53 protein-coding genes and 2 pseudogenes are annotated in these 56,172 nt (G+C 66.3%); 27 read left to right on the top strand and 28 right to left on the bottom strand.

All coding sequences use genetic code 11. The features are described from left to right. The first annotated feature begins 17 nt into the window (after window positions 1-17). Complete coding sequence (locus ASF98_RS22825; protein ID WP_055807330.1) at window positions 18-1,343, top strand: phosphoribosyltransferase; 1,326 nt, start codon at window positions 18-20, stop codon at window positions 1,341-1,343. Here ASF98_RS22825 and ASF98_RS22820 read toward each other — a convergent pair. Further along, a complete protein-coding gene (locus tag ASF98_RS22820; RefSeq protein ID WP_055807327.1) occupies window positions 1,313-2,374 on the bottom strand; it encodes a glycosyltransferase family 4 protein in 1,062 nt (353 codons plus the stop codon). The two genes, ASF98_RS22825 and ASF98_RS22820, sit on opposite strands and share 31 nt — an antisense overlap. 358 nt (window positions 2,375-2,732) lie before the next feature. Here ASF98_RS22820 and ASF98_RS22815 point away from each other — a divergent pair, with 358 nt between their 5' ends. After that, window positions 2,733-4,403 (top strand): GAF domain-containing sensor histidine kinase, encoded by a 1,671-nt coding sequence (locus ASF98_RS22815; protein ID WP_055807678.1) that lies wholly within the window; start codon window positions 2,733-2,735, stop codon window positions 4,401-4,403. Between the two features lie 29 nt (window positions 4,404-4,432). Here the strand turns inward: ASF98_RS22815 and ASF98_RS22810 are convergent, their stop codons facing one another. From ASF98_RS22810 to ASF98_RS22800, 3 genes are all read right to left on the bottom strand, one after another. Continuing rightward, the gene (locus ASF98_RS22810) at window positions 4,433-5,071 is read right to left on the bottom strand and encodes a response regulator transcription factor (RefSeq protein ID WP_055807325.1); all 639 of its coding nucleotides are present in this window, start codon (window positions 5,069-5,071) and stop codon (window positions 4,433-4,435) included. Continuing rightward, window positions 5,052-5,765, bottom strand: coding sequence for a hypothetical protein (locus ASF98_RS22805; RefSeq protein WP_055807323.1), 714 nt, complete (start codon window positions 5,763-5,765; stop codon window positions 5,052-5,054). The genes ASF98_RS22810 and ASF98_RS22805 overlap by 20 nt, the downstream gene beginning before the upstream one ends. A 131-nt stretch (window positions 5,766-5,896) precedes the next feature. Then, window positions 5,897-6,376, bottom strand: a complete 480-nt coding sequence (locus ASF98_RS22800; RefSeq protein WP_055807320.1) for a universal stress protein — start codon at window positions 6,374-6,376, stop codon at window positions 5,897-5,899. Between the two features lie 135 nt (window positions 6,377-6,511). On the opposite strand from ASF98_RS22800, the gene ASF98_RS22795 reads away from it, so the two are divergent. The 5 genes from ASF98_RS22795 to ASF98_RS22775 all read left to right on the top strand — a co-directional run bounded on the left by ASF98_RS22795 (window position 6,512) and on the right by ASF98_RS22775 (window position 10,193). After that, window positions 6,512-6,829 (top strand): DUF3040 domain-containing protein, encoded by a 318-nt coding sequence (locus tag ASF98_RS22795; RefSeq protein WP_055807317.1) that lies wholly within the window; start codon window positions 6,512-6,514, stop codon window positions 6,827-6,829. Window positions 6,830-6,842: 13 nt separating this feature from the next. Beyond that, on the top strand, window positions 6,843-7,220 hold the full coding sequence (locus tag ASF98_RS22790; RefSeq protein WP_156372512.1) for a hypothetical protein: 378 nt from the start codon (window positions 6,843-6,845) through the stop codon (window positions 7,218-7,220). A gap of 152 nt (window positions 7,221-7,372) precedes the next feature. Continuing rightward, window positions 7,373-8,245, top strand: coding sequence for an NAD-dependent epimerase/dehydratase family protein (locus ASF98_RS22785; protein WP_055807311.1), 873 nt, complete (start codon window positions 7,373-7,375; stop codon window positions 8,243-8,245). Window positions 8,246-8,253: 8 nt separating this feature from the next. After that, entirely contained in the window at window positions 8,254-9,285 is a 1,032-nt protein-coding gene (locus ASF98_RS22780; RefSeq protein ID WP_055807308.1) for an aldo/keto reductase, read from the top strand. An 83-nt stretch (window positions 9,286-9,368) separates the two neighbouring features. Further along, window positions 9,369-10,193: an NYN domain-containing protein gene (locus ASF98_RS22775; RefSeq protein ID WP_055807304.1), complete on the top strand. Its 825-nt coding sequence runs from the start codon at window positions 9,369-9,371 to the stop codon at window positions 10,191-10,193. A gap of 9 nt (window positions 10,194-10,202) precedes the next feature. On the opposite strand, the gene ASF98_RS22770 is transcribed toward ASF98_RS22775, so the two are convergent. The 5 genes from ASF98_RS22770 to ASF98_RS22750 all read right to left on the bottom strand — a co-directional run bounded on the left by ASF98_RS22770 (window position 10,203) and on the right by ASF98_RS22750 (window position 16,119). Beyond that, window positions 10,203-10,418 carry a hypothetical protein gene (locus ASF98_RS22770; RefSeq protein WP_055807302.1) on the bottom strand — a complete coding sequence of 72 codons (216 nt, stop codon included), beginning with the start codon at window positions 10,416-10,418 and terminating at the stop codon, window positions 10,203-10,205. Window positions 10,419-10,607: 189 nt separating this feature from the next. After that, entirely contained in the window at window positions 10,608-11,924 is a 1,317-nt protein-coding gene (gene mmsB / locus ASF98_RS22765; RefSeq protein ID WP_055807299.1) for a multiple monosaccharide ABC transporter permease, read from the bottom strand. Between the two features lie 5 nt (window positions 11,925-11,929). Next, the gene (gene mmsA / locus ASF98_RS22760; protein WP_055807297.1) at window positions 11,930-13,459 is read right to left on the bottom strand and encodes a multiple monosaccharide ABC transporter ATP-binding protein; all 1,530 of its coding nucleotides are present in this window, start codon (window positions 13,457-13,459) and stop codon (window positions 11,930-11,932) included. 107 nt (window positions 13,460-13,566) lie between these two features. Further along, window positions 13,567-14,691: a multiple monosaccharide ABC transporter substrate-binding protein gene (gene chvE, locus ASF98_RS22755; protein WP_200939444.1), complete on the bottom strand. Its 1,125-nt coding sequence runs from the start codon at window positions 14,689-14,691 to the stop codon at window positions 13,567-13,569. Between the two features lie 315 nt (window positions 14,692-15,006). Beyond that, complete coding sequence (locus ASF98_RS22750) at window positions 15,007-16,119, bottom strand: DNA alkylation repair protein (protein ID WP_055807291.1); 1,113 nt, start codon at window positions 16,117-16,119, stop codon at window positions 15,007-15,009. A gap of 146 nt (window positions 16,120-16,265) precedes the next feature. Here ASF98_RS22750 and ASF98_RS22745 point away from each other — a divergent pair, with 146 nt between their 5' ends. Next, window positions 16,266-17,048 carry a phosphatase PAP2 family protein gene (locus tag ASF98_RS22745; RefSeq protein ID WP_055807288.1) on the top strand — a complete coding sequence of 261 codons (783 nt, stop codon included), beginning with the start codon at window positions 16,266-16,268 and terminating at the stop codon, window positions 17,046-17,048. 6 nt (window positions 17,049-17,054) lie between these two features. Then, entirely contained in the window at window positions 17,055-17,360 is a 306-nt protein-coding gene (locus tag ASF98_RS22740; protein WP_055807285.1) for an MmcQ/YjbR family DNA-binding protein, read from the top strand. Between the two features lie 43 nt (window positions 17,361-17,403). Here the strand turns inward: ASF98_RS22740 and ASF98_RS22735 are convergent, their stop codons facing one another. Next, the gene (locus ASF98_RS22735) at window positions 17,404-17,700 is read right to left on the bottom strand and encodes a MerR family transcriptional regulator (protein WP_055807284.1); all 297 of its coding nucleotides are present in this window, start codon (window positions 17,698-17,700) and stop codon (window positions 17,404-17,406) included. A gap of 141 nt (window positions 17,701-17,841) precedes the next feature. On the opposite strand from ASF98_RS22735, the gene ASF98_RS22730 reads away from it, so the two are divergent. From ASF98_RS22730 to ASF98_RS22715, 4 genes are all read left to right on the top strand, one after another. Further along, on the top strand, window positions 17,842-18,267 hold the full coding sequence (locus ASF98_RS22730; protein ID WP_055807675.1) for an Hsp20/alpha crystallin family protein: 426 nt from the start codon (window positions 17,842-17,844) through the stop codon (window positions 18,265-18,267). Window positions 18,268-18,451: 184 nt separating this feature from the next. Further along, complete coding sequence (locus ASF98_RS22725) at window positions 18,452-18,850, top strand: J domain-containing protein (protein ID WP_055807281.1); 399 nt, start codon at window positions 18,452-18,454, stop codon at window positions 18,848-18,850. A gap of 18 nt (window positions 18,851-18,868) precedes the next feature. Further along, complete coding sequence (locus tag ASF98_RS22720; protein ID WP_055807278.1) at window positions 18,869-19,258, top strand: hypothetical protein; 390 nt, start codon at window positions 18,869-18,871, stop codon at window positions 19,256-19,258. 40 nt (window positions 19,259-19,298) lie between these two features. Further along, a complete protein-coding gene (locus tag ASF98_RS22715; protein WP_055807276.1) occupies window positions 19,299-20,798 on the top strand; it encodes a GH1 family beta-glucosidase in 1,500 nt (499 codons plus the stop codon). Between the two features lie 45 nt (window positions 20,799-20,843). On the opposite strand, the gene ASF98_RS22710 is transcribed toward ASF98_RS22715, so the two are convergent. The 3 genes from ASF98_RS22710 to ASF98_RS22700 form a co-directional block, all read right to left on the bottom strand. Further along, window positions 20,844-21,902, bottom strand: a complete 1,059-nt coding sequence (locus tag ASF98_RS22710) for an App1 family protein (protein WP_055807273.1) — start codon at window positions 21,900-21,902, stop codon at window positions 20,844-20,846. An 89-nt stretch (window positions 21,903-21,991) separates the two neighbouring features. Then, window positions 21,992-22,723, bottom strand: coding sequence for a DUF72 domain-containing protein (locus ASF98_RS22705; RefSeq protein WP_055807270.1), 732 nt, complete (start codon window positions 22,721-22,723; stop codon window positions 21,992-21,994). Between the two features lie 34 nt (window positions 22,724-22,757). Next, on the bottom strand, window positions 22,758-23,639 hold the full coding sequence (locus tag ASF98_RS22700; protein WP_055807265.1) for an aldo/keto reductase: 882 nt from the start codon (window positions 23,637-23,639) through the stop codon (window positions 22,758-22,760). 47 nt (window positions 23,640-23,686) lie between these two features. Between ASF98_RS22700 and ASF98_RS22695 the strand changes: the two genes are divergently transcribed. The 5 genes from ASF98_RS22695 to ASF98_RS22675 all read left to right on the top strand — a co-directional run bounded on the left by ASF98_RS22695 (window position 23,687) and on the right by ASF98_RS22675 (window position 28,093). Beyond that, the gene (locus ASF98_RS22695; RefSeq protein WP_055807262.1) at window positions 23,687-25,480 is read left to right on the top strand and encodes a glycoside hydrolase family 15 protein; all 1,794 of its coding nucleotides are present in this window, start codon (window positions 23,687-23,689) and stop codon (window positions 25,478-25,480) included. Between the two features lie 105 nt (window positions 25,481-25,585). Next, window positions 25,586-26,458, top strand: a complete 873-nt coding sequence (locus ASF98_RS22690; protein WP_200939443.1) for a fumarylacetoacetate hydrolase family protein — start codon at window positions 25,586-25,588, stop codon at window positions 26,456-26,458. 86 nt (window positions 26,459-26,544) lie between these two features. Further along, on the top strand, window positions 26,545-26,922 hold the full coding sequence (locus ASF98_RS22685) for a VOC family protein (RefSeq protein WP_055807256.1): 378 nt from the start codon (window positions 26,545-26,547) through the stop codon (window positions 26,920-26,922). A gap of 115 nt (window positions 26,923-27,037) precedes the next feature. Further along, on the top strand, window positions 27,038-27,349 hold the full coding sequence (locus ASF98_RS22680) for a DUF1508 domain-containing protein (RefSeq protein WP_055807253.1): 312 nt from the start codon (window positions 27,038-27,040) through the stop codon (window positions 27,347-27,349). Window positions 27,350-27,394: 45 nt separating this feature from the next. Further along, the gene (locus tag ASF98_RS22675; protein ID WP_055807251.1) at window positions 27,395-28,093 is read left to right on the top strand and encodes an HAD family hydrolase; all 699 of its coding nucleotides are present in this window, start codon (window positions 27,395-27,397) and stop codon (window positions 28,091-28,093) included. Window positions 28,094-28,124: 31 nt separating this feature from the next. Here ASF98_RS22675 and ASF98_RS22670 read toward each other — a convergent pair whose 3' ends face one another. From ASF98_RS22670 to ASF98_RS22645, 6 genes are all read right to left on the bottom strand, one after another. Beyond that, on the bottom strand, window positions 28,125-28,343 hold the full coding sequence (locus ASF98_RS22670; protein ID WP_055807248.1) for a hypothetical protein: 219 nt from the start codon (window positions 28,341-28,343) through the stop codon (window positions 28,125-28,127). Window positions 28,344-28,481: 138 nt separating this feature from the next. Then, entirely contained in the window at window positions 28,482-29,645 is a 1,164-nt protein-coding gene (locus ASF98_RS22665) for a serine hydrolase domain-containing protein (protein WP_235506135.1), read from the bottom strand. 156 nt (window positions 29,646-29,801) lie between these two features. Beyond that, window positions 29,802-30,614: a bifunctional allantoicase/(S)-ureidoglycine aminohydrolase gene (locus tag ASF98_RS22660; RefSeq protein WP_043431026.1), complete on the bottom strand. Its 813-nt coding sequence runs from the start codon at window positions 30,612-30,614 to the stop codon at window positions 29,802-29,804. Between the two features lie 10 nt (window positions 30,615-30,624). Then, window positions 30,625-31,899, bottom strand: coding sequence for a DUF6986 family protein (locus tag ASF98_RS22655; protein ID WP_055807245.1), 1,275 nt, complete (start codon window positions 31,897-31,899; stop codon window positions 30,625-30,627). Between the two features lie 3 nt (window positions 31,900-31,902). Further along, entirely contained in the window at window positions 31,903-33,501 is a 1,599-nt protein-coding gene (gene aceB, locus ASF98_RS22650) for a malate synthase A (RefSeq protein WP_055807243.1), read from the bottom strand. 26 nt (window positions 33,502-33,527) lie between these two features. Further along, window positions 33,528-34,967, bottom strand: coding sequence for an NAD-dependent malic enzyme (locus tag ASF98_RS22645; RefSeq protein WP_055807239.1), 1,440 nt, complete (start codon window positions 34,965-34,967; stop codon window positions 33,528-33,530). 221 nt (window positions 34,968-35,188) lie between these two features. On the opposite strand from ASF98_RS22645, the gene ASF98_RS22640 reads away from it, so the two are divergent. Then, complete coding sequence (locus ASF98_RS22640) at window positions 35,189-35,944, top strand: IclR family transcriptional regulator (protein ID WP_011693256.1); 756 nt, start codon at window positions 35,189-35,191, stop codon at window positions 35,942-35,944. Between the two features lie 166 nt (window positions 35,945-36,110). On the opposite strand, the gene ASF98_RS22635 is transcribed toward ASF98_RS22640, so the two are convergent. The 4 genes from ASF98_RS22635 to pucL all read right to left on the bottom strand — a co-directional run bounded on the left by ASF98_RS22635 (window position 36,111) and on the right by pucL (window position 41,327). Next, window positions 36,111-37,673, bottom strand: coding sequence for an NCS1 family nucleobase:cation symporter-1 (locus ASF98_RS22635; protein WP_055807236.1), 1,563 nt, complete (start codon window positions 37,671-37,673; stop codon window positions 36,111-36,113). A 118-nt stretch (window positions 37,674-37,791) separates the two neighbouring features. Beyond that, on the bottom strand, window positions 37,792-38,616 hold the full coding sequence (locus ASF98_RS22630; protein ID WP_055807233.1) for a MurR/RpiR family transcriptional regulator: 825 nt from the start codon (window positions 38,614-38,616) through the stop codon (window positions 37,792-37,794). Window positions 38,617-38,719: 103 nt separating this feature from the next. After that, window positions 38,720-40,225 (bottom strand): nucleobase:cation symporter-2 family protein, encoded by a 1,506-nt coding sequence (locus tag ASF98_RS22625; RefSeq protein WP_055807230.1) that lies wholly within the window; start codon window positions 40,223-40,225, stop codon window positions 38,720-38,722. Window positions 40,226-40,418: 193 nt separating this feature from the next. Further along, complete coding sequence (gene pucL, locus ASF98_RS22620) at window positions 40,419-41,327, bottom strand: factor-independent urate hydroxylase (RefSeq protein WP_055807227.1); 909 nt, start codon at window positions 41,325-41,327, stop codon at window positions 40,419-40,421. A 363-nt stretch (window positions 41,328-41,690) separates the two neighbouring features. Between pucL and ASF98_RS22615 the strand changes: the two genes are divergently transcribed. Then, on the top strand, window positions 41,691-41,879 hold the full coding sequence (locus tag ASF98_RS22615; RefSeq protein ID WP_055807224.1) for a hypothetical protein: 189 nt from the start codon (window positions 41,691-41,693) through the stop codon (window positions 41,877-41,879). A gap of 131 nt (window positions 41,880-42,010) precedes the next feature. Here ASF98_RS22615 and ligD read toward each other — a convergent pair whose 3' ends face one another. Further along, complete coding sequence (gene ligD, locus ASF98_RS22610; protein WP_055807222.1) at window positions 42,011-43,255, bottom strand: non-homologous end-joining DNA ligase; 1,245 nt, start codon at window positions 43,253-43,255, stop codon at window positions 42,011-42,013. Between the two features lie 44 nt (window positions 43,256-43,299). After that, window positions 43,300-44,664, bottom strand: a complete 1,365-nt coding sequence (locus ASF98_RS22605) for an 8-oxoguanine deaminase (RefSeq protein WP_055807219.1) — start codon at window positions 44,662-44,664, stop codon at window positions 43,300-43,302. 397 nt (window positions 44,665-45,061) lie between these two features. Between ASF98_RS22605 and ASF98_RS22600 the strand changes: the two genes are divergently transcribed. The 7 genes from ASF98_RS22600 (at window position 45,062) to ASF98_RS22570 (ending at window position 54,227) form a co-directional block, all read left to right on the top strand. Further along, the gene (locus ASF98_RS22600) at window positions 45,062-45,556 is read left to right on the top strand and encodes a nucleoside deaminase (protein ID WP_055807217.1); all 495 of its coding nucleotides are present in this window, start codon (window positions 45,062-45,064) and stop codon (window positions 45,554-45,556) included. Between the two features lie 14 nt (window positions 45,557-45,570). Further along, window positions 45,571-47,103 (top strand): NCS2 family permease, encoded by a 1,533-nt coding sequence (locus tag ASF98_RS22595; protein WP_055807213.1) that lies wholly within the window; start codon window positions 45,571-45,573, stop codon window positions 47,101-47,103. Between the two features lie 218 nt (window positions 47,104-47,321). After that, window positions 47,322-48,614 carry an XdhC family protein gene (locus tag ASF98_RS22590; RefSeq protein WP_055807210.1) on the top strand — a complete coding sequence of 431 codons (1,293 nt, stop codon included), beginning with the start codon at window positions 47,322-47,324 and terminating at the stop codon, window positions 48,612-48,614. Beyond that, window positions 48,605-49,615, top strand: a complete 1,011-nt coding sequence (locus ASF98_RS22585; protein ID WP_055807208.1) for an FAD binding domain-containing protein — start codon at window positions 48,605-48,607, stop codon at window positions 49,613-49,615. Before ASF98_RS22590 ends, ASF98_RS22585 begins: the two co-directional genes overlap by 10 nt. 2 nt (window positions 49,616-49,617) lie before the next feature. After that, window positions 49,618-52,491, top strand: a complete 2,874-nt coding sequence (locus ASF98_RS22580) for a molybdopterin-dependent oxidoreductase (protein WP_055807205.1) — start codon at window positions 49,618-49,620, stop codon at window positions 52,489-52,491. Between the two features lie 7 nt (window positions 52,492-52,498). Beyond that, window positions 52,499-53,482, top strand: coding sequence for an aldo/keto reductase (locus ASF98_RS22575; protein WP_055807669.1), 984 nt, complete (start codon window positions 52,499-52,501; stop codon window positions 53,480-53,482). A gap of 94 nt (window positions 53,483-53,576) precedes the next feature. Beyond that, complete coding sequence (locus tag ASF98_RS22570; RefSeq protein WP_055807203.1) at window positions 53,577-54,227, top strand: uracil-DNA glycosylase; 651 nt, start codon at window positions 53,577-53,579, stop codon at window positions 54,225-54,227. A gap of 4 nt (window positions 54,228-54,231) precedes the next feature. Here the strand turns inward: ASF98_RS22570 and nboR are convergent, their stop codons facing one another. The 3 genes and pseudogenes from nboR to ASF98_RS23920 all read right to left on the bottom strand — a co-directional run. Then, window positions 54,232-54,840: a nicotine blue oxidoreductase gene (nboR, locus tag ASF98_RS22565; protein WP_055807200.1), complete on the bottom strand. Its 609-nt coding sequence runs from the start codon at window positions 54,838-54,840 to the stop codon at window positions 54,232-54,234. 84 nt (window positions 54,841-54,924) lie between these two features. Beyond that, a pseudogene (locus tag ASF98_RS23925) lies at window positions 54,925-55,699 on the bottom strand (transketolase-like TK C-terminal-containing protein); the annotation flags it as partial. Between the two features lies 1 nt (window position 55,700). After that, window positions 55,701-56,172: pseudogene (locus ASF98_RS23920) on the bottom strand (pyruvate dehydrogenase (acetyl-transferring), homodimeric type); the annotation flags it as partial.

The raw sequence follows: 56,172 nt of genomic DNA, 5'->3' as shown, positions 1-56,172 counted from the left end.
GAGGCGAACGGCTGGCCATGAGCATTTTCGAGGACAGGGTTGAAGCGGGACGGCGGCTGGGGCAGCGCCTCGAATACCTTCGCGGCCAGGACATCGTGATCCTTGGGCTGCCCCGGGGCGGTGTTCCGGTGGCGTTCGAGGTGGCCGCGGCGCTGGACGCGCCGTTGGACGTGATTGTGGTGCGGAAGCTGGGCGTCCCGTTCCAGCCCGAGCTGGCCATGGGAGCCATCGGCGAAGGCGGTGCGCGGGTGCTGGACAAGCACATCATCTCCCATGTGCGCGTGACGGAATCCGAGCTTGCTGCCGTCGAAGAACGGGAGCGCGCCCTGCTCGAGTCGCGGGTGGCCCGGTTCAGGAAAGGACGGACCCGCACCGAGCTTGCGGGCCGCACCGCCGTGATTGTCGACGACGGAATCGCCACCGGATCCACGGCCCGGGTTGCCTGCCGCATCGCCCGCCAGCTCGGCGCGGCAAAGGTGATCCTGGCGGTGCCGGTGGCGCCGGCGGACACCCTCGCGGACCTCACTGAACCGGACGAAATCGTCTGCCTGGCCACGCCCCGCCAGTTCACCGCCGTCGGGTACCACTACCGTGACTTTTCGCCCACGGGCGACGACGAAGTTGTGCTGTTGCTCGATGCGGCAGCGAAGCGGCTGCACAGCGCCCAGACCGTTGCCAACGGGACGGCCGTGGATGAGGACGTCCAGATCGAAGCGGGAGAGGCACAGCTCCAGGGGCACATGTTCCTGCCGGCGGCGGGGGCCGCCGTCGTGGTGTTCGCGCACGGAAGCGGCAGCAGCAGGCACAGCCCCCGTAACCGTTTTGTGGCGTCCTTCCTCCAGCGGGCGGGCCTGGGAACCCTGCTCCTGGACCTGCTCACTCCGGCCGAGGAACTCAACCGCGCCAATGTGTTCGACATCGCGCTGCTTGCCGGCCGGCTCACTGCGGCGACGGCGTGGCTCGGCGAGCGGCCGGACACCGCCCGGAGCCGCATCGGGTACTTCGGTGCCAGCACGGGAGCCGGTGCCGCTTTGTGGGCTGCGGCGGAACCCGGCGCCCGGATTGATGCCGTGGTGTCCCGGGGCGGCCGTCCGGACCTTGCCGGCCAGCGGTTGTCCGCCGTCCGCGCCCCCACCCTCCTGATCGTGGGCGGGGCCGACCGCGAGGTGCTGGAACTCAACCGCTGGGCCCAGGCGCTGCTGCGCTGTCCCAGCCAGCTGTCCGTTGTCCCGGGGGCAACGCACCTCTTCGAGGAACCCGGAACATTATCTGAAGCGGCGGCGCTGGCCAGGGACTGGTTCCTCCACCACCTTCAGCCGGGCGGGGAAGAGGCCGGGGACTGATTCAGGCGCCGGCCCCGCAGTATCTCCTCATACAAGGAGACGTGATCGGCCACCATCCGCCCCACGCTGAAGCGCAGCTCAGCGGCCCGGCGACAGGCAGTCCGGTCCAGTCCGGGGGCCAGGGCCAGGGCATCGGCCAGTTGATCGATGCCGGTCCGGAGGTAGCCGGTGACGCCGTCGTCCACGATTTCCGGTGCCGCCCCCGAACCGGTGCCCACCACGGGGGTGCCGGTTGCCAGCGCTTCGATCATCACCAGCCCGAAGGGCTCCGGCCACTGGATCGGGTTGAGGAACGCCACGGCGCCGCCCATCAGCTGGTACTTTTCCGCCGCAGTGATTTCTCCGAGGAATTCCACTTCCGGCCCCAGGAGCGGGGCCACCTGGCTGTCGAAGAAGTCCTGTTCCTCCCGGCCCTGGATGCGGGCGGACATCAGCAGCCTGACGCCTGCCTGCCGCGCGATCAGGATGGCCTCCCGCGGGCCCTTGTCCGGGCTCATCCGCCCGAGGAATGCCGCGTAGCCGCCGCTGCCGTCTCCCACCGGCACGGCGTCAACGTCGATACCGTGGTGGATCACCCGGGCGATCGGCACACCGGCGGCGTCAGCCGCCTGTCGATGCGAGATGGCCACCATGGCCACATCGGGTCCCATCAGCCGGTAGAGGTCGCCCAGCTGCGAGCTGAACGGCCCGTGGTTGGTGGTGACCACGGGCAGCGAGGCCGGGCGGTAGCGGAAGAAGGGGCCGGCCACCGTGTGGTCATGGACAAGGTCCACGTCCGTCAGGGCGGCATAGGCCAGGGCCACATGGTAGAGCTCGGCACCTGCGGACCAGGTGGCGGCCGATCCGGCGCTGGGCGGAGGCATGTCCGGCACCAAGGGAACCGGGCAGGTGCTTCCGGCCGGGGCGGCCAGCAGCACGTCGTGACCGGCGGCAACGAGTCCGCGGGCCAGCCCGTCCACCACCACTTCAGTGCCGCCGTAGCGGGGCGGGGGCACGTGCAGCCAGGGCGGAGCGATCAATCCGATTCGCACGTTGGGTCATCTCCTCATATCCCGGGGACGCCGCGTTATTCCGCCAGTTCAGACTCCCAGCCGCGGCAAGGGTTTCCCAGTGCCTTTAGTCCCGTTACGCTGTCCCTTGAGCCACTGTGTCCGTCTTGGTACTGTGTTGATATCAGTCTGGGGTTGATGCATTAGGAACTCGGTGAAGCAGTCCGCCGTGCGTGTCTCGCTGCCTTGGGGAGTCGCATGAGCCCGGACCTTCCGGTAGTTACGAAGTATCTGTCACATCAGCCCGCTGGCGGTGGCCTGAGCGGCGGTCCCTTCTTGGATGCGCCTGCCTCCGCCGTAACCAACGGCGGCCGTCATAATCCCCATGTTCGGTGGCCCCATGTGGCGTGAACCCATCCGGAGGCGCACCGAGGACCTGTTGCGCGACTTCGTGGCCCGGGCAGATGAACTGGTGCGTGCCCAGGACCAGATGCAGGGCCTGCTGGGCGCCGTGGTTTCACTCACCGAAGACCTTAGCCTCGAAGCTGTCCTGGACCGGGTGGTGCAGTCCGCCTGCGAGCTGGTGGGCGCGCGCTACGGCGCGCTGGGCGTGATCGACGGCGACCACGAGCTGGGGCACTTCATCACGGTGGGAATCGACGACGACGGCGTGCGGCTGATCGGCGATCCCCCCTCGGGCCGCGGAGTCCTGGGGCACCTGATCCGCCAACCCGAGGTACTCCGGCTGGACGATCTCGGCGCACATGAAATGGCCAGCGGCTTCCCGCCCAACCACCCCGACATGAAGACTTTCCTTGGGGTGCCGGTCAGGGTCCGTGGTTCTGTCTTCGGAAACCTCTACCTTACAGAGAAGCTCGACGGCGGGCCGTTCACTGCAGAGGACCAGGAGCTCGCTTCGGCTTTGGCGGCCGCCGCCGGCGTTGCCATAGAGAACGCCCGGCTGTACGAGGACACCCGCCGGCGCCAACGTTGGCTGGAAGCCGGGCTGGAGGTCAGCGACCAGCTGAGTTCGGCGCTGTTCCCCGGCGAAACCGACAACCTGGACCTCGTCGCCGAGCGGGCACTGACGGTCTCGGATTCGATCCTGGCCGTGATTGCCTACCCGGATGCCGACGGAACGCAGCGGTGCCGGACGATGGTGGGTGTCCAGTCCTTTCCTGCCGGCCAGGAGTTGCCGGCGTCCAAGGTCATCGCTGACGTCCTTGAAACAGGGCTGTCCGCTCTCGTGAGGGACCCCAACGAGGTTTTCGGGCCCGGAACGGACGAGAAACTCGGCTCGCTGCTGGTGGCTGCCCTGGGGCGCAAGAGCAGCGAACGCGGCCTGTTGATCCTGGCACGTCCTGCAGGAGGCCCGCTGTACCTCCAGTCCGACCTGCAGTCCTCCGCCGTTTTTGGTTCGCGGGTGGGGTTGGCACTGGGGCTGGTCCGGGCGCGGCAGAGGCGGGAAGAACAGCTGTTGTCCACGGACCGCGACAGGATCGCGCGGGACCTGCACGATCTGGTTATACAGCGGCTCTTCGGGGCGGGGTTGAGCATGCAGAGCCTGCGCCGGTACATCCCCGACCCCGTGGCCCAGGAACGCATCTCGGCTGTGACAGCCGAACTTGACACCACCATCCATGAACTCAGGGACACCATCTACTCGATGCGGACGGGCCACGGGCAGAAGGAACCACTCACCGGCCTCATCATGCGGACCATCCACGAAGGGATCCGCAACTCGGAATTTTCCCCCAAGGTCCAGCTGACGGGTCCTGTGGACGAAGCGGTTCCCGACGCCGTCGTGGAGCAGCTGCTGCCGGTGCTGTCCGAGGGGCTGAGCAACGCGGTGCGGCACTCAGGTGCCGACGAAATCGACATTTCCTTTTCGGCCCAGCCGGACTGTGTGGAACTCAGGATTACGGACAACGGCTGCGGTTTCGAGAACCCCGAGCGCGTCAGCGGCATCGCCAACATGAAGCACCGGGCCATGGCGCTGGGCGGCGAGTGCTCCATCGAGAGCAGCCCCGGCCACGGCACCCGGCTGACCTGGACCGCCCCTTCAGTGTGACCCGGAAGCCGTGACCCCGGCAGTCGGCGTTAGCCGTGCAACTCGAAGCCCAGTTTCGTAAGGATTCCCGCCACTTGGAGTGTCACCGTGGCCCGGGCAAAGCGCGTTTCCTCGCTGATCTCGCGGTTGGTCATGCCCTGGCCCATGAGAGTGAGGACCCTGAGTTCCTGTGAGCTCAGCCGGCTGTGACGGCGGCTCACCTGCGTTTTGTACAGGCCTTCCATGACTTTGCGCTCGACGCCGGGCTCCAGCAGCGATTCGCCCGTGGCCACCCGGCGGATTCCGTCAAGTAGTGCGGTCCCGGGCAACTGCCGGAGCACATAGCCGGCCGCCCCGGCCAGTACCGCGCTGCTGAGGGCGTGGTCGTCGTCGTAACTGCTCAGCAGCAGGCACCGGAGTCCCGGGTTGTCGGAGAGGATTTCCCGGCAGACTTCGATGCCGGTGCCGTCCGGGAGATGGGCTCCGATCACCACCAGGTCGGGGCTCAGCGCCGGGATGCTGCGGCTTGCCTCGGAGGCCGAGCCGCTCTCGCCAACCACCTCGAAGTGCGCCTCTTCGAGCAGTTCGCGGAGTCCCACCCGGACCAGGGCGTGGCTATCCAGGATGTATACGCGCGTCCCCCCAACAACGTCCTTCCCGATTGCTGGGTCAGTGGCCACCGTGAGCATCACCCAGTCCTTGCTTCATCGGATCGGCGACAGCCCCGCCCGTATGCCCGCTGCCGCTTCGGCGGTTGTGGAATGCGTAGTACAGCAGATAGGCGCCGGCCAGCAGCGGCACCACTGCAGTCAGGTACTCCACGGTGCGGAACGTGACGGTGGCTTGAATGGCAAAGGCCAGCCCCAGGGTGGCCAGCACGGCGGCCGGAATCAGGGGCCATTTCATCCGCTCCGGGGTGAACGACACCGTGGCGAAGGTTGCGGCGAGCCCCAGGAACAGCACGGCGGCCACCGGCGTTCCGTCCAGCCCCTGCGGCAATGCCACGATCAAGGCGAGCGTGAGCATGACACCGCACGGAATCAGCGCCCACCAGTTGGCCCGCTCCCGGAAGTACACTGCCGCGAAGCCGGCGGAGAGGAAGAGGAAGAACATCGAGCCCGGCCAGTCGCTGGCAGAGCCGGGCCACAGCTGCGTGGTGGTGACCACCGCGGCCAGCCCCAGGAGGGCAAACCCCGGGATGGCCGCCCACCAGTTCGCGCGGCTCCTGAGAAACACCGCCAGGAAGGCGGCGCCGGATGTGGCGAAGATCAATGGCCACACCAGCAGTGCGGTGTCAAGGACACGCAGGGCGTCCAGCAGTAACAGGACGCCGGAAAGCAGGAGGACTGCGCCTGCGATGATGCTCGCAGTTGCTGCTTTCATGACGACGCTCCCGGGACTTGGCACGCGGTGATTGCCGCGCTCATGCATTCAGGTTAGGGCTTAAACGAGAACCGGGAGCAGGGCACAAAGTCACTGAACGCCCTGGGGTTCTGCAGGAGAGACGCCCGGCTTCACCCGGCCGTTGGACCCGGTTCCGGTTCAGCCACTTTGGAGTCCTGGCCCACCACCAGGACGGGGCAATGCGCATGTGCGGCACAAGCTCCGCTCACGGATCCCATGACCTGCGAGAGGAAACCGCCTTCCCCGCGCCGGCCCACCACCAGCAATTGGGCATCGCGGCTTTCATCCACCAGGGTCTTTGCCGGCGGCCCGAACTTCACCGTGCGGGACAGCCGTGCCGGAGGAGATGCCCCGAAGGCCCTCTCGATGGCCTGGTCCACCAGGCGCTTCGCTGTTTCCTCGAGTTCCTCCATGCTGGGCACGCGCCCGGCAGGCATGTGGGAGGCGAGGTAGAAATCGGAGGTTCCGAGGCACGTGATGACCTCCAGCGGGGCGTTGAAGCTGCCGGCCATCCGTCCGGCGAGCTGCAGCGCAGCCGTGGAGAATTCAGAGCCGTCCACGCCCACCACAATGCGTTCTTCAGTGTTCATGGGCTCCAGCGTGCGCCTACCCGGGACGCCTTGCCTAGGGTCCAAAGACACCGCGATCCGTCCGTGACTTTTGGCTCTATTGACTTAAGCGCCGCATGGACGATCCTTAATATCAATCCGGTTCGGAGGTCAACGATGCCGCTTTCTGAACATGAAAGGGACGTCCTCAGGCAGATGGAGCAGTCGCTTCACGAGGATGATCCGCAATTCGCCGCGCGCATGGAGGGCCAGTCGTGGTCATTGATGCGGCGCGTTGTCCTCGGTGCCCTGTGCGTGGTCTGCGGATTCCTTGCGGTGATCGCGGGCGCCGTCGTACAGCTTATGTACTTGGGCGTCGCCGGGTTTGCCGTGATGGTTGCCGGCGGCTACTACGCTTCCCTGGGCTTCAGTCCGAGCCGGCTTCCGTTCGGGCGCCCGAGCATGGGCCTGCCGGGCCAGTCACAGCACATCTGACGAGCCTGCGCCGATGACTTCACGCAGCCGGGTGCCCGCGGCCGCCCCGGATTCCGGACGCTCCGTCCCCGGCCGCCGGCTTCTGCGCTGGGCCTGGATCGCCGTTGCGGCCATTCCCGTCGCGTTCATGGCCGGCATGGTCATCGGCGAAGGGCTGCTCGCACTGCAGGGGTACGACAGCGGGGACCCGCTACCTCCGGGCGTCATCGTGAGCGCGGCGGGGCCCGCCCTGCTGCTGATCCTGGCACCGGAGCTGGCTGCGGCGGTGCTTGGATTCAGGGCGCGTGGCCGAGGCGAGGCGTCGGGCATCATTCCGGCAGTCATCGGCATCGTGGCGGCCGCCTTCACCATCATCACCAACACCCTTCCCCTGTTGCTCCGGCTTGGCTGAAGTCCGCCGGCGGCCGGGGGCGTTCTTTCCTAGGACTCAGAGGGCCAGCCAAATGGGCTGCATCCGTGCAGCCGCGCCTCTAGGGTGGAATGACGACGGCGGCAGGCAGTTGCGGACGACCGGCCGCCGACAACTACCCAGAGGAGTTCCTGATGAGAGTTGCTGTTACTGGCGGAAGCGGAAAGCTGGGCAGGAGCGTGGTGCGCCGGCTTTCCGAGGACGGCCATGACGTCCTGAACCTGGACCGCACAGGTACCAGGGGCCGCGGCTTCACCGAGGTGGACCTGCGCAACTACGGGCAGGTCCTGGACGTGATCCTTGGCCTCGACGACCGTCACGGGGGATTCGACGCGATCGTGCACCTGGCGGCCATTCCGGCTCCGGGCCATGCGCCGGACGCGGCCACCTTCGAGAACAACATGCTCGCCACCTACAACGTCTTCCAGGCTGCGCGCCGGGCCGGAGTCAAAAAGCTGGTCTACGCCTCCAGCGAGACGGTGCTGGGACTTCCGTTCGACGTCGATCCTCCCTACATCCCCGTGGACGAGGAATACCCGGCCCGGCCGGAAAGCACGTACTCCCTGGTCAAGCACCTGGAGGAACAGCTGGCCATCCAGCTCACACGCTGGGATCCGGAATTGAGCATCACTGGCCTGCGCTTTTCCAACGTGATGGACCCGGAGGACTACGAGGATTTTCCCTCCTTCGACTCCGACGCCACGCTGCGCAAATGGAACCTGTGGGGCTACATCGACGGCCGGGACGGCGCGCAGGCGGTGGCCCGCGCACTTGAGAACGCCCGGCCCGGGTTCGAGGCGTTCATCATTGCCAACGAAGACACGGTCATGAGCCGGTCCAGTGCCAGCCTCGCAGCCGAAGTCTTCCCGGGCGTCAAGGTGGTCAAGGAACTCGGCGAACACGAAACGATGTTGTCCATCGACAAAGCCAAGCGCCTCCTGGGATTCGCTCCGGAGCACACCTGGCGCACGTACCACTCGAACCGCACCACGCCCACCGAGGACTGAGGAGAACTATGCAAAACCGCACACTAGGTAACAGCGGCGCCGTCGTATCCAACTACGCGCTGGGAACCATGACCTTCGGCGCCGAAGCCACCGAGGAAACGTCCTTCGCCATCCTCGACGACTACTTCGCCGCAGGCGGCAACTTCATCGATACCGCTGACGTCTACAGCCAAGGGGTTTCCGAGCAGATCATCGGGCGCTGGCTGGCTGCCCGCCCCGAGGTCAGGGACCGTGCCGTCCTCGCCACCAAGGGCCGCTTTCCCATGGGCCAGGCACCGAACGACCTCGGAACGTCCCGACGCCACCTCACCCGGGCCCTGGACGACTCGCTGCGCCGCCTCGGCGTCGAACAGATCGACCTGTACCAGATGCACGCCTGGGATCCCATCACGCCGCTGGAGGAGACGCTGCGCTTCCTGCATGACTCCGTCAGCAGCGGAAAGATTGCCTACTACGGCTTCTCCAACTTCCTGGGCTGGCAGCTGACCAAGGCGGTGCACCTCGCCAAGGCCCACGGCTGGAGCGCGCCGGTGACGCTGCAGCCGCAGTACAGCCTGCTGGTCCGGGAGATTGAGTCGGAGATTGTTCCGGCGTCGCTGGACGCGGGGATCGGCCTGCTCCCGTGGTCCCCGCTGGGCGGCGGCTGGCTCTCCGGGAAGTACAAGCGCGACGAGGCACCGGAGGGGGCCACCCGGCTGGGCGAGAATCCCAAGCGCGGCATGGAGGCCTGGCAGGCCCGCAACGACGATCCGCGGACGTGGGAGGTCATCGGAACCGTTGAGAAGATCGCCGCGGACCACGGAGTGAGTGCCTCGCAGGTAGCGCTGGCGTGGCTGGCGGACCGCCCTGCAGTGACGTCGGTGATCCTGGGGGCCCGCACCACGGAGCAGCTGGCGGACAACCTCGCCGCTGCGGACCTTGAACTGACTGAGGAGGAAACCCGGCGGCTCACGGAGGCCAGCCAGCCCCGGGTTGGCGTGTACCCGTACGGTCCCATGGCCCAGGAGCAGCGCAGCCGGAAGATCGAAGGGGGCCGCTAGCCAGCGACGGCGGGGCCCCGCCGCTTCGGGGCCCCGCCGGGGGATAGGATCTGTTTACTATTCGCTGGGGGAGGACGGTTAACGTGGCAGGATCGCGGCAGCGGAACGTGGCTATTTTCCTGGACATGGAAAATCTCTTCGGCGGGTACGGGAACGATGTCACCTCCGTGCCGCTGGCGAGGGTGGTGCGTGACATTGAAAAGGTGGTTGGGGACACGGGCCTTGGCGGGCAAACGGCGCTCGCGCGTGCATATGCCAACTGGGGCAGGCCGGACATGGCCGGGTACCGGAGCCAGCTGCTGGCCCACAACATCAAGCCGGTCCAGATTTTCTCGTTTGACCAGAGCAGCAAGAACGCCGCGGACATTGAGCTGGTGGTTGACGCACTTGAAGTGGCCGCGGACATGCCGTGGATTGAGCTTTTTGTGATCGTCAGCGGCGACGGTGACTTCGTCCCGCTCCTGCGGCGTCTGCATGCGCTCGGAAAACGTTCACTGGTTGCCACGACGTCCCAGCCGAAGGCCGGCGTCGTGAACAAGGTCCTGCAGTCGGTGGCCGACCATTTCCATGTCATCGACATCCCGGCGCCCGCTGCCGTGGTGGCCGCGCCTGCCGTGAAGAAGCCCCCGGCGCCGGCCAGGCCGGCGAAAAAGAAAGCCGGAGCGCCGCACACCGAGCTTGAACTCTACAAAGCCAGTGTCCATGCGTTCCTCAAGGACGATCCCACCCTCTGGGTGAAAGGCTTGGTCAACGTGGGCCGCCTCGGCCAGCTCCTGAGGGGCCGCTGGCCCAACGTGACCTACAAGACCTTCGGCTACAAAACCCTGACGGCGTTTGCCGAGGAAGGCTGCGGACTCAAAGTGACCAACACGCCCGCCACCGGATCGGCGGCCGGCGCCAAAGCGTGACCGCGTCCCTCAGCTGACGGGAACAACCTGGTAGCCGTCGTCCTTGGACACCAATTGCCGGCCGTGGTTGCCGTCGAACCGCAGCCACATGACGGCAGAATCCTGGGTGGCGTCTTCCACCTCGCCAGTGCGCACCATCCGGCCGTCGAGCCGCAGTTCAACCCGGCTACCAATCAGCTGCTGCCAATCGTCGGCTGTCCCGGGCTCGGGGATGGAGGCGGTCATTCCAGGTCCTTCTCTGTGATCGCTAACAGTTATGGAATGCTATCCGCGCCGGAACTGTGAAGCAAATCACATTCCCGGTGTGGGCGGGTTCTGCGGGCCAAACGGGGCGGCCGGCCTTGGTGCCGGAAGAAGCACAAGCCAGGGCCGACGGCGCCAGTTGCCTGCCGCCGTCGGCCCCGGGGGACTCTGTCAGGAGTTCCGCACGGTGCTTTCCTGCCGGGAGCTGGCGGGCACTGCGACCGGGCGGTCCGCTGCGGTCTCCGCGCTTTCTGCAGCGGCCGGAGGCGTGGTCTTCAGCTTGAACCGCGTGCGGAGGGCGCTTCCTCCTCCGCGACCGCTCCGGTTCTTGTTGAAGATGTCGAAGCCGACGGCGAGGAGGAGGACCAGGCCCTTGATGAGCTGCTGGTAATCGGTGCCGAGGCCCAGGATGGACATGCCGTTGTTAAGCACGCCCATGATCAGCCCGCCGATCATGGCTCCGGCCACCGTGCCAATGCCGCCCTGCACCGCGGCGCCGCCGATGAAGGCCGCCGCGATGGAGTCAAGCTCGAAGCCGGTGCCGCCTGCGGGCTGGGCCGAGTTAAGGCGGGCCGTGAAGACGAGGCCCGCAAGGGCCGCCAGGACGCCCATGTTCACGAAGAGCCGGAAGGTAACGGCCTTGGTCTTGATGCCGGAGAGTTCCGCTGCATGGAGGTTCCCGCCGATGGCGTAGGTGTGCCGGCCGAAGATGCTGTTGTTCATCAGGGCGGAGTAGATGATCACCAGGGCCGCGAGCACGATGAGGACGATCGGGGTTCCGCGGTAGCTCGCCAGCAGGAAGGTGATGATCAGCATCAGCAGGGCGATGAACGCAGTCTTTACGGCGAACCAGGCCATTGGTTCGTTCTCCAGGTTGAACTTCCGGCGGACGCGACGCTCCTTGATGGCCTGGAAGAGGATGGCCGCGGTGCCTCCGACGCCGAGGATGACGGTGAGCCATTCGAGTACGGACGTGCCCCCGCTGATGTCCGGGAGGAAGCCGCCGCCGAGTGCGCGGAGTTCGTCCGGAAACGGGGTGATCTGCTGGTTCTTCAGGGTGATCAGCGTCAGGCCGCGGAAGATCAGCATGCCGGCCAGAGTGACGATGAAGGCCGGAATGCCGACGTAAGCGATCCAGTATCCCTGCCAGGCACCGACAAGTGCGCCGACCAGCAGGCAGGCGGGGATGGCGATCCACCATGCCCAGCCCCAGTGGACGATCATCACGCCCGATACGGCACCGATGAAGCCCGCAATGGAGCCGACGGACAGGTCGATGTGGCCGGCGATGATGACCATCACCATACCGATGGCGAGGATCAGGATGTAGCTGTTCTGGACCACGAGGTTGGTGACGTTCTGGGGCTGCAGCAGGATGCCGTCGGTGAGGACCTGGAAGAGCAGGACAATCAGGATCAGGGCGACGAAGATGCCGACCTGGCGGAGGCGGCTTGCGAGGAAGCCGAGGGATTCTCGGAGGGCGGACATGGTCGCTATTCCTTCTCTTTGGTCATAAGGTGCATGAGGGTCTCCTGTGAAGCGTCGGCGATGGGCACTTCGCCGGTGATGTGGCCTGCTGACAGCGTGTAGATCCTGTCGCAGATGCCCAGCAGTTCGGGGAGTTCGGAGGAGATCACGATGACCGCCTTACCCTCTGCCGCGAGCTTGGTGATGATCGTGTAGATCTCGAATTTGGCCCCGACGTCGATGCCGCGGGTGGGTTCGTCCAGGATCAGCACGTCGGGGTCGGAGAACATCCACTTACTCAGCACGACCTTCTGCTGGTTGCCGCCGGACAGCTTGCCGGTGATGGCAGCCACTGACGGTGCCTTGATGTTCATGCTTTGCCGGTAGCTGTTGGCGACGATGGTTTCCTGGTTCTTGTCCACCCAGCCGCCCTTGGCCAGTTTCCGCAGGGCCGCCATCGAGATGTTCCGTTTGATGTCTTCAATGAGGTTCAGGCCGTAGTGCTTGCGATCCTCGGTGGCGTAGGCGATGCCGTGCTTAATGGCATCCGACACTGTGGAAGTGTTGATCTCCCGGCCGTGCTTGTAGACCTTCCCGGACACGGCGGTGCCGTACGTCCGGCCGAAGACGCTCATGGCCAGTTCCGTCCTGCCGGCGCCCATGAGGCCGGCCAGTCCCACCACCTCGCCCTTTCGGACGTTGAGGCTCGCGTTGGTGACGACCATCCGGGTGTGGTCCTGCGGGTGCCGCACCGACCAGTCCTCGATCCGGAGGACTTCCTCGCCGATTTTCGGGTCGCGGTCCGGATAGAGGCTGTCCAGGTCCCGGCCCACCATGCCGCGGATAATCCGCTCCTGGGTAATTTGGCCCTCATCCAGCCGCAGGGTTTCGATGGTCTTGCCGTCGCGGATGATGGTGACCGCGTCCGCTACCTTGCGGATCTCATTGAGTTTGTGGCTGATGATGATGCTGGTGACGCCCTGGCCCTTCAGGTGCAGGATGAGGTCCAGGAGGTGGCCGGAGTCCTCGTCGTTCAGCGCGGCCGTTGGCTCGTCCAGGATGAGGAGTTTGACCTCTTTGGAGAGTGCCTTGGCGATTTCGACGAGTTGCTGCTTCCCGACGCTGATGTGCTGGACGGGCGTGACGGGGTTTTCGCTGAGTCCCACCCTGGCCAGCAGCTTGGCGGCCTCCAGGTTTGTCTTGCGCCAGTCCACCCACCCGTTCTTCGTCAGCTCATTGCCGAGGAAGATGTTTTCAGCAATCGAAAGATAGGGGCTTAGCGCCAGCTCCTGGTGGATGATGACGATGCCGCGCTTCTCGCTGTCGCTGATGCTGTTGAACGTGCACGGTTCGTTTTCGAAGAGGATGTCTCCGTCGAAGGAGCTGTGCGGGTAGACCCCCGAGAGCACCTTCATGAGCGTGGATTTTCCCGCGCCGTTTTCACCGCAGATGGCGTGCACCTCGCCACGCTTCACATCCAGCGTGACGTTCTGAAGGGCCTTGACGCCCGGGAAGGTCTTGGTGATTCCTCGCATTTGAAGAATGGGTGTGTTCATCGTCAATTCCCACTGACTGGTCGGTTCTGGGCCGTCCTGCGGCTGCAGGGGCCTGCCGGAAGGGTTGTGGCCGGGCCGGCGACGGCCCGGCCACAACCCCGCCACGGCTACTTGACGTCGGCGTCGGTGTAGTAGCCCGAGTCGATGAGTTCCTTCTTGTAGTTGTCCTTGGTGATGATCACGGACTCCAGCAGGTAGGACGGGACAACCTTGACCTTGTTGTTGTAGGTCTTCGTGTCGTTGACCTCCGGCTCCTTGCCCTTCAGCACGGCGTCGACCATCTTGACGGCCTGGGCGCCCAGCTGGCGGGTGTCCTTGAAGATGGTGGAGTACTGCTCGCCGGCGACGATGGACTTCACTGAGCCCTTCTCGGCGTCCTGGCCGGTGACGACGGGCAGGCTTCCCTTGGAGTAGCCGCCGGTGCTGGTCAGCGCGGAGATGATGCCGATGGACAGTCCGTCATACGGGGACAGTACGCCGTCCAGTTTGGTGCCGGAGCTGTAGGCGGCAGTGAGGATGTCCTCCATGCGCTTCTGGGCAACGGGTGCCTGCCAGCGGAGGATGGCTGCCTGTTCGAACTTGGTCTGACCACTCGGAACCTTCAGCGTGCCGGCATCCATGAAGGGCTTGAGGGTGTCCATGGCGCCGGTCCAGAAGAAGTTGGCGTTGTTGTCATCCGGGCTGCCCGCGAACAGCTCGATGTTGAAGGGCCCCTTGCCCTCCACCTTCTTGCCGCTGGCGTCGAGGAGGCCCAGGCCGGTGAGCAGCGAGGTGGCCTGCTGGACGCCCACCGTGTAGTTGTCGAACGTGGTGTAGAAATCCACATTGGGCGTCCCGTTGATGAGGCGGTCGTAGGCGATGACCTTGACGTTCTGCTCCTTCGCCTTGGCCAGGACGTCAGTGAGCGTGGTGCCGTCGATTGCGGCAATGATGAGGGATTTGGCGCCCTTGGTCAGCATGTTTTCGATCTGTGACACCTGTGTGGGGATGTCGTCATTGGCGAACTGCAGGTCCGTCTTGTAACCCAGGTCCTTCAAGGACTTCTCGACATTCCCGCCATCGGCGATCCAGCGCTCCGAGGTCTGCGTGGGCATTGAGATGCCCACGAGCGCCCCCGAATTATCCGCGCTGGCGGCCGGGGTGGCGGCGCCGCCCCGGCTGCCGCAGCCTGTGGCCCCCACCGTCACTGCGAGGACGACGGCGAACGCGCCCAGGAGTTTCTTGATTCTCACTATGTTCTCCTTCCGCGGACGGCTCGGTCCGCGAACTGGTGCTAAACCGGAAAGCATCTGCGCTTCACGGCTGTGGGGCCGGCCGGGAGGATCCGGTCGACTGATGAGGCGGACCGGAGCCCGCTCATCGGAAGTTGATCTCGCCGGAAAGAGCGCAGGGCTCCGGTGCCAGCAGGATGATGTTCGAAATCATAGACTGAGTTGTTAGCGCTAACAACTCGTTGAGCTTAGCTCTCAGTTGCCTGTGAGTCAAATCACATTTATCACGTCTGGCGCATTCCCGCGGTTGAGTTCCTGCTACTGTCCCGCTGTCGGTCAGACTTCGACGAGGAACTGCGTTTGGGCGTACCGGATGCCGTTGATCTGGAGCTCCAGGGCGTGGCTGCCAGGGTGGTGCACGCGGGTGGTCATCTGGCGGAAGGCGTGCCGCTTGGACATGGTCCGGGTTTCGCCGGGGTTCAGGGTCAGGGCCGTCAGTTTGAAGACCTTTTCTGCCTGGGAGCCGTTCGCCTTCATATAGTGCACGATGTAGTCCACCGCGAGCTTGGCCGGGGCAGCCCCCGTGTTGGAGATCTCGAATTCGAAGGCGAGGTCCGCCGGCAGCGCCACGGTATCCCGGTCCAGCCTGGGCGGGGACACTGAGAGCGACGCCGGAGCGAACCCCTGGAGGGCCAGGGCGCCAGGGTGGGCCTTCTTGATCAGGGTGCGCAGTCCGTGGCGGACCACCCACGGCGTATTGGCATCCGGTGCTGCTGTCCACGCCGCAGCCACAGCCACGACTGCCTCAGGAGAGTGGCGTGCCAGGTCATTGAGGTGGTTTGCCACCGAACGGCGAACGTATTCGTGCGGATCCCGGTAGAGGGCGTCGAGGATGGGGATCGTGGCCTCAGGGCGCTGGATCAGGCCCGGAACCCGGACTGCCCAGGGGAGGTACGGGCGGGTCCCTTCGCTGGCGAGGCGGCGCACATGCGCGTCGGGGTGGGCGGTCCAGGTCATCACGACGGCGAGTGCACGGTCCAGGTCGGCGGCCAGCAGCCGCCGGATGGCGAATTCCCCGGTCAGCCGCGGAGTCAGCTCGGCGAGAAGCTGGAGGCAGTCTTCAAAATCGGCGGATCCGGTCGAATCGAGGGCGAGTGCCACTGCTGTTTCCGTGACCGGCCATATGGTCCAGCCGGTGAAGTCGGGGTCGGTGAGGGAGCGGCGGAAGATGTGCGCCGCCGTCGAATAGTCCCCGGGATTTCCGGCAGCGGCCAGATCCGCGAGCAGTCCCCGGCTCACGTGGTCGGTCCGTTCGCGCAGGCCAAGGTCCGCCAGCGAGGCACCGGCAGCTTCGGCATGGGACCAGGGCACGGCGGGGGCGGCATGCGCTAGCACGCGCACCAGCCTGCCGACCGCGGTCTGGTCAATAAGTTCGTTCATGGCACCCATGCAGTCAGGCTACCGGTGCGGCCGTCGAGACGGGTGCGCCGAGGATGCGGGCGGAACCGGATTCCCGGTACCGCGAGCCAAAATCGCGGAACCGGGATAATGTCAGCGGACACAAATCTATAAGACTGCATAGGTGGAAGCGGCACATGGCTGAAGATCGATCCCGGAAATCGCCTCACTGGTGGCGGGTCTTCCATGACAAATTCGTCGTCGAAGAACGGTATATGAGCGCTGCATCCCGGAAGAACCTCTACCGCATCGCCGTGATCCTGATGATCCTGGGCACCGGACTCTTCCTGTGGACCTTGACGGACGTCCTGGGACGGGACGGGCTGACCGGACTGGATGAACCCGCGCGGTCCTGGCTTGTCACCCAGCGCTCGGAGCCGATCACGGCCCTGATGATCTTCCTCGCGATTGTCTTCGGGCCTGTTGCCCTGCCGATCATCGTGCTGGTTGTCACCGTGGTGTGGGGCATCGCCGCCAAGCACGCCTGGCGGCCACTGCTTCTGGCAGGCGCCATGCTCACCGGCGTTGCGCTCGCACAAATCATCGGCCGGTCGGTCGGCCGCCAGCGTCCGCCCCTGGACCTCATGCTCTTCGGCCCCGACGTCACGTTCTCCTTCCCCTCGGGGCATGTGCTCGGTGCCTGCGATTTCCTGCTGGTCACCACGTTCCTGATCTTCTCGCGCCGCCAAAGCACGTGGCCGGCAGTAGCCGGCTTCGCCGCGGCCCTCTTCGGGATTTTCCTTGCCTCAATCAGCCGGCTCTACCTCGGCTACCACTGGGTCAGCGATGCACTCGCCTCCCTGTTCATCTCCTTCGTGGTCCTGGGCGCCGTCATTGCCTTGGACACCTGGCGAACGGCCCGTATCCCGGGAGAACATATCACCGGTGAACTGTCCAAGGCCGATACGGTCGAAAGCTAGCCGCGGGTGGCAGACGAAGAGGACGTCCGCCGCATCTGCCTGTCACTGCCGGGCGTCACGGAACGGCCCAGTTGGAACCAGCCCGCGTGGTTCGCGCGGACCCTGATGGCCAGGATCTGGGAGGACGGCGTCCTCACCGTCAAGACCCGTGAACGGGAAGCGCTCGCCGGAACAAGCCCGGAAACGTACTTCTGGACTCCGCACCATGAGCGGTCACCGCAGCTGGTCCTGGTCCGGCTGTCCCTGATCGACGGGCAGGAACTGGCGGAGCTCCTCGAGGAGTCCTATCTGATTGCCGGTGGCCGGCCCTGATCCTCTCTGCCCTTCGGGTCAGCCCCGGGGCCGGCACTATTGGTCAGTCGCGCAAGCGTGCGCGGGCCCTTTTCAGTTCAACCCTGAGCCTGGCGTTGTCCGCCTCGAGTTGCAGCACCTTGGCCACGCCGGCCAGGTTGAGCCCCTCATCCAGCAGTTCGCCGATGCGTTTGAGTACGGCGAGGTCGGCATCGCTGTACTGCCGCGTCCCGCCGGAGGTGCGGTCCGGGGTGAGCAAGCCTTTCCGCTCGTAAAGCCTGATGTTCTGCTGGCCGGTTCCCACCAGGTGGGCCACCACGGAGATCGCGTACAGGCCTGTCTCCGCACTGCGCTCTGCCATGATCCTCCCAAAGATTTTCGTGCCAAATGCCCTTGCCACAGTTTCTCACCGGTGCTATAAAAAATCTATACCAGCCACGATAGATATTGGCGGGTACCGAGAAAGAACTGGGACAACCACAAGCTGAAGGAGTGGGAAATGATGTTGATGCGTACGGACCCGTTCCGTGAACTGGACAGGCTCACCCAGCAGGTGTTTGGAACCGCGGCGCGGCCCGCGGCCATGCCGATGGATGCCTGGCAGGAGGACGGGGAGTTCGTCGTCGCGTTCGATCTGCCAGGAGTCGACGTCGACTCTGTGGACCTGAATGTTGAGCGGAACGTACTGACTGTTCGGGCTGAACGGCGCGATCAAACCCAGCCCAACGTGGAATTGGTCGTTTCGGAGCGACCCCGCGGCGTCTTCAGCCGCCAGCTGATCCTCGGTGACACCCTGGACACGGAGAACGTCAAGGCCAGCTACGACGCCGGTGTGCTGACCCTCCGCATCCCTGTTGCCGAGCAGGCGAAGCCGCGCAAGATCGCGATCGAAACCAAGCACGACACGATGCACGAGATCAGCACCTAGTCGTCAATGAAGCGCCCCGGGGCGGCAGCCGGTCGGTACCGGCAGCCGCCCCGGCACGCAGCCGCAGCCGCAGCCGCAGCCGCCGCCCCGGCACGCAGCCGCAGCCGCAGCCGCAGCCGCCGCCCCGGCACGCAGCCGCAGCCGCAACCGCCGCCCCGCGACGAGCAGGCAGTGTGAAAACGCGATGACCAACCAGTTGCCTGACTACTACGGCGTACTGAACGTGGCCAGGACGGCCACGCGTCAGGAGATTTCGCGTGCGTATCGGGCCCTGATGCGGCTCCATCATCCCGACCTCCAGGACCGGTCCGGCAACCCGGATTGGTCCAGTGAAGGTGCCAGCGCCCCGGACGGCCTAGCCAACAGCGGGCTGCTGGGCATCATGGAAGCCTTCGCGGTGCTCAGTGATGCGAAAACGCGTGCTGAATATGACCGCGCACTGTCCGTTCCGCACATCAACCGCGATTTCAACCGCGGCAGGCCTCGCGAGGTGCCGGTCCGCCGGGTACACACTCCGCAGCCCCCGCTGCTGCGGGTCACACCAGTGCTTTGGGAGCGCGGCCCCTGGCCGGGCACCGGATAAGTAGAAGAGGAGCAGTCCATGAGCGCCTGGCGCCGTTTTGATTCCCATCTGATTCCGGCGTTCCACGAACGCTTCGAGCAAAGGTGGGGCGTGGGCACAGCCCCGTTCCTGGACCCCGAGGCCCACGAGGAGCCGCTCCCACGGGCCCAGTGGATCCATCCTGAGACGGGTGCGGCACTGGCCGTGGTCCCCATCTGGACCCCGGATGACAGCCAGCACCGGTCCTTTGGGGTCTTTTATCTTCCACCGGGCGGTGACATCTGGGTGCTTCGACCAGGTTTCACGGGCTACCTTGAACCCGCTGCGGACGACTCGGAACACCTGATCACGCTCCGCAACGATGCCTTCAAGAAAGCTTTGGCACACGCCAAGGAATTCCTCTTCGGCTCCGACGCCGAGGTGCACTAAAATCAGTCCACCACCGGCAACTACATAAGGGATCAAGCAGATGAAATTTTCCGCCAAAGATGTGGCTGCCACGATCCCGCCGTCCTTCACACTGGGCGTCGCAACGGCCGCCTTCCAGATCGAGGGTGCCTTGGACGAGGACGGCCGCGGACCATCCGGGTGGGATGTGTTTGCCCGGAAACCCGGGGCGATCGTGGACGACCACAGCCCGGTCACGGCCTGTGACCACTACCACCGGATGCCCGAAGACGTCGCGCTGATGAAGGACCTGGGGATCGACTCCTACCGGTTCTCGCTTTCATGGTCCCGTATCCAGCCCGGCGGCAGCGGTCCGGTCAACCCGAAGGGCCTGGATTTCTACGACCGCCTGCTGGACCAATTGCTGGCCAGCGGCATCTCACCCATGGTCACCCTGTACCACTGGGACACGCCGCTGCCGCTCGACGAAGCCGGTGGCTGGCTGAACCGGGATACGGCATACCGGCTCGGCGAGTTTGCTTCCATCGCCGCAGCAGCATTCGGCGACCGCGTCGCCCGGTGGGTCACTGTCAATGAGCCTGCCACCGTGACGACCAACGGCTACGCGCTGGGCCTGCACGCTCCCGGCGAATCGCAGTTGCTCAAAGCGCTGCCCACTGTGCACCACCAGCTCCTCGGCCATGGCTTGGCCATGCAGGCACTGCGTGCGGCCAATGTCCCCGGTGAAATCGGCATCACCAACGTCTACTCGCCCATGGTTCCGGCCTCGATCAACCCGCTGGACAAGCTGAGCACTGCGCTCATGGACGTCTTCCAAAACAGGCTGTTCGCGGATCCTGTGCTCCTCGGAAAATACCCGGACGTCATCCGGGCCGCCACGTTCTTCAGCTCGTTCAGCCCCTCCGACGAGGACATGGACCTTATCTCGCAGCCGCTGGACTTTTACGGGCTCAACTACTACATGCCAACGCGCGTTGCGGCCGGCCCCGGCGACGGCGCAGTTCCTCCCGGTATGGCGGAGGCCATGGGGGATGACCTCAGCGGCAGCGCTCCCGGCGCGCCCTTCCACATCACCGAGTTTCCCGACGCCGAGACCACGGCATACGGGTGGCCCATCAGGCCCGACTACATGCCAGTGGCGCTTACCGAAATGGCCGAACGCTATCCCGACCTGCCGCCGGTCTTCATCACGGAAGGCGGAGCGAGCTTTGAGGACCTGGTGGTGCGGGACAAGGCCGGGGACCGGATCATCATTCCGGACGAGCGCCGCCTGCGCTATCTCGCCGAGCACATTTCCAGCGCGGTGGAGGCCACAAGCCCCGGAGGCCCTGCGGAATCCATTGATTTGCGCGGCTATTACGTCTGGTCCCTGCTCGACAACTTCGAGTGGTCCGCGGGCTATAAGCAGCCGTTCGGCCTTCTGCATGTCGACTTCGAGACGCTGAACAGGACGCCCAAAGCCTCCTACTACTGGCTCCAGGAGCTGCAGGAAGCCCGCAAGGACGGAGCAGCCAAGGCAGCCAATTCGAGTGCGGCCGGTGAGCCGGAGCCGGTGGCATGACGCCTCTCGCGCGGCCGGCCGCGAGTGAGGCCGCGCGTTCGCCAGCTAGACGATCTTGAGGTCGGCGAGGCCCTTGGTGATGCCTGCGCCGTCGGGGGAGTAGATCCACGGGACCTTTGAGCCCGTGTGGTCCCCGTTCTCCGAGTGACCGCCGGCCAGGACGGACTCGCCCACCGAGAGCTGGCGGATGGCGATGGCGGCCACACGCTCGCCGTGATCCCGGGCAAACCTGGAGTAGATCTGCTCGTCGTGCTGGCCGTTGTCGCCAATCAGTAGCCAGCGCATATCGGGGAATTCCTTGGCGAGCCGATCCAGGTTGCCGTTCTTGTGCTCCTGGCCGCTGCGGAACCAGCGGTCCTGGGTCAGCCCCCAGTCCGTCAGCAGGAGGGGACCGGCAGGATACATGTTGCGGGTCAGGAACCGTGCCAGCGTGGGTGCGGCATTCCACGGTCCGGTGGATAGGTAGATCACCGGCGCATCGGGGTGCTCCACCACCAGGCGGTCCATCAGCACCGGCATTCCGGGCGTGGCCATGCGTGCCCGCTCACTGAGCACGAAGGTGTTCCACAGGGCAAGGAACGGCCTGGGCAGCGCCGTGACCATCACGGTGTCGTCGATGTCTGACACGATGCCGAACTTGGTGTCAGGACCTATCACGATGATGTTGGCCTGCACTGCTTCGGTTCCGACGGCCCGCAGGGTCGCTGTGTGCCAGCCGGGGGAGAGTGCTACGTCCACCACGGTGTCCACGAGGCCGCCGCGGTCCGCCTTGACGCGGGTGGTCACACCCTCGATTTCGATGTCCACTTCGGTGAACTGCAGCGGGACGCTGGTAAACGCCCGCCAGCCGCGGATGTTCTGGTTGCCGTTCTTCGCGGCGTGTTCGGCGCGGCTTCCCGGCTTGGGCTTCGTGGTCAGCACCACCCTGCCGAGGACACGCACCCACGACGTGGAGCCATACCCCTGGTAGGCGAGGGTCTGGGGAACGAAATTCCAGCGCCGGGCAAGCCTAATTCGGACGCTGTTGACTGTGTCCGAGACCCTGTGTGCCGCCCGGAGCGCGTGGGTTCCGGGCAACGATGATTCCTGCGGCGCCAATTCCATGCTTCCACTCTGCCACAACGGCGCCCGTCGGCACCGGCGTGCTGGTACTAAGGCGCCGCACCGTAACAAGCTGCACCGCAAATAAGAAGTCAGCCTTCCCCGAGCAGGCACCGCAAGGTGTCGGCATTCCGCACGGCGTTGCCGCCGCCGTCGTTATTGAAATAGACAAACACGTCCCTGCCCTGGCCTTTCCACTCCCGGATGCGGTCAGCCCACCATCGGAGGTCGTCCTCCGAATACGAGCCCCCGTAAAGGTACTCGTGGTCCGGCCCGTGCAGGCGGACGTACACGAACGGCGCCGTGGCCCGCAGGATGCAGGGCAGGTTGGCGCCGCTCATGATGCAATAGGCGGCCCCGTGGCGCTCCAGCAGTGCATACACCTCGGGATGGTCCCAGCTGGGGTGGCGGAACTCCACTGCCACGCGCACCCACCACGGCAGGGCCGCCAGGAAGTAGTCAAGACGGGCGTCGTCGCGGCCAAAGCCCGGCGGGAGCTGGACCAGCAGCACCGCCCGCTTGTCACCGAGCTCATGCCAGCACTTGATGATCCGCTCCACCCAGGCGTCGGGACCGTAGAGCTTCTTGGCATGGGTGAGGCCGCGCGGGGCCTTGACGGACATCATGAAGCCCTCCGGAAGGCGCCGGCGCCAGCTGGCGAAGGATGATTCCCGCGGCCAGCGGTAGAAGCTTGCGTTCAGCTCCACCGTGCCGAACCGGGCCACATAGTGGGCCAGCCGGTCGCGGGCCGGAAGGCCCGGCGGGTAGAGCACGTTCTCCCAGTGGTCATAGCTCCAGCCGGATGTGCCGATGTGGATCCCCATGGTGTCGTTGGGTGTCAGTCAGCCCGCGCCGGGCTCAGACCTCGCCGGCCCAGTCCGGCGCATGCGGGGCGAACGCGTCTTCCCAACGCCGGCGCTCAAAGTCAGGCAGCGGTCCACGTCCGACGGCGGCGGCCGCGGCCTCAAGGTTGCGCACCTGGGAGGTCCCCACGATCGCCGTGCTCACCCCCGGGCTGAAGGCCGAAAACCGCAGCGCTGTGCCCTGCCAGTCATCCGTTTCCGGCTCGACGTCCATCCGGCGGAGCCTTTCCCAATACGTCTCGCCGTACACGCCCACGGGGCGCTCGGCATGGCGCCAGGGCGCGTTGGCGAGCGGCCGCTTGGCCACCACCCCCAGTCCCTGCCGGCGGGCGGCAGGCAGGACGTCACTCCGCGAGCGCTGGTCTGCGAGGTTCACGGAGGACTGCAGGGCGCCGAAGAGGCCGGCGTTTCCGGCCCAGGCGAGGGCGTCGTTCTCTCCGCTGTAGCCGGGCACCCGGACCTTTCCGGCGTCCACGCAGCGCTGCAGCGCCTCCACGGCATCGCCCTGCTGCAGGACAGCGAGCGGACAGGAATGCAGGAATACGACGTCGATCACGTCCGTTCCCAGTTTCCGCAGGGCCTCGTCCACGCCGCCGGTCACCGCTGCAGCGCTCCAGTCCTCAGCGCCGTCGACGTCGTAGCCCACCTTCGTGGACAGCACCACAGACTCGCGCCGGCCGGGCAGCCAGGAGCCGATCCGTTCCTCGGAGAGGCCGTAGCCCCGTGCAGTGTCGATGAACGTGACGCCCAGATCCGCTGCCCGGTCAAGGAGACTGTGGGCTTCCCGCTCACTGACGTCGTCATAACCGATATGCCCGGCGCCGAATCCAAGCGCGGACACGGTCAGGGAAGAGTTTCCGAAGTTCCGTTGCAGCATGCCTTGGATAGTAGTCGGCCCGGACCGGTTGTGGCACTGTAAGGTCCATGGCACGCATAGAGGACTACGCCGTGGTGGGCGATCTGCATACGGCTGCCCTGATCAGCACCGAGGGCTCCATCGACTGGCTGTGCCTGCCGAGGTTTGATTCGCCGGCCTGCTTCAATGCGCTGCTGGACACGCCGAAGGCCGGGCGGTGGCTGTTGGCGCCTGCCGACGGCGGGGAGTGCACGCGCCGCCACTACCGCAAGGGAACCCTCATCCTGGAAACGGAGTGGGAAACTCCCGGCGGCAAGGTGAAGGTCATCGACTTCATGCCGCCGCGCGACAGCGTGGCGGACATTGTGCGGATCGTTGTCGGCGTCCGCGGTTCCGTGCGGATGCGGGGCGAACTGGCGCTACGGTTCGACTACGGCCACATCGTGCCGTGGGTCCGGCACGACAACCACGGCATCCACGCCATCGCCGGCCCGGATGCGGCCTATCTGGTCACCGACGCCCCGCTGCGGGGCGAACGCATGCACACTGTCAGCGACTTCACGGTCCGCGCAGGCGAGCGGATTCCTTTCGTGCTGACCTGGACCCCGAGCCACCTGCCCCGGCCCCGGTCCATCGACCCGGAGGCATACCTGGACTCAACGGAGTTGTTCTGGCGCGAATGGTCCGCCAAATGCAAAATCACCGGACCGTACCGGGATGCCATCCAGCGCTCGCTGATCACCCTGAAGGCGCTGACCTACGCTCCGACCGGAGGCATTGTGGCGGCGGTGACCACGTCACTGCCCGAACAGCTGGGCGGCCCCCGCAACTGGGATTACCGGTACTGCTGGCTGCGGGATGCCACGCTGACGCTGCAGGCTCTGCTGGCCGCCGGCTACACCGAGGAAGCGGCTTCCTGGCGGGACTGGCTGCTGCGGGCGGTGGCCGGGGACCCGGCGGACCTGCAGATCATGTACGGCATCCACGGGGAGCGCCGGCTGCCGGAGATGATGCTGCCGTGGCTGGCGGGGTATGAAAATTCAGCACCCGTCCGGATCGGCAACGGTGCCGCCGGCCAGCTCCAGCTGGACGTGTGGGGTGAGGTGCTGGACTGCCTGGCCCTGACCCGGCACTCCCTGCTGAAACACAGCGACGAAGCCTGGGACGTCCAGGTTGCCCTCATGGAACACCTCGAAGGTGCCTGGCAGCGCCCGGACAACGGCTTGTGGGAGATGCGCGGACCGCAGCGCCACTTCACACACTCCAAGGTGATGGCCTGGGTTGCCGCGGACCGGATGGTCAAGGGCGTGCGGGACTTCGGCCTGGTGGGGCCGGCGGACCGCTGGGAGGCCCTGCGCGACACAATCCACGCCGACGTCATGGCGAACGGCTTCGACGCGGAGCGCAATACCTTTGTCCAGTCCTACGGGCGCCCGGAGCTGGACGCGAGCCTACTGCTGATTCCGCGCGTCGGCTTCCTGCCGCCGGATGACCCCAGGGTGCTGGGCACCATTGAGGCCGTTCAGCGCGAACTCACCCACGACGGTTTCGTGCTTCGGTACCGCCCCGAAGAGGCGGACGACGGGCTGCCGGGCGACGAAGGCGTCTTCCTTGCCTGCTCCTTCTGGCTGGTGGAAGCACTCATCGGCGTGGGCCGGCGCCGCGAAGCCAAGGAGCTGTTCGAACGGCTCCTGGCACTGCGCAACGATGTGGGTCTCCTCAGCGAGGAGTGGGGCGTGGAGTCGGGCCGCCAGCTGGGGAATACGCCGCAGGCATTCAGTCACTTCGCGCTTGTCATGAGTGCCATGGAGCTGCATGAGGACAGTGTCCAGCGCAGTGACGCCCCCATGCACGGGCACTAACCTCCGCCCGGGCCGGTCACATTTGGTTCAGCTGGGGGCCGGCGCCAGCTGCGTGGTTCCATGGTCACGGAACCTATTGGAGCAGGCACAAAGGAGTGTGGACCGGTGAAATTTGCGCGTCTCGGAGATCCGGGCAGGGAACAGCCGGCCGTTCAGCCGGACGGCCCCGGGGCCAACGGAAAGTGGTTTTCCCTCGACGGCATTGCCGCCGACATTGACGGAGCGTTCCTTGAAGCCGGCGGTGTTGCCCGGGTCCGCGATGCCCTTGCTGCCGGGAGCCTGTCCGCAGTCCCCGACGCCGGCACACTTCGCTTCGGCGCGCCGCTGGCCCGCCCGGGGGCTGTTGTGGGGATCGGCCTGAACTACGCAGGGCATGCCGCGGAGTCCGGGGCAGCCGTCCCGGAGGTTCCGGTGGTGTTCCTGAAGCCCAGCAACACCGTAGCTGGGCCGTTCGACGACACCCCCATCCCGCCGCTGTCCCGCAAGTACGACTGGGAAGTCGAGCTGGCTGTTGTGATCGGACGCCGGGCATCCTACCTGGCATCGGCGGACGAGGCCGCGGACTGCGTCGCCGGTTATGTGCTGGCCAACGACCTGTCGGAGCGGGAGTACCAGCTTCCCGGCGCCGCCGGACAGTGGGTGAAGGGAAAATCGCTCCCCGCCTCCACGCCGCTCGGCCCCTGGTTTGTTCCGGCCGCTGACCTGGATCCGTCGGCCCTGCGGCTGCGGACCTGGGTGAACGGTGAACTGCGCCAGGACTCGTCCACGGCGGACCTTATCTTTGACGTTCCGGCAGTGGTGCACCACCTGAGCCAGTTCATGGTGCTGGAGCCGGGCGATGTCATCCTGACGGGCACGCCCGAGGGTGTGGCTCTTTCGGGGCGCTTCCCCTACCTCCAGGACGGCGATGTGCTGGAACTGGAAGTCGAGGGGCTGGGCCGCCAGCGCCAGGTTCTTCGCCGAACCGCTGCCCCCTGAAGAGCACCCCGGAACCCCTCGCCAAGGGGCCCGGCTTGTGGCACTCTGGGCCGTATCTAACGGATTCCAGGTGCAAGGAGTGTGCCATGTTCAAGCCAAAAGACGCCTTTTCCAGCTTCAGCGTTGATGATCTGGAGAAGGCGCGGCAGTTCTACGGCGAGACGCTGGGACTGGAAGTTTCCGAAAGCGCGATGGGAACCCTCCAGGTGCAGCTCCCGTCGGATTCCCGGGTCATGATCTATCCGAAGGATAACCACGAGGCGGCGACATTCACCGTGCTGAACCTTGTCGCGGAGGACGTTGAACAGGCCGTGGACGAGTTAAACAGCCTGGGTATCCAAACCAAAATCTACGATGACCCTGCAATGCCCACTGATGCCAAGGGGATCATGAAGGCGGGCGGCATGGCGATTGCGTGGTTCAAGGACCCGGCCGGCAATGTGCTTTCGGTGGTCAGTGCCTGAACACGCCAATGCCTGAACCAGTCAAGGCCTCAACAAGCCACCGGGACTTCCGTTACGCGCAGAGGTAAGTATACTTACTAATACCTCAGGTTGGGGTTGAAGCGGAGGAACTGCAATGGCTGGATATTTCGAACTGGTTGATGCGCCCGACGGCGGATACCGCGTTAAGCTCATCGACGGAAACGGAACGCTGATGGCGATCTCAGTGACCTTCCCCACCAAGCGTGCCGCAGCGGCCGGTGTGGCCAAGGCCAGGGAAATCGCAGGCACCGGCCTGATCCGGGACCTCAGCGAAAGCCAGGACTCCGAGCCGCTGAAGCAGCCACCCGTGCGGCAGCATGTCAAGACACCGAAGAACATAGGCGTCCTGGGGTCCGGGCGGCCAACCGGAGCCACGGGTCTCAAGCGTGCCCGCACGCACTACTGAAACACGGCGAGCCATGTCCCTCAACGCGTGTGTCACCTAACTGCTATGTCACCTAACGGGCCGGGCGGCCGGAAGCGCGGCGTTCTCTTCGATGTCGACGGGACCCTGGTCGATTCCTGCTACCTGCACACCCTTGCATGGTGGCAGGCCTTCCGCGGGGCCGGGCTGGACGTCCCGATGGCGTCCATCCATCGTTCCGTGGGGATGGGCGGTGCGGAGCTGCTGGAGCACCTGCTGCCCGCAGATCGCGACAAGTCGGGAGACCAAGCAATCATGTCCTCCCACGGCGCGGTTTTCGCCACCTTCTGGCCCGCGCTCCGTCCGCTGGACGGGGCCCGGGACCTGCTGGCCCAGTGCTATGAAAGCGGCTTTGCGGTTGCTCTGGCGTCTTCCGCCCGGAAGCAGGACCTTGACGCGCTGCGGTCAACGCTGCGGGCGGATTCCTATCTTCACGCCGCGACCAGTGCCAACGATGCCAAGGCAGGGAAACCCGCTCCGGACATCCTGCAAGCGGCGCTGGATGCGGTGGGCCTGCAGGCGGGGGACGTGGTTTACGTGGGCGATGCTGTCTGGGACGTCTACGCCGCCGGCCGGCTTGGCATTCCCACCATCGGGCTCACTTGCGGCGGAACCTCCGCTGCCGAGCTGCTGGAGGCCGGCGCCGTGGAAACATACGAGAATCCACGGGAGCTCCTGGCGAACCTGCGCGACAGCGCTATTGGCAGGCTCGCCAGAAGCTCCTAGGCCTGCGGGAAGCTCCTGGTGCGGGGCGGGGTCAGGCGTCGGCGATGGCGCCCTTGTTCCAGGAGACTGCGATACTGACCGAACCGTCGTCGTCCCGTTCAACTTCGGTGATGACATCGGTGGGCCCTGCCCCCATTTCCATCAGCTTGGCGCGGTACGACGTGACCAGTTCTTCAAGGCTGGATTCCGTCCACTCGCCGGGACGCATGCGCGTTGAAATTTCCACCGGCTCTGGTTGATACAGCGTCATTTCGTTGCCTTTCCTCGATGCTCGGATTCTTCAACGCTATGGTCCGCGGCGGCCGCATGCAAGAGATTTGCTCAGTGTGCTTAGTTTCAACGGCGCGCCATGCCGGTACTAGAGGCGCCGGTAGCACCAGCGCGAGTCCTAACAGCTTGAGTTGAGGGCTTCCTCCACGACGTCGACGAGGTCGTCCGCCAGGCCGTTGCCCTTTAAGCTGAAGGGCTGCGGCGGGGAAGCAAGGGAGACCGATGCCTGCCGGGTTCCGTCAGCGCTGGACATCGAGATCGTCCCGTAGCCGGCCGTGTCCGCGGCGCGGCCGTAGTAGAAGTTGTTGGTGCAGGTATCGTTCCAGCGCTGGATCCCCATCCCGTAGCGGGCGTAAGGCGGGGTCTGCATGTCCGTGACCATGGCCCGTGGAATCAGGCGGCCCTCGAGCAACGCGGCGTAAAACGTGTTCAGGTCGCCGACGGTGGACACCAGGCCCGCGGCAGGGTCGCCTGCGCGGACTGCGGGGTAGCTGACGTCCAGGCGCTCGCCGGAAGTGGTGACGTAGCCGTGGACCAGCGAGGGAGGGGCGGGACCGCGTTCGGTCATCCGCGTGCTTGTGAGGCCTAGCGGCTCTGTCACGTCGGACCGCAGGACGTCGCTGATCGGCAACCCTCGAAGCCGTTCCACGATCATGCCCAGCGCGACGTAGTTCGAACCCGAGTACTCATAACCCTGCGCCAGCCTCGGCTCCCACTTCTGGGTCGCGGCCAGGGCGAGGAGTTCCCGGTGGCTGCGGCCGGTGGCCAGCACCTCGCCCAGGCTGCCCTGCTGAAGGAGCGGGATGAGGTAGTCCGGCATCCCGGACTCATGCTGCAGCAGCCGCCGGATCGTGACCGGCCCGGGCGGGTGCATGATGCTCTCGAAGTCCGGCAAATGCTGGCTGACAGGATCGTCAAGGCTGAGCCTGCCTTCAACCGCGAGTTTGAGCACGGACACGGCCACGAAGGACTCGGTCACCCTTCCGATGGGCACGGGATCGTCAATCTCCAGCGGTTCCCCGCCCTCCAGGCTCCTGACGCCGGAGGCCCGGGACCATTCCGCACCCCTCACTTTGGCCTGCATCAGGACGGCGGGGGCGCCGTCGTCGAGCATTTCGTTGCCAAACTCTTCCAGCGCTGCCGCCAGCCGTGCCAGGGACGACGGCTGCTCCGGCGGTTCCGGGGCCGCAGTGCAGCCGCCCAGTGCGGCGACCAGCACGGCGACGGTTGCCGCGGCCGCGGTCCGGAACGGCAGTGCGCGAGTCCGTGCCACGGAACTCATGTTCCTCAGGGCATTCCGGTGAGTCAATAGCTAACGGATGCCGCCGTCGGAACCCGGATAAAGTCCCGTTAACCCCCCAACTGACTCGCAGTTAACGTTGCGAAATCGCGTTTTGGCGACGTTAACTGCCAGTCAGTTGGGGTGGGAAGGCCAGGCCTAGGTCAGCCGGATCTGGCGGTTCATGTCCTTGTACAGCAGGTAGCGGAACTCGCCCGGGCCGCCGGCGTAGCAGGCCTGCGGGCAGAAGGCGCGCAGCCACATGAAGTCGCCGGCCTCCACCTCAACCCAGTCGTTGTTGAGCAGGTACATGGCCTTGCCCTCGAGGACGTACAGGCCGTGCTCCATGACGTGGGTCTCCGGGAACGGGATGACCCCGCCCGGCTGGAACGTCACAATGTTTACCTGCATGTCGTGGGCCAGGTCGCTGGAATCCGTGAAGCGGGTGGTCTTCCAGGCGCCGTCGGTATCCGGCATGGCGGTGGGTTCCACCTCGGCATCACTGGTGACGAAGGACTTTGCCTCGTAACCCTCAAGCCGCTCGTAGGCCTTGCGGATCCATTGGAAGGAGACAATGTCATCCGAGACGTTCTCCAGGCCCCAGGTGGAGCCGGCGGCCAGGTAGGCATAGCCGCCTTCCTCAAGCTGGTGCAGTTCGCCGTCGAGGGTCAGGTTGACCTTGCCCTTGGTGACGAAGACAACGCCTTCGACGCCGGGCTCAAACTCGGCTTTGGGAGCGCCGCCGCCGGGGCCGATCTCCACGATGAGCTGCGAGAACGTGGTGGCAAACCCGGCAATCGGGCGGGCCAGAATCCAGGAGCGGGTGTTGGAGAAACCCGGCAGGGTGCTGGTCACGATGTCCGTCATGACGCCCTTGGGGATGACCGTGTAGGCCTCCGTGACGATGGCCCGTTCCGTGGTGAGGTGGGTCTGCGGCGGCAGGCCGCCCTGGGGGTAGTAATACTTTCCCATCATAGGATCCTTACTTCGAAGTGGAGTGGGCCAGCCGCGGGTGCGCAAGGCCGGTCAACTGGGGGATTCCGACGCCGGCAAGCGCCTGGACGTCTTCGGCGCCGACGGCTCCGCACTGGACGCCGCGCAGCACGAACGCGGCCAGTGCGCGGGCGGTGGCGGGTTCGTCCATGACCCCGCCCTCGGTGCGGTCCACGTAGTTGCGCAGCCGGGCCGCCGCGGCGGGCAGGCCCTGGCGGTAGAACGCGTAGGTGGCCGCGAACCGGCTCGGCAGCTGGGCCGGGTGCAGGTCCCAGCCCTGGTAGTAGCCGCGCTCCAGGGAACGCCGCACCAGCCGGCCGTGCAGCTGCCACGCGTTTTCCACGTTGTCGCCGACGGGGATGATGTTGGTGGAGCCGTCCGACAGGCGGATGCCCGTTCCGGCCACCGCCAGCTGCATGACTTCCTTGGCGAAGTCCGCCACCGGGTGCTCCATGGACTGGTATTCCGCCGAGATCTGCAACGAGGCGGAGTAGTCGTAAGTGCCGTAGTGCAGGCCGCTGATCCGTCCCGGGACCGCGTGCGGCAACTGCGCCACCGGCGACGTTCCTTCCGGGCCGAGGATGAGCTGCGGCGTTTCCACCTGCACCTCGAACCGCAGCCGGCCGGCGGGCAGCGAGTGCGCTTCCTCCAGCCGGGACACGGCGAAGTCCATGGCCTTCACCTGCGCCACGGTGGTGACTTTGGGAAGGGTGAGGATCAGGCCCTGCGGCAGCTCGCCCGCTGCGGCCAGTCCGGAGACGAACAGGTCCAGGGTCCGGAGGCCGCGGGCACGGGTGGCCGCTTCGAAGCACTTGAAGCGGATGCCGATGAACGGGGGCGCTGAGCCGGCCGCGACTGCGGCGGCCACGGCGGAAGCCGACGCAACAGCGGCAGCGTCCTCGGCGTCGTCGCCCCTGTCACCGAAACCGTCTTCGAAGTCCAGGCGCAGGTCTTCAATCGGTTCGCTTTCCAGCTTGGCCTGGACGCGTGACGCCACGGCCTCGGCGAGTTCGGTGTCCTGGCCCAGCAAGTGGCCCAGACGGGCCAGGCCACCGTGGGCTTCCGCCGCCGCCAGCGCCTCGGCGCCCCACTCAGCAGCGAACGACGGCGTGAAACGGTCCGCCGGTACATACACGGTATGCACGGGCTGGCGTGTGCCGTCGTCGCCCGGGTAGTTGCGCTCCAACAGCCGGTCGGTGGGCGCCAGCTGTGCATTGATCTGCGCCAGATCGGCCGCGCTGAGGGAGCCGGAGGGTACCGCCATGCCTCAGCCCACCAGTTCGTAGGCCGGGGTGGTGAGGAAATCGGTGTACTCCGCGGACAGGCAGATGTCCCCGATCAGTTCGCTGGCCGGCTTGTAGTACCTGACGAAGGACTCCTCGCCCACTTCGCCGCGGAGCTTTTCGGTCTCCTCGGCCAGGATGGTGCTGACCAGTTCACGCGTGACCGTGTTGCCGGTATCGGCCAGGACCACGCTGTTGCGGATCTGCTGCCAGACCTGCGAACGGGAAATCTCGGCCGTGGCGGCGTCTTCCATCAGGTTGTGGATGGCCACCGCGCCGTTGCCCGAGATCCACACGGCCGTGTACGCGACCGCCACGTAGAGGTTCAGGCGAAGCCCGGCCTCCGTGACCTTGCCGTCGGCCGAGGCGATGTCCAGGAGTTGGTCCGCGGTGACGCTGACCTCCGGGCGCTGCTTGTCCAGCTGGTTGGGCCGCTCGCCCAGGACGGAATCGAACACTTCCTGGCACACCGGGACCAGGTCCGGGTGGGCCACCCATGAGCCGTCGAAGCCATCGTTGGCCTCGCGCGTCTTGTCCGCACGCACCTTCTCGAACGCCTGGGCGGTGACCTCGGGTTCGCGGCGGTTGGGGATGACGGCCGCCATGCCGCCCATGGCAAACGCGCCGCGGTGGTGGCACGTCTTGACCAGCAGCTCGGTGTAGGCGCGCATGAACGGTGCCGTCATGGCCACGGTGGCGCGGTCCGGCAGCACAAACTCCGCCCCGGCGTCGCGGAAGTACTTGATGATGCTGAACAGGTAGTCCCAGCGGCCGGCGTTCAGCCCTGCTGCGTGGTCACGGAGTTCGTACAGGATCTCGTCCATCTCGAACGCTGCAGGGATGGTCTCGATCAGCACGGTGGCCTTGATGGTGCCCTGCGGGATGCCCAGGAAGTCCTGCGCGAAGACGAACACCTCGTTCCAGAGGCGCGCCTCCAGGTGGCTCTCCATCTTGGGCAGGTAGTAGTACGGGCCCTGGCCGTTGAGGAGGAGCTGCTTGGCGGTGTGGAAGAAGTGCAGGCCGAAGTCCACCAGCGCGCCCACGGTGTGTTCGCCGTCTAGCAGGAGGTGGCGCTCATCCATGTGCCAGCCGCGGGGGCGGGCCACCACGACGGCGAGCGGGGCATCGGTGCGGAGCCGGTATTCCTTGCCCTCGGGCGAGGTGTAGCTCAGGGTTCCGGCGGCGGCGTCGCGCAGGTTCAGGATGGCGTCAATGACGTTGGCCCAGGTGGGTGTGCTGGCGTCCTCGAGGTCAGCCAGCCACACCTTGGCACCGGAGTTAAGGGCATTGATGGCCATCTTGGCCGGCGAGGCAGGGCCGGTCATTTCCACGCGGCGGTCCTGCAGCGCGGCAGGCGCCGGAGCCACCTTCCAGTCACCCTCGCGGACATCCTTGGTTTCGGGCAGGAAATCAAGCTTCCCGGTCCGGGCCACCTGCTCGCGCTTGGCCACGCGGGCTTTGAGGAGTTCGGCGCGGGTGCCCGCAAACCGCTTGTGGAGCTCCTCGACGAAGGCCAGGGCCTTCGGGGTGAGGATTTCCTCTGCTCGTGCAATCGGCTGCGGGTCTGTGACTGAGAGAGCCATTGTCCGGGTCCTTTCTGGGCTGCGAATCAGGCGTTGGCGGGTTCTAGGGCTGCATTGGCTGCGTTTGCTGCATTGGCCGCCCGTGCTGCGTGCGCTGCGTTGGCTACAGCCGCGGCCACGTCGGCGGCAACGTGCGGGTCAAAAACGCTGGGGATGATGTAGCTGGCATTGAGTTCGTCGTCCGCCACGCGGTTGGCGATGGCTTCGGCTGCCGCCACGAGCATGTCCGGCGTGATGTCCGAGGCGCCGGCATCGAGCAGCCCGCGGAAGAACCCCGGGAATGCCAGGACGTTGTTGATCTGGTTGGGGAAGTCGCTGCGCCCCGTAGCCACCACTGCCGCATGCTTCGACGCTACCACCGGGTCGATTTCCGGGGTGGGGTTGGCCATGGCGAATACGATGGCATCCTTGGCCATGGCGGCCACCTGCTCCTCGCCGATCACGTGCGGGGCGCTGACGCCGATGAAGACGTCCGCTCCGACGAGTGCCTCGTGCAGGGTGCCGGAGAAGCCTTCCTCGTTGGTGTTGGCCGCGATCCAGCTGCGGTGTTCGTCGCTGTATTCCGCGCCGGAGTGGATGGCGCCTGAGCGGCCGGCGGCGATGATGTGCTGCGCGCCCTGAGCCTTGAGGAGCTGGATGATGGCCGAGCCCGCAGCGCCGACACCGGACACCACGATCCTGACGTCGGCGAGCTTCTTGCCCACTACGCGCAGCGCGTTGACAAGGGCAGCCAGGGTGACGATTGCCGTTCCGTGCTGGTCGTCGTGGAAGACCGGGATGTCCAGTTCCTCGCGGAGCCGGTTTTCGATCTCGAAGCAGCGCGGGGCGGCGATGTCCTCAAGGTTGATACCGCCGTAGACGGGGGCCATGGCCTTGGCGATCATAATGATTTCCTCGGTGTCCTGGGTGTCCAGGCAGACCGGCCATGCGTCAACGTTGGCGAACTGCTTGAACAGGGCCGCCTTGCCTTCCATCACGGGCAGGGCCGCGGCCGGGCCAATGTTGCCCAGGCCAAGGACGGCTGAACCGTCGGTCAGGACGGCGATGGTGTTGCGCTTAACGGTCAGGTTGCGTGCCGCTGAGGGGTCCTCCGCGATGGCCAGGCAGACTCGGGCGACGCCGGGGGTGTAGGCGCGGGACAGGTCGTCGCGGTTGCGGAGGGCGACCTTCGGGACCACCTCGAGCTTGCCGCCGAGGTGCATCAGGAAGGTGCGGTCGGAAACGTGCTGGACCGTAACGCCGTCGAGCGCGTTCAGGGCGTCCTTGACGCGGGCGGCGTGTTCGTCGTCGGTGGTGTTGCAGGTGACGTCCACAACCAGGGTCTCGTGGTGCGACTCGGTGACGTCCAGGGCGGTGATGGCTGCGCCGGCAGCTCCGACGGCGGCGGCCAGTTCGCTGGTCGCGGTGAAGCTGGACGGCGCCTCAACGCGCAGGGTGATCGAATTTCCGGGGCTCGGGTTCGCCATTGAATGTTCCTCCTCGTCGGGCCCGGACGCTGAGTGCCTCCGGGCGTACTGCTCAATCAGATGTTTTCGTATTATGGATATTATTATCTACTTTGTGGAAACACAAGCCCTGAAAGTGCATCGACGGAGGCGTGCGCGTGCTGTATCTTGGGTCTTCTAAGCAATTTTTTTCACGATGTGGATAAGAGTTGTCGGAACCGATACCGCAGGAGACCACGGTTATGGCTGAGAAAGCCCCGGGAGGCGTGCAGTCCGTTGAGCGCGTCTTCGAACTTTTGGAACTGATCACTGATGCCGGCGGAGACGTCACGCTCAGCGAGCTCTCGTCCTCCACAGACCTGCCGCTTCCCACGATCCACCGCCTGCTGCGCACGCTGGTCACGCTGGGCTACATCCGCCAGCTGCCCAACCGCCGCTATGCCCTCGGCCCGCGGCTCATCCGGCTCGGAGAAGGCGCCAACAAGCAGCTTGGTGCACTCGCCCGGCCGCAGCTCAAGTCCCTCGTGGACCGGCTGGGGGAGACCTCCAACATGGCGGTGCTGGACTCGGACATGGTCATTTACGTGGCCCAGGTCCCGTCCCTGCACTCCATGCGCATGTTCACCGAGGTGGGCCGCCGCGCCCACACCCACGCCACCGGCGTGGGCAAGGCGATCCTGGCCCAGCTCGACGACGAGACCGTGCGCGGGATCGTCCAGCGGAGCGGCATGCCCACGCCCACTCCCAAGAGCATCGGTGACATCGATTCCCTGCTCCTTGACCTGAAGCTGATCCGTGAACGCGGCTACTCCATCGATGAGGAGGAGCAGGAGATCGGCGTCCGCTGCTTTGCGATGGCGGTCCCGAACGCGCCGACGCCCACGGCCATTTCCGTGTCCGGGCCGGTGTCCCGCGTGGACCAGTCCTTCGCCGAACGCGCCGTCCCGCTCCTGCGCGAAGCAGCCCAGGCAATCTCGGACGAGCTCAACCAAAACTGACCCCCGCCGTCGTACTTCCCGCCGTACCTCCGAGCGCGAACGGGCACTTAAGCCCCTACTCCGAGCGCGAACGGGCACTTGCGGCCCGTCTTCCTGATGGAAGGGGGCCGCAAGTGTCCGTTCGCGCTTAACAACTGGAGGGCCAGGGTTTCGACGGCGGCGGGTGCTAAGCCAGCGTGCCGTCGCTGACCGCTCCGCTGTCATCCCCGGCGGGTTCGAGCGAGATCATCGGGGACTTGCGCTCCAGCGCCCGGAAGACGACGAAGCCGAGAGCGCATCCGAGGAACCAGCTGTAGTTGCCGATCCAGGTGGCGTTCACCGAGGTGGCGCCGGTGTCGAGCAGGATCTTGGGGATCACCACGGACGCGATGGAGATGGCGCCGCTGATGGCCACCGCCTTGACCGCGTTCGGGTTGTAGCCGTTGCGAAACCAGTACCGGCCGGTGGTCTTCAGCGTGTACATGTCGTCCACCCAGACTTTCTGCCGGCTCACCACGTAGTATCCGGCGATCAGGATGCCGAACAGCGGGCCGATCAAGGCGCCCAGGACACCCAGGGTGTAGTGGATGGCGTCGTTGTTGGAGTACCAGTTCCACGGGGTCAGGATGACGGAGCCGACGGCGGCAATCATGCCGCCTGCCCGCCAGCTGATCTTCTGCGGGCTGACGTTGGAGAAGTCGAATGCCGGCGAAATGAAGTTGGCTACGATGTTGATGCCCACGGTGGCGATGACGAAGGTTAGTCCGCCCAGCAGCACGGCGAATACGGTGTCGATTTCCTGGACCGTCTTGACCGGGTCCGTGATGAGGCGGCCGAACACCGGGATGGTGGCCGAAGCCGTGATGACGGTCAGGAGCGAGAAGAACAGGAAGTTGACCGGCAGCCCTAGGAAGTTGCCCTTCTTCACGGCCTTGTAGCTCTTGCCGTAGCGGGCGAAGTCACCGAAGTTGAGCATCGGACCGGAGAAGTAGGAAACCACCAGGGCGATGGCGGAGATCATCACGGGGATGGAAGCTGCGAAGTCCAGGGGCGGACCGCTGGACAGGTTCAGGCTGATGTTGCCGATGCCGGCCTTGGAGACCAGGTAAATGGCCAGGACCAGCATCACCACGTAGACGGCGGGACCGGCGAAGTCGATGAACTTGCGGATGCTTTCCATGCCGTTCCAGAACAGCGCGGCCTGGGCCACCCAGAGGATGCCGTAGCAGATCCAGCCCAGGGTGGAGAGCCCCAGGAAGCCGTTGTGTTCGACGTCGTACAGCGGTGCCATGCCGGGGAAGAACTTGAGGAAGACGATCACCAGGGCCTCGGAGGCGAGGAAGGTCTGGACGCCGTACCAGGCAACCGCGATCAGGCCGCGGATGATGGCCGGGATGTTGGCGCCCTTGACGCCGAAGACGGCCCGGTTGATGACCGGGTACGGGACACCGGTCAGCTGGCTGGGCTTGGCGACGAGGTTGCAGAAGATGTTGACGATCACGATGCCCGCCAGCAGTGCCACGAGGACCTGCCAGCTGGCCAGGCCCAGGGCGAAGAGGCTGCCGGCGGTGACATAGCCGCCGATGCTGTGGACGTCGGACATCCAGAAGGCGAACAGGTTGTAACTGGTCCAGCGCTGGTTCTTCAGGGGGACCAGGTCCTCATTGCTGAGCTGGGGATCGTAGTCGGGGAGCTGGCCGGTGCGGGCGGGCGCTTCAACCCGGGGTGCGGCCATCGCGGAGTCTGTCATGGTTTCCTCTGAAAGATTGGGACAGCCGCCGATCCGGCCGTTTCACGCTTTCAATTAGATGGAACCAATGTTTCAAAGCTGTTTCTGGCGCAACAATTCCTGTTTACTTCGCTGCGACCTACTTTGCTTCGATTTCGCCCAGGGTGTCGAACAAGCCCGCGACGTCGCGGACGCGCTCGCGCCCGGGGCGTCCCAGGGCTACGAGGACGCCGTTCGCGAGCACGCTGACCAGGCTCATGGCAGCGGCGTAGCTGTCAAAGGCATGCGCGCCGTCCACCGGGCACTCGAGCCACAGCGTGGCGTCCGCGGCCAGCCGGCGTGCGCTCGGGTCCCCGATCAGAACCGTGGTTGCCCCGGTGGCAGACGCTGCCTGGAGGACTTTGCGGAACCCGGCAGGCCGCCGTCGGAAGCCAAACAGGACCACCGCGTCCCCGGCGCCCAGGCCGGCGAGCTCTTCGCCGATGCTCTGCCCGGGCTGCGGCGCCACGGCCACCGCCGGGCGGCACTGGAGGAGCTGCTGCCGGAAGTGCAGCGCCACGGGAAAGCTGTTGCGGAAGCCGAGCAGTAGCACGGTTCCGGCGCCGGCGAGCTTGCCGCTGGCCTCCGACAGTTTGTCCTCGTCGAGCGATTCGGCGAGGCGGCGCAGGTTTTCCTGTTCCTGCCCGAAGTGTGCGGCCAGGCCGCCGTCGGACGACTGCGGACCCAGCGGCATCCCGCTGGAACGGATGGACCGGGTGTGCTCCTTGACCTCGTTGAAATCCTCGAAGCCGAGGCGGCGGAACAGCCGGCTCATGGTCGCTTTCGAGACGCCGCTCAGCCTGGCGAGTTCCGCGGCGTTGTAGACGGCGAGGTCCCCGAGGCGGTCCAGGAGGGTGTCCGCCGCCTTCTGCTCCTGGGGGCTCAGCTCTGCATACTGCCGTTCGATTCGTTCATCGATCCTCATGAAACAACCGTCTCACAGCCCAAGCAAAGCGCGATCGGACAGCTGCGGCCCTTCGGGAAGGGGCCGTAACTGTCCGTTCGCGCTTGTTGTGCCAGCAGGTGGGCTAGTGGTCAGATTTCGACGCCGACTCCACCGGGACTTCCTTGCCGTCGCAGTCGATCAGCTTCCCGCCTTCGTAACGGTCGCCGTCCGCCAGGCACTTGAGGTCTTCTTCGCGGACCACGCGGCCGGTGCCGGCCACAAAGACGGACTGGTTCTCGGAATTGCCGGCCTTGAGGTGGTTGAAGAGCAGGTTCAGCAGGATGGCCATGACCGCGGCCGAGCTGATGCCCGAGTGGAAGATGGTGCCGAACCAGGACGGGAACTTGTCGTAGAACGCCGGCGCGGCGATCGGGATCATCCCGAACCCGATGGATGCCGCCACGATGATCAGGTTCATGTTGTTCCGGTACTCCACCTTGGCCAGTGTCCGGATGCCGCTGGCGGCAACAGTCCCAAAGAGTACGACGCCGGCACCGCCCAGGACGGGCGTCGGCACCGCCGCGACCACCCGGCCAAGAACGGGCAGGAGGCCCAGGATCACCAGGATCAGGCCGCCGGCGCTGACCACGAAGCGGCTCTTGACGCCCGTGATGGCAACCAGTCCCACGTTCTGGGCAAAGGCGCTCTGGGTGAACGAGTTGAACAGCGGCGAGATTGCGCTGGAGAGCATGTCCGCCCGCAGGCCGTCGCCGATGCGCTTGGAGTCAACCTTGGTGCCCACGATCTCGCCGACTGCGATGATGTCCGCGGAGGTCTCGGTGAGCGTCACCAGGATGACGATCAGCATGGAGATGATCGCGGCGATTTCGAAGGTGGGCGGGCCGAACGCGAACGGGGTGGGGAACGCGACGATTTCGCCCTGGCCCACCTTGGAGAAATCCGCCATGCCGAAGACGAACGCAATCACCGTGCCGAGCACCATGGCCAGCAGGATGGAAAGCCGGGAGATGGCGGCGTTGCCCACTTTGCTGAGCAGCAGCACGATCGCCATGGTGGCTGCGGCCAGGCCGATGTTGGCCATGCTGCCGTAGTTCGGCGCCTTGCTGTTGCCGCCCATGGCCCAGTTGGCCGCGACCGGCATCAGCGTCAGGCCGATGGTGGTGATGACCGTGCCCGTCACCACCGGCGGGAAGAAGCGGATGATCTTGGAAAACAACGGGGTGATGAGCAGGCCGATCAGCGAGGCCGCGATGACCGAGCCAAAGACCGCCTGGATGCCGCCGCCGCCGTGGACGATCGCCACCATGGTGGAAACACCGGCGAAGGACACGCCCTGGACCAGGGGCAGCTGGGATCCAAAGAACCGGATGCCTACCGTCTGGAGAATCGTGGCAAGGCCGCCGACGAAAAGGCAGGCCGCGATCAGCAGGCCGATGTCCTGCGATGACATGCCGGCGGCTGCGCCGATGATCAGCGGCGGGGCGATGATGCCGCCGTACATGGTGAGCACGTGCTGGAAGCCGTAGGCGAATGTGCTTCCGAGGGGCAGCCGCTGGTCTTCGGGGCGGTCGGACTGCTTGCGGCCGGTGGCGGCCTTTGCAGCGCCGGATTTCTTCTTGGTGTTCATGGCAGACTTTCTTGGTTCATGGCAGACGTCTTTGTCTGGCTAACGGTGTCTGGCTAACAGTTGTGAATCATTGGTGGGGATTTCGACGGGTTCAATCGACGCGTGGCCGCTGGTCGGTGGCCGCTGGTCGAGCCCGTCGATACCCAAGGGATTTCGACGGGCTCAACCGCAGGCGCGGCCTGCTACGTGCGGCTTAGCAGAAGCCGGCGATGCCGGACCAGGCGATGTCCGCCGGGGCGGCGTCCTCGCGCTGGACGGTGGCCTCGATCAGGCCGTACGGGCGGTCGGCGGCAAAGAAGACCTCGTTGGGGTTATCGAGGCCGAATGGCGAGAGGTCCACCAGGAAGTGGTGCTTGTTGGGCATCGAGAACTTGATTTCGTCGATCTCGCCGTGTGCCTCCAGAACTTTGGCGCCCATGTCGAACAGGGTCTGCTGCAGGGCGTGCGAGTACTTCTCGGTGAAGCCCTCCAGCAGCAGGCTCTTGACGTCTTCGTAGCTCTTGTTGAAATCGAGCGAGCTGAAGTCAGTGTTGGCGTTGAAGCGCCAGCGGGCGGAAACATCCGTCGCAAGGATGCGGTCGGTGGTTTCCGGCAGGGTGGTGTACTTGTCCCGCGGGTAGCCGACGAAGCCGGACTGGGTGGACTTGAGGACGGTGAGGTCCTTCAGGCCCGAGATGAGGTGTGCTGCCCCGCCGTCGCGGACCAAAACCGCAGTGCGGACTTCCTGGCCCTTTCGCACGAAGGAGTGGTCGTGCTCCGCGCCGTGGGCCTGGATCCGGTCCCAGCTGTAGGACTCGGCTTCCCAGCGGCCGCCGGTGACCCAGTCGAAGCTGGACGTGAAGTGCTCGCCCAGCCGCAGGAGGAATGCCTCCGGTGAACCGACGCCCTCACGGGCAAACGCGTAGATGGTGTTCTTCTGCGTGTCCGTGGCAACGACGTGGCTGTTGTCGCCTTCGAGGTGGGCGGCGGCGAAGTCCCCGCGCAGCTGCGAGGTGACGTTCAGGTCTTCGATCTCGTGGCGGTCCGTGTCGCGAGTGATTTTTACAACCCGGACTTCGGCCTTGCCGTACTGGTTCTGGCCGAGGATGATTTTGCTGCTCATGGTCTGTTCCCAACTTCCGTGATGTGGAACCTAGGTTCCATCATTGAAATTAAGCGCGTGTTTCGCACGCGTTTCTGATGGAGCCGACCCAACAAAAAAGAGCCGGCATCCAATGACGCCAGCTCATTACGACCCTGCCTGCTGCTCCCAGGTTACGTGACCTACGCCACGAGTTGACTTAAAGCGTAGCCGAGCTTTGCCGTGGTGTACATCACTCCTTGAAAAATCCGATTGTGACCGGAGGGCGCCCGGAACCATTGACGAACACCAGGGGCCCGCCGTAGGATATTTCGCATAGCAAAAGTTATTTTCCATTTTGCGGAATCTTTGCACGAACCATCAACCACCTCGGAGGAGGATCAGATGTACCAGCAGGACACAACGCCGGTTGCACCGGCACAGACGGCGGCACCCTCAGTCCAGGAGTTCTACCTCCCCCTTGGAGGCGGAACGGATCCGGACTTCTACCTGCCCGCAGACCGGGAACACGTCCCGGGCCGGTTCTCGCGCTGGGTCCACGGCCTGCCGGGTTTCGGCGGCCAACGTCCGTAACGAGCCTGACGACACGCATATTCGCTGATGACACGCACAAGGCTTGGCGACACCGGAATCCGGGTGTCGCCAGGCCTTGTGCGTGTCGCCGGGCACTTTGCATGTCGCGGGCACTGTGCGTGTCGCGGGCCTCAGGACTCCGGGCGCCCCGGCCACTCCCTGCCCGCCCAGGGATCGTAGTCGGCGATCAGCTCCTCCTGCGGCGGACGGTCCGCCTCCGGAACGTGCTGCAGGTTCACCCGCACCCTGTACCAGAGCGAGCTTGATCCGCGCATTCCATCGACCAGTACGTCGGCGGGGTGCAGGGCCGGGACGACGTCCGCATGCAGGGACTTCCACTCGTCGAGCGCGGCAAGCGCCTCGGGCTTGGTCCTGGTCCGGGCCACCTCGATCAGCGGCATCGCCGACTGCCGGCGGCCTGATCCATCGCCGCTGCGAGGCGGTTTCTCGGCGGGCCCGAGTTCGGCTGCCAGAGCGAGGAGCCCGTCGAGCGTGCCCGCCGCGTCGTCGATCCCGGCGTGAGGGTCGCCGAGGTCCGCGAAGCGCTCCAGCACGGTGGGCACCGTGAACTGTTCCGGCCTGGTGGTGCGGACCTCGTCCCAGGTGAGGGGCGTCGAAACCCGGGCGTCGGGCAGTGGGCGGACCGAGTACGCGGATGCCACGGTGCGGTCCTTGGCATTCTGGTTGAAGTCGACGAACACACTCTCGCCGCGTTCCTCCTTCCACCACCTCGCGGTGGCCAGGCCGGGAGCGCGGTTCTCCACCTCGCGGGCGAGCGTCTCGGCGGCGAGCCGCACGTCGCGGTACGACCACCGCGGCGCGATGCGCACCAGGATGTGTAGTCCGCGCGAGCCGCTCGTCTTCGGCCACCCGACCAGCCCCGCGTCGTCGAGCACCTCACGCGCCACATAGGCGACGTCCACCATTTGAGACCAGTCGACCCCCGGCATCGGATCGAGGTCCACCCGGAGCTCGTCGGGATGCTCGAGGTCCTCGGCGCGTACGGGATGCGGATTGAGGTCCAGGCAGCCAAGATTCACCACCCACGCCAGGCCCGCGGCATTCCGGATAACGGCCTCTTCGGCCGATGTCCCGGAGGCGTAGTGCAGTGTTGCCGTGTCGATGAAGTCGGGGTGGTTTTCGGGCACGCGTTTCTGGAAGAACGGTTCGGCGTCGATGCCCTTCGGGAAGCGCTTGAGCACCATCGGCCGGCCCCCGGCGCCTCGCAGCGCACCATCCGCGACTGCGAGGTAGTAGCGCACCAGGTCGAGCTTGGTCAGCCCGGGCTCGGGGAACACCACCTTGTCCGGGCTCGAGATGCGAACCTCGGCGCCGTCAATGGTGAGGATCTCGGCCGGAGTCTTCGACGGGCTCATGCCGCAACGCTAGCAACGATCGGATGCCGGGGCATAGGCCCCGGCTACCCGTTCACCAGCTTCCGGGCCGCGGCCGAGTGCTCCGCGATTAGCCCGGCAATATCCAGCCCCGGAATCTGCCCGTCGACCACCCGCCATTGACCGCCTACCATCACCCGGTCGGCCCGGTCTGCTGCGCACAGCAGGAGCGCGGCCACCGGATCGTGGCTGCCGGAGAACCGCAGCTCGTCGAGTTTGAACAGGGCCAGGTCCGCCTGCATTCCCGGCGCCAGCTGCCCCAGGTCACCGCGGCCCAGCACGGCCGCCGACCCCCGCGTTGCCCAACCCAGCGCGCGCTCCACCGGGACCTGCGCACCGTAGCGCAGCCGCTGCAGGTACAGCGCCTGCCGCGCCTCCAGGATCATGTTGGAGGCATCGTTCGACGCCGAACCGTCCACTCCCAGCCCCACCGGGACGCCTGCGTCCTCAAGTTCCAGCACGCGTGCCGTGCCTGAAGCCAGCCGCATGTTGGACGTGGGGCAATGCGCGACGGCGGTGCCCGCGGCTCCCAGCGCGGCGATTTCCGAGTCGCTGAAATGGATGCCGTGGCCCAGCCAGGTCCGGTCCGTCAGCCAGCCCACGCTCTCCAGGTATTCCACCGTGCGCAGCCCGAACATCTCCCGGCAGAAGTCCTCCTCGTCCAGGGTTTCGGCCAGGTGCGTGTGCAGCCGGACGTCGTGCCGCTCTGCGAGTGAGGCGCTTTCGGCCATGATCTCCTTGGTCACGGAAAACGGCGAACACGGGGCCAAAGCAATCTGGATCACGGCACCGTCGCCGCGCTCGTGGTACTCGCGGATGAGCCGTTCGCTGTCAGCCAGGATCACATCCGGCGCCTGGACGGTGGACTGCGGCGGCAGCCCGCCGTCGTCCTCCCCGAGCGTCATGGAACCGCGCGTGAGCGTGGCCCGCATGCCCAGCTCCCGCACCGCACGGACCTCGATGTCGATGGCGTCCTCCATGCCGTCCGGGAAGAGGTAGTGGTGGTCGGCAGCAGTGGTGCAGCCGGAGAGCAGCAGCTCCGCGAGGGCAACCGTAGCGGCCAGTTCCAGGTTCCGCGGCGTGAGCCGCGCCCAGACCGGGTACAGGTTCTGCAGCCACGGGAACAGCGGGGCGTTGGCCACCGGACCCCAGGCGCGCGTCAGCGTTTGGTAAAAGTGGTGGTGGGTGTTGATCAGGCCGGGAAGCAGGACGTGGCTGCCGGCGTCGAACGTTTCCCGGCAGGGCGCTGACGGCAACTGGCCGGCGGCGAGCACTTCCGTGATGACGCCGCCGCTCACCACGATGCCGCCGGAGGCGTCGAGGGTGTTGGCCGTAAAGGCCGCGAGCGGATTCCGGATCCAGAGCCGGTTTGCGGAGGGTCGGGTAGCCATAAGGGGGAGTCCTGTCTGAGCGTGCGGATGAAATGCCAGCTCAGTGAGGGCCTGTCTGCTGATCCAGGCTCCCGGCGCAGTCGAAGGCGAGCGCCGGTTGGGCATCAGCGTAGGACGGCGGGAAGCGCCGCGTCAACGCACTGGATTGTGACCGCCCGCGGTGCCGCGACCGGCGTCACAATTTCACATCACGAAATTAACTTTCCAAAACCTATGGCGCAGCTCACGTTCCGGTGCTAATCTCGATTTTGCCAAAGGCGGGCCCCCGGACTCCGGGGAAGCTATCTACCAGGCGCAACTTAACCTTCAAAAGCACATGCTGAAGCCTGGTAACCGTCGCATCTGGCCCTTTCGTCCCACCTCGGCGTACCGGCTTCCAAGCAAAGGGAGTCGCATCATGAGCACCACCGTCACGGCCCAGGAATTCCTGGCCAGATCCATTGAGTTGGCCACGGCCAACGTCCTCAACAGCGGCGGTCCGTTCGGTGCCGTCATCGTCACGGCAGACGGACAAACGTTCGACGGCGTCAATCGCGTCACCGCCACGAACGACCCCACAGCCCACGCCGAAGTTACGGCCATCCGCCGCGCCTGCAGCGAAATGGGCACCTTCGACCTCACCGGCGCCACCCTGTACACGAGCTGCGAGCCGTGCCCCATGTGCCTGGCATCAGCCCTGTGGGCTCGGGTGGAGCGCGTGGTGTTCGCGGCGGACCGGCACGATGCCGCCTCCGTGGGCTTCGACGACGCAGTGTTCTACGAGTACTTCGAAAACGATCAGCGCGATGCGCTCATGCCGGTCGCCAGGCTGGACCTCAAGGACCCCCAGGCGCCGCCGATCCTCGAACCGTTCAACACCTGGAACACGCTTGAATCCAGGATTGACTACTAGGGCCGGTGGCTGAGATGACAATCCTGGACACCACCTCCGGCGGCCACCCGCAACATGGCGGGCGGCAGCAGCAGCCTGCGGAGTCGCCAAAAACAGGCCCCAAGCGCCCGCAGCCGACGAACGCTTTCCTGGACCGTTTCTTCGATATCACCAAGCGCGGTTCCACTGTGGCCCGCGAGGTGCGCGGCGGCCTGGTCACGTTCTTTACCATGGCCTACATCGTCATCCTGAACCCGCTGATCCTTGGTGGCTTCAGCGCGGACAATGCCCCCACCGATGTTGCCGGCGGCTGGCTGTCCGCAGCGCAGGTGGGCGCCGTCACCGGCCTCACCGCCGGCGTCATGACCATCCTGTTCGGGCTGATCGCCAACCTGCCCTTCGGGCTCGCGGCTGGCCTGGGCATCAACTCCTTCCTTGCCGTGGCCGTGATCCAGGAGGTCACCTGGGCCGAGGCCATGGGCCTGGTGGTCATCAACGGCATCCTGATCGTCCTCTTCGGTGTCACCGGCGCCCGGACCGCCATCTTCCGGGCGGTTCCCAAGGAGCTCAAGGCCGCTATCACGGTGGGCATCGGCCTGTTCATCGCCTTCATCGGGTTCGTGGATTCCGGCTTTGTCCGGGCCACCACGGCCGGTCCTCCGGTCCAGCTGGGCGACAACGGATCCATCACCTCGGTTCCCACCCTGGTGTTCATTGTGGGCCTCCTGGTCATGGGAGTCCTCGTGGCCCGGAAGGTGCAGGGCGGCCTGCTGATCGGAATCGTGGCCACCACCGCACTGGCCGCCGTGGTTGAGGCCGTTATGAAGATCGGCCCCGGCAGCGCGAGCAACCCCGGCGGCTGGCACCTGAACACCCCTGTCCTCTCCGGCCACCTGGTGTCCGCCCCGGACCTGTCCCTGGTGGGCCAGTTCGACCTGTTCGGCGCCTTCGGCCGGATTGGCGGACTCGCCGCAACCATGCTGGTGTTCACGCTGGTGTTCACCAACTTCTTCGACGCCATGGGCACCATGACCGGCCTGGCCAAGAGCGCCGGCGTGGCGCACAAGGACGGCACGTTCCCGCGGCTGAAGTCGGCCTTCATCGTTGAAGGCCTGGGAGCCGTGGCCGGAGGTGCGACCTCGGGTTCGTCCAACACCGTGTACATCGATTCCGCCGCGGGCATCGGGGAAGGGGCCCGTACCGGGCTGGCCTCCGTGGTCACGGGCATGCTGTTCCTGGGCTCGATGTTCCTGACACCGCTCACTTCGGTGGTGCCGCTGGAAGTTGCAGCCGCCGCCCTGGTGGTGGTGGGCGCGATGATGATGGCCCAGATCCGCGAGATCAAGTTCAGCAAGTTCTCCGTGGCGCTGCCGGCGTTCCTGACCATCGTCACCATGCCGCTGAGCTACTCCATCGCCAACGGCATCGGCGTCGGCTTCATCTCCTGGGCGGTCATCAGCGCCTGCTCGGGCAAGATCCGGAAAGTGCACCCGCTGATGTGGGTGGTCACGGCCGGCTTCCTGGTGTACTTCGCCCGCGGTCCCATCAACGCCCTGCTGGGCGCGTAGGAACCCGGACGAGGAACACCCTTAGACCGGACCGGGGCAGGCAGATGGGGCCGGCCCCGGTCCACCAAAATGCCGGTCCGCCAACTGGCGGCCAACTCAATCGCAGTAAGAACTGCAATGAAACTGACGCAGGCGCCACAACAGCCGGTGCTTCCCCCGGCGCAGGATAGGAACGAGAATATGGACACCATCGCCGCACAGGAAAAGGGAGTGCAGCAATGTTGGATCTGATGCCCTCACTCAGGGAGTGGCAGCCCGCCGTCACCGGCCAGCGCTGCGCAGTGGCCACCGTGGTGGGCGCGGGCGGATCCGTGCCGAGGCCGCTGGGCACGTCCATGCTCGTGTCCGAAGCCGGCGAAGTGCTGGGGAGCCTGTCCGGCGGCTGCGTTGAAGGCGCCGTGGTGGAGGCGGCTTTGCAGGCGATGCACGACGGCGGCACCCGCCGTGAGTTTTTCGGCTACAGCGCCGAGGACGCGTTCGCCGTCGGGCTCACCTGCGGCGGTGAGCTGGAGATCCACATCGAGCCGCTGGGGTCGGCGCCCCAAGGGCTCCGGCTGGAGAAGCTGCGGGCCCTTGCCGGTCCCGGATCCGCCAGCGCTCTCGCGCTGATCCGGAGGGTGGACGCAAACGGGGGCGGCGCCGTCGTGATCCCGGATCCGGCAAGCTTCCGGGTGGATTCCTCGGCTGAACTTGCGGCGCTGATGGGACTGGCATCCATCGGCGCACCGGCCGGACGGCGGCTGGTGCGCGCTGCCGCTGCGCAGCTGGAACCGCTGCTCCGCGGCGGCCGGACCGGCCTGGTGCGGCTTGCCCCGCCGGAGGGATGCGTTTCCGGCGCAACTGTGCCACAAAGCCACGCTACGAACTCGGCCACCGGCCCGGAACCGGGCCCGGAGCCGATCAACCTGCTGGTCGAGAGCCGGCTGCCGCCCGCCCGGCTCCTGATCTTCGGCGCCAACGACTTCAGCGCAGCCCTGCTGCCCGCCGCCCAGTTGCTGGGCTATCACGTGACCCTGTGCGATGCCCGGCCGGCCTTCGCAAGCCAGTCACGCTTCGCCGGTGCAGACCAGGTGGTCACGGCCTGGCCGCACCGCTACCTGGCCGGGGAAGCAGCGGCAGGACGGATCGACGCCCGGACCGTGGCGTGCGTCCTGACCCACGATCCCAAATTCGACATCCCGCTGCTGCAAACCGCGCTGGGCCTGGACCTGGCCTATGTCGGCGCGATGGGATCGCGCCGCAGCCACCGGCAGCGCGTCGACTCACTGCTTGCCGCGGGCGTCACCGCCGAAGACCTGTCCCGGCTGCATTCGCCCATCGGACTGGACCTCGGTGCAGTCACCCCGGCCGAAGTGGCGGTGTCCATCACCGCCGAACTCGTGGCCAGCCGTAGCCGCACCGCCGGTGCATCCGTGCAGGCATCGTCGCTGAAGGACGGCACCGGCCCCATCCACACCGTTACAACTCAGAACATCAGCACCCCGCAACACCAGGAGACCCCATGGACATGAACACCATCGAGGCCGTGGTCCGCACCCAGGACCCGGCAGAATGGCGCGACGGCGATGCCTGGCTCGCCGGCGGAACCGTCCTCTTCTCCTACGGGAGCCTCGCTTTCGGCAAGGAGCCGCTTCGGCGGCTGCTGGACCTCGGTGACGCCGGCTGGCCCGCCGTCACGGTGACGGATAACGGCATCGAGCTTGCAGCGACCTGCACGGTGGCCAAGCTTTATGCCCTGCCGGAGTCCGATGCCGTGGCGCCTGCCGCCGGGCCCGCTTCCGCCAACCAAGGCAAGGCAGCTGCCTGGCCCGCCCTGGACCTCATCCGGCCCTGCTGCGACTCCTTCGTGGCCTCCTTCAAGGTGTGGAACATGTCCACCGTGGGAGGCAACCTCTGCACCTCGCTGCCGGCCGGTCCCATGATCTCGCTCTGTGCCGCCCTCGACGGGAAAGCCACTGTTCATGGCCCCGGCGGTGCCAGCCGCACGGTGCCGGTGGCCGGCTTCGTCACGGGGGACGGCAAGAACTGCCTGGCACCCGGCGAACTCCTGCGCAGCATCCACCTCCCGGCGTCGGCGCTTGCGTCCCGGGTGGCGTTCCGGCGCCTGTCGCTGAGCAACCTGGGACGGTCCGGGGTGCTGCTGATCGGACGGCTCGACGCCGACGGCACCCTGGTCCTCACCGTCACCGCCGCCACCAAGCGCCCCGTGCAGCTGCGCTTCGCCGCGCAGTCCGACTCTACGGTCTCCACAGCTACCCTCGTCGAAGCGCTCGACGCCGCCATCCCGGCGGAGCTCTACCACGACGACATCCACGGGCTGCCCGCCTGGCGTAAGGACATGACCTACCGGCTCGCGGAGGAAATCAGGGCAGAACTGGCAGCCCCTGCCGGGGTTCCGCCGGCCCGTGTCTCCGGGGACTTCTGGCCCCCGCAGCGAAAATCTCCACAGCACTCAGCTTCACCACAGCAAACGTCTTCACCGCAGGCTTCGCCTCAGCAGGAAGGGGCCTGAGCATGGCCAACGAGACCACCCGCGCCATTGAAATCAACGGCGTCCCGGCTGCGGCCGAGCCGCGTCCCGGGCAGTGCCTGCGCACCTTCCTGCGGGAGCAGGGCAACTTCGGCGTCAAGAAGGGATGCGACGGCGGCGACTGCGGCGCCTGCACGGTCCACGTGGACGGCACGCCCGTCCACAGCTGCATCTACCCGGCCGTTCGGGCTGAAGGGCACGCCGTCACCACGATCGAGGGCCTGGCCGGGACCTGCGGACCGGGCGACGGAACCGCGTCCGACGCCGACGCCCTCCACCCGATGCAGCAGCAGTTCCTGGACCGCCAGGGGTTCCAGTGCGGATTCTGCACCGCCGGCATGGTGATGACGGCTGCCACGTTCGACGAGGAGCAAAAGGAAAACCTGCCCCGGAACCTCAAGGGAAACCTCTGCCGCTGCACCGGCTACCGGGCAATCGAGGACGCCGTTTGCGGCCGTGAAGGACACCCGGACCCCAAGGGTCCCGGTTCGGGGATCGCCGGCGAAGGGCAGCCCGAGCCCAAGCCGGGCCAGCTTGGTGCCGACGTTCCCGCCCCGGCGAGCCTCGCCGTCGTGACAGGAAGGGCCCGCTACACACTGGACGTGCCCGCGGAGGGACTGCCCGGACTGCTGCACCTGAAACTCCTGCGGTCACCGCACGCCCACGCCCGGGTACTGTCGATCGACTCAACCGCCGCACTGGAGATCCCCGGCGTGGTGGCCGTCTTCACCCACGAGGACGCCCCCGCGCAGCTGTTCTCCACGGCCCAGCATGAGCTGTACACCGACGATCCGGACGACACCCGGGTCCTGGACGACGTCGTCCGGTTCATCGGGCAGAAAGTTGCCGCCGTCGTCGCCGATTCCGTGGCGGCGGCGGAAGCCGGCGTGCGCGCCCTCAACGTCGATTACGAGGTGCTGGAGGCGGTCTTCACTCCCGAGGAAGCGATGCACCCCGGGGCCCCGGCGGTCCACGGCGGGAAGGACGCGGCCACGGCGCGCATCAGCCGGCCCGAACAGAACGTTGTGGCGGAGCTGCATTCGGAACTGGGCAGCGTAGCCGCCGGGTTTGCCGAGGCCGACTTCATCCATGAACAGACCTACCGGACCCACCGCGTGCAGCACACTGCGCTGGAAACGCACGCCGCGATCGCCTCGGTCGACGACGACGGCCGGCTCCAGGTCCGCACTTCCAGTCAGGTCCCGTTCCTGGTCCGGCGCACCCTCGCGCGGGTCTTTGACCTGCCCGAGGAACAGATCCGCGTGGTGGCCGGCCGCGTGGGAGGCGGCTTTGGCGGCAAGCAGGAAGTGCTCACCGAGGACGTCGTGGCCCTGGCCGCGCTGAAACTGAAGCGCCCCGTGCAGCTCGAATTCACCCGGACCGAGCAGTTCACGGCCGCCACCACCCGGCACCCGTTCACCATCCACCTCAAGGCCGGGGCCAGTAGGGACGGCCGGCTCACCGCGCTGCAGCTGGACGTGCTCACCAACACCGGCGCCTACGGCAACCATGCCCCGGGCGTGATGTTCCACGGCTGCGGCGAATCCCTCGGCGTGTACAAGTGCGCCAACAAGAAGGTGGACGCCCACGCGGTGTACACCAACACGGTGCCGTCCGGCGCGTTCCGGGGCTACGGCCTGAGCCAGATGATCTTCGCCATCGAGTCGGGCATCGACGAGCTCGCCACCGGGATCGGGATGGATCCGCTGGAGTTCCGCCGCCGCAACATGGTCCTCGAAGGTGACGACATGCTCTCCACGCACCCCGAACCGGAAGAGGACGTGCACTACGGCAGCTACGGGCTGGACCAGTGCACCAGCCTGGTGCAGGACGCGCTGGCCCGCGGGCTCGAACGCTACCGGGCCGCCGGCCTCGATGACCTGGGCCCGGACTGGGTCACGGGGGAGGGGACGGCGCTGTCCATGATCGACACCGTCCCGCCACGGGGCCACTTTGCCCACTCCAGGCTCCGGCTCCTTCCGGACGGAACGTACGCCGCCGACGTCGGGACCGCCGAATTCGGCAACGGCACCACGACTGTCCACGCCCAGCTCGCGGCCACCGCCCTGTCCACGACGGCGGCGCGAATCACCGTACGGCAGTCGGACACGGACCTGGTGCAGCACGATACCGGTGCGTTCGGCTCGGCCGGAACCGTGGTGGCCGGCAAGGCCACGCTGGCGGCGGCGGAAGAGCTCGCTATCCGGATCCGGGCGTTCGCCGCCGGCATCCGCCAGGTGCAGTCCTCCGGCTGCGTGCTGGACGAGGACGCCGTGGTGTGCGAGGGAACGCGGGTGCCGCTGACGGAAATCTTCGACGCCGCTGCAGCCGCCGGCGTCGAGCTTGCCACCGAGGGGCACTGGGGCGGCACGCCGCGATCGGTGGCGTTCAACGTCCAGGGCTTCCGGGTGGCCGTCAACACCGGAACCGGCGAACTGAAGATTTTGCAGAGCGTGCAGGCCGCCGACGCCGGCGTGGTGGTCAATCCGCGGCAATGCCGCGGGCAGGTCGAAGGCGGGATCGCGCAGGCCCTCGGCGCCGCGCTGTACGAGGAAGTGAAGGTGGACGACGGCGGGAAGGTCACCACGGACATCCTGCGGCAATACCACATCCCCACCTTCGCGGACGTGCCCCGCAGCGAGGTCTATTTCGCCGAGACCAGCGACAAACTGGGCCCGCTCGGGGCGAAATCGATGAGCGAGAGCCCGTTCAACCCGGTGGCACCGGCGCTCGCCAACGCTATCCGGAATGCCACGGGGGTGAGGTTCGCCGAGCTCCCCATCGCACGGGACAAGATCTACCTGGGGCTGAAGGAAGCGGGACTGGCCACGCGCCTTGAGAGCGCTAACGGCCTATAGTCGGATGATGGAAAAGCGATTGTTGGGCAAGACCGGACGGAACGTCTCCATCGTTGGGCTGGGCACGTGGCAGCTTGGCGCGGACTGGGGCAACGTGGACCCCGCGCAGGCGCAGGCCATCCTGGCCGCCTCCGTGGAAGAGGGCGTCACGTTCTTCGACACCGCGGACGTTTATGGCGACGGCCGGAGCGAGCAGGCCATCGGCGCGTTCCTGGCGGACAACCCGGGCCTGGACATCACCGTGGCCACCAAGATGGGCCGCCGGATGGACCAGCAGCCGGAGAACTACAACCTCGCCAACTTCCGCGAGTGGACGGACCGGTCCCGGCGCAACCTGGGCCTCGAGCAGCTGGACCTGGTCCAGTTGCACTGCCCGCCCACTGCCGTGTACAGCAACGCCGAGGTCTACGACGCACTGGACATCCTCGTGGCCGAAGGTGCCATCCGGAACTACGGCGTCAGCGTGGAGCGGACCGACGAAGCCCTCGAAGCCATGCGCCACGAAGGCACGGCCACCGTGCAGATCATCCTCAACGCCTTCCGGCTCAAGCCGCTGGACGAAGTGCTGCCCGCGGCCGAGGCAGCCGGGGTGGGCATCATCGCCAGGGTCCCGCTCGCCTCGGGCCTGCTCTCCGGCAAGTACACCGAGGACACGTCCTTCGCGGCGGACGACCACCGGAACTACAACCGCACCGGCTCCGCGTTCGACGTCGGGGAGACCTTCTCCGGCGTGGACTTCGGGCAGGGCCTCAAAGCGGTGGCCGAGTTCGAGGAACTGGTGCCCGACGGCGTCAGCACCGCGCAGGCGGCCATCGCGTGGATCGCGGCGCAGGACGGTGTCAGCACCGTCATCCCGGGGGCCCGGAACGTGGAGCAGGCCCGCTCCAACGCTGCCGCCGCGGGCGTCAGCGGCATCGACGCGACGTTCGACGTAGGTGTCCATGAAATCTACGACCGCTACTTCCGCGAAGCGATCCACCCGCGCTGGTAGCCGGGTCACCTTGGCGCGAACGGGCAGATAATGACCCCAACCCGGCCGCTTTCGAGGGCCATATCTGCCCGTTCGCGCTTGGAAGGGGGCCAAGGTGGGCACGCCGTCCATAGCGGCCTTCGTTGACAGGCTCGCGGCCGTGGCAACCGGCCCGGCGTGCAACAACTTCTTCGATCACGCCGTCCCGGAAAATGCGCAGCGGCGGCGGAACCTGCAGATCTACCTCCAGGAAATGCTGGACCGCGCCCCGAAGGTGCTGCTGGTGGGGGAGGCCCCCGGGTTCAGGGGCATGCGGATCACCGGAGTTCCCTTCACGAACCGCACCATGTTTGAGGGGCCGGCCAACAGCTTCGGGCTGTTCGGACCGGGGAAGGGCTACGTGCTGCCGCCGGATGCTGCGGGGATTGCCGCGGAGCCCACCGCAACGGTGATGTGGGACGTGCTGGCCGAGCTGGAATTCCTGCCGCTGCTGTGGAGCGCCTGTCCGTGGCATACGCACGTGGCGGGACGTCCGCTGTCCAACCGCACTCCCACGGCAGCGGAAGCGGCACTCGGAACACCGTTCTGGCAGTCGCTGACGGAGCTGTTTCCCATTGAAACCGTGGTGGCGGTGGGCAACGTGGCGCACCGCAGACTGCAGCGGAGCGGACTGGACGCGACGAAGATCAGGCATCCCGCCCATGGCGGCCGGTCCGGCTTCAAACGCGGACTGGAGGAGTTGCTCGCAGCGGGAATGCGGCCCTGAACTGCTAGTCGAGCAGCCCCAGCTGGTCCGGTGAATCCAGGTCCCCGCCGCCGGACTGGTCGCTGCAGTCCACCAGGTCGATGAGTTCCGGGTGGGCCCCGAGGAAGAAGCGTGCACCGGCGTCGCCCGTTGCTGATTCCGTCGCTTCGGCACGCAAGGTGGCGTCCAGCAGCAGCGGATGACCCCGTTCGAGGGAGCCGTCCGGTGCCCGGTAGGCGGCGGCCGTCACCCGGCCTGGCCGGTGCAACGACAGGAGCCGGGCCACTGTTTCCCGGGTCAGCCCGGGCTGGTCGACCAGCGCTATCAGCACATGGTCCCCGGCTGGCGCGGCCGCAACGCCAGACCGGAACGAACCGCCCATCCCGGTCTGCCAGTCAGGGTTCTGGACGACGGTGTACGGGGTCAGGTCCGCGGTGTTGCCGACGTTCGCCGAGTCGGCCCCGAGGACAACCACGACGTCGCGGCAGCCGCCGTCGAGCAGCACCCCGGCGAGCACTTCCACCAGGGTGCGGCCGCGGAACGGCAGCAGGGCCTTGGGGCCCCGCCCCAAACGGGTGCCCGCCCCGGCGGCGAGCAGCACCGCCGTCGTACTCCGTGCCCGTAAGTCAGCCATCGCCCCAGCCTATCCAGCCACACGACAGTTGACGGCAGTTGTTCCAGAGGACGACTGCCGTCAACTGTTGTAGGGATGAGCCGCTCAGGCGTCGCCGCCCGCTCCGCCGGTGGTGCCGGCGTTGACATCCAGGAGCTTGTAGCGGTCCATGGCGTACGACGGCGCGCCCTCCTCCACGTCGCCCCTTGCCGCGAGCAGCTGCAACGTCTTCACCACGATCGAGTGGGTGTCGTTCTTGAAGAAGCGGCGGGCCGCGGCGCGGGTGTCGGAGAAGCCGAAACCGTCCGCGCCGAGCGAGGCGAACTGATGCGGCAGGAACTGCCGGATCTGGTCCGGGACGGCCTTCATGTAGTCCGAGACCGCCACGACAGGGCCCTGCGCATCGGCCAGTTGCTGGGCCACAAACGGGATCCGGGCCGTCTCGCCGGGGTTCAGGAAGGCTTCCTCCTCGGCCGCCAGGCCGTCGCGGCGGAGCTCGTTCCAGGACGTCACGGACCAGACGTCGGCAGAGACGCCCCAGTCCTCAGCCAGGATCCGCTGGGCCTCCAGCGCCCACGGCACCGAAACGCCCGAGGCCAGGATCTGGCTCTTCGGACCCCCAGTGCCCGACGCCGACACCCGGTAGATGCCTTTCAGCACACCGTTGACGTCGAGGTTCTCTGGCTCGTTGGGCTGGGTGATGGGTTCGTTGTAGACGGTGATGTAGTACATCAGGTTTTTATCGGACGCGGCTCCGGTTCCTTCGCCGCTTGCAGCCTCAGGTCCGTACATGCGCTCGATGCCGTCGCGGACGATGTGGCCCATTTCGTAGCCGTAGGCGGGGTCGTAGGTGACCACTGCCGGGTTGGTGGCGGCGAGGNAGATGGGTTCGTTGTAGACGGTGATGTAGTACATCAGGTTCCGGTTAGTCGAATCAGGTCCGTACATGCGCTCGATGCCGTCGCGGACGATGTGGCCCATTTCGTAGCCGTAGGCGGGGTCGTAGGTGACCACTGCCGGGTTGGTGGCGGCGAGGATGGGGGAGTGCCCGTCGGCGTGCTGCAGTCCTTCACCGGTGAGGGTGGTCCGGCCTGCGGTGGCGCCGATGATGAAGCCGCGGGTCATTTGGTCCGCGGCTGCCCAGAAGGCGTCGCCGGTGCGCTGGAAGCCGAACATGGAGTAGAACACGTAGACCGGGATCAGCGGCACTCCGTGGGTGGCGTAGGCGGTGCCGGCGGCGGTGAAGGCGGCGACGGCGCCGGCTTCGTTGATGCCGGGGTGGATCAGCTGGCCCTGGGCGGATTCCTTGTAGGCCAGGACCAGGTCCCGGTCCACGGACAGGTAGTTCTGGCC

Source organism: Arthrobacter sp. Leaf337, from assembly GCF_001423745.1.
Taxonomy (GTDB): domain Bacteria; phylum Actinomycetota; class Actinomycetes; order Actinomycetales; family Micrococcaceae; genus Arthrobacter.
The sequence above is the reverse complement of the archived record's forward strand: the minus strand, read 5'-3'. Positions and strand labels throughout refer to the sequence as shown.

Coding starts and splice junctions, on each gene's coding strand:
- ASF98_RS22795 (WP_055807317.1), top strand. CDS start 6,512: ATGCCGCTTTCTGAACATGAAAGGGACGTCCTCAGGCAGATGGAGCAG.
- mmsA (WP_055807297.1), bottom strand. CDS start 13,459: ATGAACACACCCATTCTTCAAATGCGAGGAATCACCAAGACCTTCCCG.
- ASF98_RS22770 (WP_055807302.1), bottom strand. CDS start 10,418: ATGACCGCCTCCATCCCCGAGCCCGGGACAGCCGACGATTGGCAGCAG.
- ASF98_RS22710 (WP_055807273.1), bottom strand. CDS start 21,902: ATGGAATTGGCGCCGCAGGAATCATCGTTGCCCGGAACCCACGCGCTC.
- ASF98_RS22800 (WP_055807320.1), bottom strand. CDS start 6,376: ATGAACACTGAAGAACGCATTGTGGTGGGCGTGGACGGCTCTGAATTC.
- ASF98_RS22700 (WP_055807265.1), bottom strand. CDS start 23,639: ATGCTGCAACGGAACTTCGGAAACTCTTCCCTGACCGTGTCCGCGCTT.
- ASF98_RS22595 (WP_055807213.1), top strand. CDS start 45,571: ATGACAATCCTGGACACCACCTCCGGCGGCCACCCGCAACATGGCGGG.
- ASF98_RS22605 (WP_055807219.1), bottom strand. CDS start 44,664: ATGGCTACCCGACCCTCCGCAAACCGGCTCTGGATCCGGAATCCGCTC.
- ASF98_RS22655 (WP_055807245.1), bottom strand. CDS start 31,899: ATGGCGGTACCCTCCGGCTCCCTCAGCGCGGCCGATCTGGCGCAGATC.
- ASF98_RS22825 (WP_055807330.1), top strand. CDS start 18: ATGAGCATTTTCGAGGACAGGGTTGAAGCGGGACGGCGGCTGGGGCAG.
- ASF98_RS22815 (WP_055807678.1), top strand. CDS start 2,733: ATGTGGCGTGAACCCATCCGGAGGCGCACCGAGGACCTGTTGCGCGAC.
- ASF98_RS22640 (WP_011693256.1), top strand. CDS start 35,189: ATGGCTGAGAAAGCCCCGGGAGGCGTGCAGTCCGTTGAGCGCGTCTTC.
- nboR (WP_055807200.1), bottom strand. CDS start 54,840: ATGGCTGACTTACGGGCACGGAGTACGACGGCGGTGCTGCTCGCCGCC.
- mmsB (WP_055807299.1), bottom strand. CDS start 11,924: ATGTCCGCCCTCCGAGAATCCCTCGGCTTCCTCGCAAGCCGCCTCCGC.
- ASF98_RS22780 (WP_055807308.1), top strand. CDS start 8,254: ATGCAAAACCGCACACTAGGTAACAGCGGCGCCGTCGTATCCAACTAC.
- ASF98_RS22660 (WP_043431026.1), bottom strand. CDS start 30,614: ATGGGAAAGTATTACTACCCCCAGGGCGGCCTGCCGCCGCAGACCCAC.
- ligD (WP_055807222.1), bottom strand. CDS start 43,255: ATGAGCCCGTCGAAGACTCCGGCCGAGATCCTCACCATTGACGGCGCC.
- ASF98_RS22630 (WP_055807233.1), bottom strand. CDS start 38,616: ATGAGGATCGATGAACGAATCGAACGGCAGTATGCAGAGCTGAGCCCC.
- ASF98_RS22625 (WP_055807230.1), bottom strand. CDS start 40,225: ATGAACACCAAGAAGAAATCCGGCGCTGCAAAGGCCGCCACCGGCCGC.
- ASF98_RS22705 (WP_055807270.1), bottom strand. CDS start 22,723: ATGGGGATCCACATCGGCACATCCGGCTGGAGCTATGACCACTGGGAG.
- ASF98_RS22715 (WP_055807276.1), top strand. CDS start 19,299: ATGAAATTTTCCGCCAAAGATGTGGCTGCCACGATCCCGCCGTCCTTC.
- ASF98_RS22580 (WP_055807205.1), top strand. CDS start 49,618: ATGGCCAACGAGACCACCCGCGCCATTGAAATCAACGGCGTCCCGGCT.
- ASF98_RS22750 (WP_055807291.1), bottom strand. CDS start 16,119: ATGGGTGCCATGAACGAACTTATTGACCAGACCGCGGTCGGCAGGCTG.
- ASF98_RS22680 (WP_055807253.1), top strand. CDS start 27,038: ATGGCTGGATATTTCGAACTGGTTGATGCGCCCGACGGCGGATACCGC.
- ASF98_RS22670 (WP_055807248.1), bottom strand. CDS start 28,343: ATGACGCTGTATCAACCAGAGCCGGTGGAAATTTCAACGCGCATGCGT.
- ASF98_RS22600 (WP_055807217.1), top strand. CDS start 45,062: ATGAGCACCACCGTCACGGCCCAGGAATTCCTGGCCAGATCCATTGAG.
- ASF98_RS22675 (WP_055807251.1), top strand. CDS start 27,395: ATGTCACCTAACGGGCCGGGCGGCCGGAAGCGCGGCGTTCTCTTCGAT.
- ASF98_RS22735 (WP_055807284.1), bottom strand. CDS start 17,700: ATGGCAGAGCGCAGTGCGGAGACAGGCCTGTACGCGATCTCCGTGGTG.
- ASF98_RS22810 (WP_055807325.1), bottom strand. CDS start 5,071: ATGCTCACGGTGGCCACTGACCCAGCAATCGGGAAGGACGTTGTTGGG.
- ASF98_RS22785 (WP_055807311.1), top strand. CDS start 7,373: ATGAGAGTTGCTGTTACTGGCGGAAGCGGAAAGCTGGGCAGGAGCGTG.
- pucL (WP_055807227.1), bottom strand. CDS start 41,327: ATGAGCAGCAAAATCATCCTCGGCCAGAACCAGTACGGCAAGGCCGAA.
- ASF98_RS22575 (WP_055807669.1), top strand. CDS start 52,499: ATGGAAAAGCGATTGTTGGGCAAGACCGGACGGAACGTCTCCATCGTT.
- ASF98_RS22585 (WP_055807208.1), top strand. CDS start 48,605: ATGGACATGAACACCATCGAGGCCGTGGTCCGCACCCAGGACCCGGCA.
- ASF98_RS22725 (WP_055807281.1), top strand. CDS start 18,452: ATGACCAACCAGTTGCCTGACTACTACGGCGTACTGAACGTGGCCAGG.
- ASF98_RS22730 (WP_055807675.1), top strand. CDS start 17,842: ATGTTGATGCGTACGGACCCGTTCCGTGAACTGGACAGGCTCACCCAG.
- ASF98_RS22720 (WP_055807278.1), top strand. CDS start 18,869: ATGAGCGCCTGGCGCCGTTTTGATTCCCATCTGATTCCGGCGTTCCAC.
- ASF98_RS22645 (WP_055807239.1), bottom strand. CDS start 34,967: ATGGCGAACCCGAGCCCCGGAAATTCGATCACCCTGCGCGTTGAGGCG.
- ASF98_RS22745 (WP_055807288.1), top strand. CDS start 16,266: ATGGCTGAAGATCGATCCCGGAAATCGCCTCACTGGTGGCGGGTCTTC.
- ASF98_RS22615 (WP_055807224.1), top strand. CDS start 41,691: ATGTACCAGCAGGACACAACGCCGGTTGCACCGGCACAGACGGCGGCA.
- ASF98_RS22685 (WP_055807256.1), top strand. CDS start 26,545: ATGTTCAAGCCAAAAGACGCCTTTTCCAGCTTCAGCGTTGATGATCTG.
- ASF98_RS22590 (WP_055807210.1), top strand. CDS start 47,322: ATGTTGGATCTGATGCCCTCACTCAGGGAGTGGCAGCCCGCCGTCACC.
- ASF98_RS22665 (WP_235506135.1), bottom strand. CDS start 29,645: ATGAGTTCCGTGGCACGGACTCGCGCACTGCCGTTCCGGACCGCGGCC.
- ASF98_RS22635 (WP_055807236.1), bottom strand. CDS start 37,673: ATGACAGACTCCGCGATGGCCGCACCCCGGGTTGAAGCGCCCGCCCGC.
- ASF98_RS22695 (WP_055807262.1), top strand. CDS start 23,687: ATGGCACGCATAGAGGACTACGCCGTGGTGGGCGATCTGCATACGGCT.
- ASF98_RS22805 (WP_055807323.1), bottom strand. CDS start 5,765: ATGAAAGCAGCAACTGCGAGCATCATCGCAGGCGCAGTCCTCCTGCTT.
- aceB (WP_055807243.1), bottom strand. CDS start 33,501: ATGGCTCTCTCAGTCACAGACCCGCAGCCGATTGCACGAGCAGAGGAA.
- ASF98_RS22790 (WP_156372512.1), top strand. CDS start 6,843: ATGACTTCACGCAGCCGGGTGCCCGCGGCCGCCCCGGATTCCGGACGC.